Source organism: Halolamina pelagica, from assembly GCF_001307315.1.
GTDB lineage: Archaea > Halobacteriota > Halobacteria > Halobacteriales > Haloferacaceae > Halolamina > Halolamina pelagica_B.
This window is the reverse complement of sequence record NZ_LGUC01000002.1, coordinates 56,087-112,452: the sequence shown is the minus strand read 5'-3', so window position 1 is coordinate 112,452 and position 56,366 is coordinate 56,087. Positions and strand designations below refer to the sequence as shown.

54 protein-coding genes and 9 pseudogenes (2 of these 63 running past the window's edge) are annotated in these 56,366 nt (G+C 63.5%); 44 read left to right on the top strand and 19 right to left on the bottom strand.

The genetic code is table 11. The features are described from left to right. Together arlH and SY89_RS14185 are read left to right on the top strand one after the other, a co-directional pair. Positions 1-2 carry a 2-nt sliver of an archaellum protein ArlH gene (arlH, locus tag SY89_RS14190; protein ID WP_054584823.1) on the top strand. It extends 709 nt beyond the left edge of the window, so only 2 of the gene's 711 nt are visible here; its start codon lies beyond the left edge, outside the window; its stop codon straddles the left edge of the window (only 2 of its three bases are visible, at positions 1-2). A 1-nt stretch (position 3) separates the two neighbouring features. Beyond that, positions 4-1,676 (top strand): annotated as a pseudogene (locus SY89_RS14185) (type II/IV secretion system ATPase subunit). Positions 1,677-1,909: 233 nt separating this feature from the next. On the opposite strand, the gene SY89_RS18765 reads toward SY89_RS14185, so the two are convergent. Beyond that, the gene (locus SY89_RS18765) at positions 1,910-2,083 is read right to left on the bottom strand and encodes a hypothetical protein (protein ID WP_239685685.1); all 174 of its coding nucleotides are present in this window, start codon (positions 2,081-2,083) and stop codon (positions 1,910-1,912) included. Here SY89_RS18765 and SY89_RS18760 point away from each other — a divergent pair. The 4 genes from SY89_RS18760 (at position 2,004) to SY89_RS14170 (ending at position 5,424) form a co-directional block, all read left to right on the top strand. Beyond that, positions 2,004-2,537 (top strand): type II secretion system F family protein, encoded by a 534-nt coding sequence (locus tag SY89_RS18760; protein WP_321163923.1) that lies wholly within the window; start codon positions 2,004-2,006, stop codon positions 2,535-2,537. The genes SY89_RS18765 and SY89_RS18760 overlap by 80 nt on opposite strands. Next, complete coding sequence (locus SY89_RS18755) at positions 2,510-3,391, top strand: hypothetical protein (RefSeq protein ID WP_239685684.1); 882 nt, start codon at positions 2,510-2,512, stop codon at positions 3,389-3,391. Before SY89_RS18760 ends, SY89_RS18755 begins: the two co-directional genes overlap by 28 nt. 60 nt (positions 3,392-3,451) lie before the next feature. Beyond that, entirely contained in the window at positions 3,452-3,889 is a 438-nt protein-coding gene (locus SY89_RS14175; RefSeq protein ID WP_054584822.1) for a FlaD/FlaE family flagellar protein, read from the top strand. Between the two features lie 128 nt (positions 3,890-4,017). Further along, on the top strand, positions 4,018-5,424 hold the full coding sequence (locus SY89_RS14170; RefSeq protein ID WP_054584821.1) for a serine hydrolase: 1,407 nt from the start codon (positions 4,018-4,020) through the stop codon (positions 5,422-5,424). A 66-nt stretch (positions 5,425-5,490) separates the two neighbouring features. Here the strand turns inward: SY89_RS14170 and SY89_RS14165 are convergent, their stop codons facing one another. Next, positions 5,491-6,732, bottom strand: coding sequence for an MFS transporter (locus SY89_RS14165; RefSeq protein WP_054584820.1), 1,242 nt, complete (start codon positions 6,730-6,732; stop codon positions 5,491-5,493). 384 nt (positions 6,733-7,116) lie between these two features. Here SY89_RS14165 and SY89_RS14160 point away from each other — a divergent pair, with 384 nt between their 5' ends. Beyond that, entirely contained in the window at positions 7,117-7,428 is a 312-nt protein-coding gene (locus tag SY89_RS14160) for a hypothetical protein (RefSeq protein WP_054584819.1), read from the top strand. A gap of 221 nt (positions 7,429-7,649) precedes the next feature. Next, positions 7,650-9,464, top strand: coding sequence for a PAS domain S-box protein (locus SY89_RS14155; protein ID WP_054584818.1), 1,815 nt, complete (start codon positions 7,650-7,652; stop codon positions 9,462-9,464). A gap of 51 nt (positions 9,465-9,515) precedes the next feature. On the opposite strand, the gene SY89_RS14150 is transcribed toward SY89_RS14155, so the two are convergent. Next, positions 9,516-10,076, bottom strand: coding sequence for a DoxX family protein (locus SY89_RS14150; protein ID WP_054584817.1), 561 nt, complete (start codon positions 10,074-10,076; stop codon positions 9,516-9,518). Between the two features lie 113 nt (positions 10,077-10,189). On the opposite strand from SY89_RS14150, the gene SY89_RS14145 reads away from it, so the two are divergent. The 4 genes from SY89_RS14145 (at position 10,190) to SY89_RS14130 (ending at position 11,350) form a co-directional block, all read left to right on the top strand. Further along, positions 10,190-10,540 carry an ArsR/SmtB family transcription factor gene (locus tag SY89_RS14145; RefSeq protein ID WP_054584816.1) on the top strand — a complete coding sequence of 117 codons (351 nt, stop codon included), beginning with the start codon at positions 10,190-10,192 and terminating at the stop codon, positions 10,538-10,540. 3 nt (positions 10,541-10,543) lie between these two features. Continuing rightward, complete coding sequence (locus SY89_RS14140; RefSeq protein ID WP_054584815.1) at positions 10,544-10,819, top strand: DUF7521 family protein; 276 nt, start codon at positions 10,544-10,546, stop codon at positions 10,817-10,819. A 139-nt stretch (positions 10,820-10,958) separates the two neighbouring features. After that, positions 10,959-11,159, top strand: a complete 201-nt coding sequence (locus SY89_RS14135) for a hypothetical protein (protein ID WP_054584814.1) — start codon at positions 10,959-10,961, stop codon at positions 11,157-11,159. Next, positions 11,156-11,350 (top strand): hypothetical protein, encoded by a 195-nt coding sequence (locus tag SY89_RS14130; RefSeq protein ID WP_054584813.1) that lies wholly within the window; start codon positions 11,156-11,158, stop codon positions 11,348-11,350. Before SY89_RS14135 ends, SY89_RS14130 begins: the two co-directional genes overlap by 4 nt. Positions 11,351-11,463: 113 nt before the next feature. Here the strand turns inward: SY89_RS14130 and SY89_RS14125 are convergent. From SY89_RS14125 to SY89_RS14100, 6 genes and pseudogenes are all read right to left on the bottom strand, one after another. After that, positions 11,464-12,455, bottom strand: a pseudogene (locus SY89_RS14125) (cytochrome d ubiquinol oxidase subunit II). 10 nt (positions 12,456-12,465) lie between these two features. After that, positions 12,466-13,865 (bottom strand): annotated as a pseudogene (locus SY89_RS14120) (cytochrome ubiquinol oxidase subunit I). 56 nt (positions 13,866-13,921) lie between these two features. Continuing rightward, entirely contained in the window at positions 13,922-14,608 is a 687-nt protein-coding gene (locus SY89_RS14115) for a peroxiredoxin (protein WP_054584812.1), read from the bottom strand. A gap of 124 nt (positions 14,609-14,732) precedes the next feature. Then, positions 14,733-15,566, bottom strand: a complete 834-nt coding sequence (locus tag SY89_RS14110; protein ID WP_054584811.1) for a helical membrane plugin domain-containing protein — start codon at positions 15,564-15,566, stop codon at positions 14,733-14,735. Positions 15,567-15,569: 3 nt separating this feature from the next. After that, positions 15,570-16,745 carry an NAD(P)/FAD-dependent oxidoreductase gene (locus SY89_RS14105; protein WP_080506762.1) on the bottom strand — a complete coding sequence of 392 codons (1,176 nt, stop codon included), beginning with the start codon at positions 16,743-16,745 and terminating at the stop codon, positions 15,570-15,572. After that, positions 16,700-17,956 carry a rhodanese-like domain-containing protein gene (locus tag SY89_RS14100; protein ID WP_080506761.1) on the bottom strand — a complete coding sequence of 419 codons (1,257 nt, stop codon included), beginning with the start codon at positions 17,954-17,956 and terminating at the stop codon, positions 16,700-16,702. Before SY89_RS14100 ends, SY89_RS14105 begins: the two co-directional genes overlap by 46 nt. A 244-nt stretch (positions 17,957-18,200) precedes the next feature. On the opposite strand from SY89_RS14100, the gene SY89_RS14095 reads away from it, so the two are divergent. Together SY89_RS14095 and SY89_RS14090 are read left to right on the top strand one after the other, a co-directional pair. After that, positions 18,201-19,376, top strand: coding sequence for an MBL fold metallo-hydrolase (locus SY89_RS14095; RefSeq protein ID WP_054584809.1), 1,176 nt, complete (start codon positions 18,201-18,203; stop codon positions 19,374-19,376). A gap of 394 nt (positions 19,377-19,770) precedes the next feature. Continuing rightward, the gene (locus SY89_RS14090) at positions 19,771-20,127 is read left to right on the top strand and encodes an ArsR/SmtB family transcription factor (RefSeq protein ID WP_054584808.1); all 357 of its coding nucleotides are present in this window, start codon (positions 19,771-19,773) and stop codon (positions 20,125-20,127) included. Positions 20,128-20,184: 57 nt separating this feature from the next. On the opposite strand, the gene SY89_RS14085 is transcribed toward SY89_RS14090, so the two are convergent. Then, positions 20,185-20,841: an SdpI family protein gene (locus SY89_RS14085; RefSeq protein ID WP_054584807.1), complete on the bottom strand. Its 657-nt coding sequence runs from the start codon at positions 20,839-20,841 to the stop codon at positions 20,185-20,187. A gap of 212 nt (positions 20,842-21,053) precedes the next feature. Between SY89_RS14085 and SY89_RS14080 the strand changes: the two genes are divergently transcribed. From SY89_RS14080 to SY89_RS14055, 6 genes are all read left to right on the top strand, one after another. Beyond that, the gene (locus tag SY89_RS14080; RefSeq protein ID WP_054584806.1) at positions 21,054-21,773 is read left to right on the top strand and encodes a helix-turn-helix domain-containing protein; all 720 of its coding nucleotides are present in this window, start codon (positions 21,054-21,056) and stop codon (positions 21,771-21,773) included. Positions 21,774-21,857: 84 nt separating this feature from the next. Continuing rightward, on the top strand, positions 21,858-22,286 hold the full coding sequence (locus tag SY89_RS14075) for a universal stress protein (protein WP_054584805.1): 429 nt from the start codon (positions 21,858-21,860) through the stop codon (positions 22,284-22,286). Between the two features lie 86 nt (positions 22,287-22,372). Next, on the top strand, positions 22,373-24,058 hold the full coding sequence (locus SY89_RS14070; protein ID WP_054584804.1) for a formate--tetrahydrofolate ligase: 1,686 nt from the start codon (positions 22,373-22,375) through the stop codon (positions 24,056-24,058). Between the two features lie 138 nt (positions 24,059-24,196). Further along, complete coding sequence (locus SY89_RS14065; protein ID WP_054584803.1) at positions 24,197-25,930, top strand: PAS domain-containing response regulator; 1,734 nt, start codon at positions 24,197-24,199, stop codon at positions 25,928-25,930. Continuing rightward, entirely contained in the window at positions 25,839-26,306 is a 468-nt protein-coding gene (locus SY89_RS14060) for a PAS domain-containing protein (RefSeq protein ID WP_239685705.1), read from the top strand. The genes SY89_RS14065 and SY89_RS14060 overlap by 92 nt, the downstream gene beginning before the upstream one ends. Then, positions 26,264-27,940 carry a PAS domain S-box protein gene (locus SY89_RS14055; RefSeq protein ID WP_054584801.1) on the top strand — a complete coding sequence of 559 codons (1,677 nt, stop codon included), beginning with the start codon at positions 26,264-26,266 and terminating at the stop codon, positions 27,938-27,940. Before SY89_RS14060 ends, SY89_RS14055 begins: the two co-directional genes overlap by 43 nt. Before the next feature lie 110 nt (positions 27,941-28,050). Here SY89_RS14055 and SY89_RS14050 read toward each other — a convergent pair whose 3' ends face one another. Both SY89_RS14050 and SY89_RS14045 read right to left on the bottom strand, forming a co-directional pair. After that, complete coding sequence (locus SY89_RS14050) at positions 28,051-29,280, bottom strand: outer membrane protein assembly factor BamB family protein (protein ID WP_054584800.1); 1,230 nt, start codon at positions 29,278-29,280, stop codon at positions 28,051-28,053. Positions 29,281-29,527: 247 nt separating this feature from the next. Continuing rightward, positions 29,528-29,824 (bottom strand): hypothetical protein, encoded by a 297-nt coding sequence (locus SY89_RS14045; RefSeq protein WP_054584799.1) that lies wholly within the window; start codon positions 29,822-29,824, stop codon positions 29,528-29,530. Between the two features lie 278 nt (positions 29,825-30,102). On the opposite strand from SY89_RS14045, the gene SY89_RS14040 reads away from it, so the two are divergent. From SY89_RS14040 to SY89_RS16815, 3 genes are all read left to right on the top strand, one after another. Next, positions 30,103-30,876 (top strand): SDR family oxidoreductase, encoded by a 774-nt coding sequence (locus tag SY89_RS14040; protein ID WP_054584798.1) that lies wholly within the window; start codon positions 30,103-30,105, stop codon positions 30,874-30,876. 562 nt (positions 30,877-31,438) lie between these two features. Continuing rightward, complete coding sequence (locus SY89_RS14035) at positions 31,439-32,044, top strand: hypothetical protein (protein ID WP_144427268.1); 606 nt, start codon at positions 31,439-31,441, stop codon at positions 32,042-32,044. Between the two features lie 232 nt (positions 32,045-32,276). After that, positions 32,277-33,149, top strand: a complete 873-nt coding sequence (locus SY89_RS16815) for a hypothetical protein (RefSeq protein ID WP_144427267.1) — start codon at positions 32,277-32,279, stop codon at positions 33,147-33,149. A gap of 403 nt (positions 33,150-33,552) precedes the next feature. Here SY89_RS16815 and SY89_RS14025 read toward each other — a convergent pair whose 3' ends face one another. Then, positions 33,553-34,089 (bottom strand): DUF7342 family protein, encoded by a 537-nt coding sequence (locus SY89_RS14025; protein ID WP_054584795.1) that lies wholly within the window; start codon positions 34,087-34,089, stop codon positions 33,553-33,555. A 499-nt stretch (positions 34,090-34,588) separates the two neighbouring features. Here SY89_RS14025 and SY89_RS16810 point away from each other — a divergent pair. The 7 genes and pseudogenes from SY89_RS16810 to SY89_RS13990 form a co-directional block, all read left to right on the top strand. Continuing rightward, positions 34,589-35,191: pseudogene (locus SY89_RS16810) on the top strand (primase-associated protein); the annotation flags it as partial. A gap of 540 nt (positions 35,192-35,731) precedes the next feature. Then, a complete protein-coding gene (locus SY89_RS14015; RefSeq protein ID WP_054584794.1) occupies positions 35,732-36,172 on the top strand; it encodes a hypothetical protein in 441 nt (146 codons plus the stop codon). Positions 36,173-36,353: 181 nt separating this feature from the next. Beyond that, a complete protein-coding gene (locus SY89_RS14010; protein WP_054584793.1) occupies positions 36,354-36,899 on the top strand; it encodes a hypothetical protein in 546 nt (181 codons plus the stop codon). A gap of 73 nt (positions 36,900-36,972) precedes the next feature. Beyond that, positions 36,973-37,263 (top strand): hypothetical protein, encoded by a 291-nt coding sequence (locus SY89_RS14005; RefSeq protein WP_054584792.1) that lies wholly within the window; start codon positions 36,973-36,975, stop codon positions 37,261-37,263. After that, a pseudogene (locus tag SY89_RS14000) lies at positions 37,263-37,647 on the top strand (DUF7558 family protein). Before SY89_RS14005 ends, SY89_RS14000 begins: the two are co-directional and overlap by 1 nt. Positions 37,648-37,696: 49 nt before the next feature. After that, positions 37,697-38,296 (top strand): DUF7437 domain-containing protein, encoded by a 600-nt coding sequence (locus SY89_RS13995; RefSeq protein ID WP_054584791.1) that lies wholly within the window; start codon positions 37,697-37,699, stop codon positions 38,294-38,296. Continuing rightward, positions 38,293-38,802, top strand: coding sequence for a hypothetical protein (locus SY89_RS13990; RefSeq protein ID WP_054584790.1), 510 nt, complete (start codon positions 38,293-38,295; stop codon positions 38,800-38,802). Before SY89_RS13995 ends, SY89_RS13990 begins: the two co-directional genes overlap by 4 nt. 655 nt (positions 38,803-39,457) lie before the next feature. On the opposite strand, the gene SY89_RS16800 is transcribed toward SY89_RS13990, so the two are convergent. Further along, positions 39,458-40,777: a PQQ-binding-like beta-propeller repeat protein gene (locus SY89_RS16800; RefSeq protein ID WP_144427266.1), complete on the bottom strand. Its 1,320-nt coding sequence runs from the start codon at positions 40,775-40,777 to the stop codon at positions 39,458-39,460. An 89-nt stretch (positions 40,778-40,866) separates the two neighbouring features. Between SY89_RS16800 and SY89_RS16795 the strand changes: the two genes are divergently transcribed. The 8 genes and pseudogenes from SY89_RS16795 (at position 40,867) to SY89_RS13960 (ending at position 47,819) form a co-directional block, all read left to right on the top strand. Further along, positions 40,867-41,295 (top strand): hypothetical protein, encoded by a 429-nt coding sequence (locus SY89_RS16795; protein WP_144427265.1) that lies wholly within the window; start codon positions 40,867-40,869, stop codon positions 41,293-41,295. A gap of 76 nt (positions 41,296-41,371) precedes the next feature. Beyond that, on the top strand, positions 41,372-42,049 hold the full coding sequence (locus SY89_RS16790; RefSeq protein WP_144427264.1) for a chymotrypsin family serine protease: 678 nt from the start codon (positions 41,372-41,374) through the stop codon (positions 42,047-42,049). Between the two features lie 386 nt (positions 42,050-42,435). After that, positions 42,436-42,909, top strand: coding sequence for a hypothetical protein (locus SY89_RS19870; RefSeq protein WP_054584789.1), 474 nt, complete (start codon positions 42,436-42,438; stop codon positions 42,907-42,909). A gap of 586 nt (positions 42,910-43,495) precedes the next feature. After that, positions 43,496-44,394, top strand: a pseudogene (locus SY89_RS13980) (DNA-binding protein). 280 nt (positions 44,395-44,674) lie between these two features. Continuing rightward, positions 44,675-45,595 (top strand): transcription initiation factor IIB, encoded by a 921-nt coding sequence (locus SY89_RS13975; protein WP_054584788.1) that lies wholly within the window; start codon positions 44,675-44,677, stop codon positions 45,593-45,595. 438 nt (positions 45,596-46,033) lie between these two features. Further along, a complete protein-coding gene (locus SY89_RS13970; RefSeq protein WP_054584787.1) occupies positions 46,034-46,546 on the top strand; it encodes a winged helix-turn-helix domain-containing protein in 513 nt (170 codons plus the stop codon). Next, the gene (locus SY89_RS13965; protein WP_054584786.1) at positions 46,543-46,995 is read left to right on the top strand and encodes a hypothetical protein; all 453 of its coding nucleotides are present in this window, start codon (positions 46,543-46,545) and stop codon (positions 46,993-46,995) included. Before SY89_RS13970 ends, SY89_RS13965 begins: the two co-directional genes overlap by 4 nt. 2 nt (positions 46,996-46,997) lie before the next feature. Next, complete coding sequence (locus tag SY89_RS13960) at positions 46,998-47,819, top strand: SWIM zinc finger family protein (RefSeq protein ID WP_054584785.1); 822 nt, start codon at positions 46,998-47,000, stop codon at positions 47,817-47,819. A 57-nt stretch (positions 47,820-47,876) separates the two neighbouring features. Here SY89_RS13960 and SY89_RS13955 read toward each other — a convergent pair whose 3' ends face one another. The 3 genes from SY89_RS13955 to SY89_RS17450 all read right to left on the bottom strand — a co-directional run bounded on the left by SY89_RS13955 (position 47,877) and on the right by SY89_RS17450 (position 49,254). Further along, the gene (locus tag SY89_RS13955; protein ID WP_054584784.1) at positions 47,877-48,428 is read right to left on the bottom strand and encodes a DUF7342 family protein; all 552 of its coding nucleotides are present in this window, start codon (positions 48,426-48,428) and stop codon (positions 47,877-47,879) included. A gap of 11 nt (positions 48,429-48,439) precedes the next feature. Further along, entirely contained in the window at positions 48,440-48,688 is a 249-nt protein-coding gene (locus tag SY89_RS13950; protein ID WP_239685682.1) for a hypothetical protein, read from the bottom strand. 254 nt (positions 48,689-48,942) lie between these two features. Then, positions 48,943-49,254, bottom strand: a complete 312-nt coding sequence (locus SY89_RS17450; protein ID WP_054584783.1) for a hypothetical protein — start codon at positions 49,252-49,254, stop codon at positions 48,943-48,945. 147 nt (positions 49,255-49,401) lie between these two features. On the opposite strand from SY89_RS17450, the pseudogene SY89_RS18745 reads away from it, so the two are divergent. From SY89_RS18745 to nadC, 6 genes and pseudogenes are all read left to right on the top strand, one after another. Then, positions 49,402-50,282 (top strand): annotated as a pseudogene (locus tag SY89_RS18745) (biosurfactant protein 1). A 138-nt stretch (positions 50,283-50,420) separates the two neighbouring features. Then, positions 50,421-50,609 (top strand): hypothetical protein, encoded by a 189-nt coding sequence (locus SY89_RS13935; protein ID WP_049908471.1) that lies wholly within the window; start codon positions 50,421-50,423, stop codon positions 50,607-50,609. 90 nt (positions 50,610-50,699) lie between these two features. After that, positions 50,700-51,152, top strand: a complete 453-nt coding sequence (locus SY89_RS13930) for a hypothetical protein (RefSeq protein ID WP_144427262.1) — start codon at positions 50,700-50,702, stop codon at positions 51,150-51,152. A 341-nt stretch (positions 51,153-51,493) separates the two neighbouring features. Then, positions 51,494-52,617 (top strand): annotated as a pseudogene (gene nadA / locus SY89_RS13925) (quinolinate synthase NadA). After that, positions 52,614-54,194 carry an L-aspartate oxidase gene (locus SY89_RS13920; protein ID WP_239685681.1) on the top strand — a complete coding sequence of 527 codons (1,581 nt, stop codon included), beginning with the start codon at positions 52,614-52,616 and terminating at the stop codon, positions 54,192-54,194. Before nadA ends, SY89_RS13920 begins: the two are co-directional and overlap by 4 nt. Continuing rightward, positions 54,181-54,996, top strand: a complete 816-nt coding sequence (gene nadC, locus SY89_RS13915; protein WP_054584781.1) for a carboxylating nicotinate-nucleotide diphosphorylase — start codon at positions 54,181-54,183, stop codon at positions 54,994-54,996. Before SY89_RS13920 ends, nadC begins: the two co-directional genes overlap by 14 nt. On the opposite strand, the gene SY89_RS17440 is transcribed toward nadC, so the two are convergent. Then, positions 54,969-55,136 carry a hypothetical protein gene (locus tag SY89_RS17440; protein WP_189319200.1) on the bottom strand — a complete coding sequence of 56 codons (168 nt, stop codon included), beginning with the start codon at positions 55,134-55,136 and terminating at the stop codon, positions 54,969-54,971. The genes nadC and SY89_RS17440 overlap by 28 nt on opposite strands. 405 nt (positions 55,137-55,541) lie before the next feature. Beyond that, a pseudogene (gene thiC, locus SY89_RS13910) lies at positions 55,542-56,366 on the bottom strand (phosphomethylpyrimidine synthase ThiC); it runs 572 nt beyond the window's last position.

The window sequence follows — 56,366 nt, the reverse complement described above, 5'->3', positions numbered from 1 at the left end:
GAGATGAGATCGAACACTCGACTCACCGACGAACTGCGCGCCGTAGTCGACGAGCAGCCACACGTCCGAGATCATCTCGAGTCGTTCTACGAGCGCACCGGCACCTACCCAGTTTTTGCCGAGGAACCGACCGAGGCACACGCGACGGACCCGAACGTCCTGTTCCCGGCAGAGCCGCCGATCTACGCCCACGTCCACGGGGGGCGCGGCCGGGACGAGACGTACTACTGCTTGGAGCCGACGCTGTCGGCCGAGGAGCAACAGCTGTACGAGCGGGTCCGGACCGAGGTACTGGACCAGTCGGTCACGAAGCCCGCTCCGGCCGAGGGCGACGACTTCACCACCCACCTCGACGAACTCATAGACGAGATCCTCACCGTCGACAGCGACGGCGCGTCGTTCACCGATCGGCTCCGCTCCTCGCTGCTCGGCGATCAGTTCGTCGTCGACCGCGAGACCGACGAGCGCCTCCGTTACGTTCTCCAGCGGGACATCGTCGGGCTCGGCCCGCTCGAACCGGTGATGGCCGACCCGATGAACGAAGACATCCACGTCATCGGCCCACACTCCTGCTACGTCGAACACAGCGTCTTCGGGATGACCGAGACGACCGCCGACTTCGGCGACCTCGACGCGTTCAGCAACTGGATCCGGAACATGGGTGAGCGGATGAACTCTCCAGTCTCGGACTCGGACCCAGTGATCGACTCGACGCTCCCCAACGGCTCGCGGATCAACATCATCTACTCCGACGACGTGAGCATCAAGGGGCCGTCGCTCACGATCCGGCAGGGGGAGGACGTCCCCCTCTCGATCTTCCAGATCACCAAGTGGGGCACCCTCTCGCCCGAACTCGCGGCCTATCTCTGGCTCTGCATGGAGAACGAACAGACCGTGTTCGTCGTCGGCGAGACCGCATCCGGGAAGACGACCACGCTCAACTCCATGTTCTCGTTCATCCCCGCGACCACAAGATCTACACCGCGGAGGACACCGCCGAGGTGATGCCCCCACACGCGAACTGGCAGCAGCTCCTCACCCGTGAGGGTAACGGCGGCGGCTCCGACGTGGACATGTTCGATCTCGTCGCCGCCGCGCTGCGATCCCGGCCCGACTACATCGTCGTCGGCGAGGTCCGCGGCGCCGAGGCACAGATGGCGTTCCAGGCGGCCCAAACGGGGCACCCGGTCCTCCTCACGTTCCACGCCAGCGACATCGTCTCGATGATCCAGCGGTTCACGTCGAACCCGATCAACGTCCCGGAGACGTTCATGGACAACTGCGACGTGGCGCTGTTCCAGAATCGCGTCAAGCAGGGCGACGATGTGCTCCGGCGCGTGACCAGCGTTCAGGAGATCGAGGGCTACTCCGAACACGAGGGCGGCGTGGTCACCCGAGAGACGTTCGCGTGGGACCCACGGGACGACGAAGTCTCCTTCAAGGGACGCAACAACAGTCACGTCCTCGAGAACGGGATCGCGAGACTGCTGGGCTACGAGGACACGCGGGAGATCTACGCCGAGCTCGACCGCCGCGCCGAGGTCATCCGTCGACTCATCGACGCGGACGTGGTCGGCTACCACGAAGTGAACGACGCGATCCAGACGTTCCAGCGTGACGGCGTCGAAGCGCTCCCGATCGAGACCCACGGGCTCACAGGGAGGGATGACGTGTGACCACCGACGCGGGGGAGGGCGGCTGGGACGCGAGTCTCCGCTCGTTCATCAAGTCGGTCGTCGACGCGTACCGCTTCATGGACATGGCCCCGAACGGTACGTGCTGGTCGTCCTCGGGCCGGGGATCGCCGTCTCGGTCGCGACCGGGGTGGCCGTGTACGTTCTCTCCCCACCGCTGTACGTCGCCCTCCCGGCCGTTCTTCTCGGCATCCTCCCCCAACGGGAGCGTTCATCTACCCGAAGATCATCGCCGACAGGAAGCGTCGGGAGATTCGCGAGCAGTTCCACATCTTCCTGACACACATCACCGTCCTCTCGACGACGAACATCGACCGGGTCGAGATCTTCCGGACGCTGGCACAGGTCGAGGAGTACGGCGCGCTCGCCGAAGAGATGGGCCGGATCACCGCACTGGTCGACACGTGGAACCAGTCACTCGACGACGCCTGTCGCCGCCGCTCCGAGCGGGTCCCGTCGGAGCTTCTCGCTGACTTTCTGGAACGGATGGCGTACACCGTCGGCGCCGGCCAGGGGCTCGACGAGTTCCTCCTCGACGAACAGGAGTCGATCATTCAGGAGTTCGTGATCCGCTACGAGTCGGCCCTCGACAAACTCGACGTGCTGAAGGAGCTGTACCTCTCGCTGATGCTCTCAGTGACGTTCATCCTGGTGTTCGCGACGGTGATCCCGATCCTCATCCCGATCCCGCCGACACTGCTGTTAGGCGGCATCATTGGGCTGTTCAGCATCGTCCAGGTCGGGTTCGTCTACGTCATCCACACCGTTTCCCCCGGGACCCAATTTGGCTCGCGCCCGAAAGCGAGCACTCGCCGATGTACCAGGTGCAGCCCGCACTGGTAGTCGGGACCGCGCTCTCGGGGGTCGCCGTGGCCGGCGTGCTCGCGGTCGGGCTCGGCGCCACACCGCTGGCCTCGGACGTGCTGCCGACCCCGATCTACCTCGCCATCCCGACGACGCCGCTGCTCGTCCCCGGGCTGGCGATGCGCCGGGAGGAACAGAAGGTGACTGAGCGCGACGAGGGGTTTCCCTCGTTCATCCGTGCGCTGGGTAGCGTCGAATCCGTCAAGCAGACGTCGACCGCGAACGTTCTGGAGTCGCTCCGGAAGAAGAACTTCGGAGCACTGACCGAAAACGTCGACAACCTGTACAAGCGACTCCGAACCCGGATCGACGCGGCGAGTTCGTGGCGACTGTTCGCCGCCGAGACGGGCTCGTACCTCATCCAGAAGTTCGGCGACATGTACGTCGTCGGGCGCCGGATGGGCGGGGAGCCACGACAGCTCGGGCAGGTCATCTCCACGAACTTCAACGAAGTCCTGCGCGTGCGTGAGCAGCGACGACAGGCGACGACGACGTTCGTCGGCATCGTCTACGGCATCACGGCCGCATCGATGTTCTCGGCGTTCATCGGGCTGGGGATCGCCGAACAGATGCTCACCATCACCGCGGAGATCGCCGAAGGGAACGCCCAGTTCGTCGACTCGCTGTTCTCGACGGAGAGCTACGACATCGCCATGATCGAGTTCCTCCTGCTGTTGGTGGTGTTGCTGAACGCGCTGCTCTCGTCGCTGATGATCCGGATCACCGACCGCGGCCACTACATCAGTGGCTTGACCCACTTCGTGGCACTCGTCTGGACCGGCACACTGGTCGCCACCGGGACGCAGATCGTGGTGAGCGGACTGATCGCGTGAGCGCGACTCGAGACTCGATACGGTCCCCCACTTTAGACGATAGTGTTCAAAAGACAGGCTATGGCAGACGTATCCGGAACGCGCCCGTTCCTCGAGGGTCCCCTCGACGTCGAGAACTCCGAAACGCTCCTGCAGTGGATCAACTACCTCGGGACGACGTTCGGCACCGCCGGCGCGCTGTGTTCGCTCCGGTACTACGAACAGCTGTCGTGGATCTCCGCGGACGCCCGCCGCGAAGTCGAACAGCATCTCCAGGGGCTCTCCCTCGAGGAGACACACTCGAAGAAGTACGACGAGCCGGGTCACCCTTCGGGCCCGCTCTCCTCGCTCGCCGGGACGCCGTTCGGCGCCCACGCGAAGTCGCTGGCGTTCATCTCGACGCTGGCCGGCGACGATATCCAGGGTGACATGCTCCGCGCGAGGTTGGCGAAACACCAGGTCGACGGCGACCTCACCGGCCCGACGGAGGAGTCGGACGAGCCGGCCCCGTCGGCGTAACCGCGGGCGTGGGGTGCTCGGGGCGTTCGCCGCCCCACCGCCAGCGCCACCGCCCTGTGGCCGGTGTCGACGCCCCGCCACCTCGCCGCAAGCCAAGCCTACTTGCCCGGTCGCGAACAGCCTCACCCATGGCTACCGACAGCAGCCTCGACGCCGACACCGAGCGCGCCGTCGAGGAGTACGTCGCGTCGTGGATGAGCGAGGACGGGGTCCCGGGGGCGAGCGTCGCGGTGATCGACGGCACCGAGCTCGCCTACGCCGAGGGGTTCGGTGCCCGCGACCTCGACGAGAACCTGCCGGCGACACCGGAGACACTGTTCGGCATCGGCTCCTGTACGAAATCCGTCGTCGCGACCGCCGTCCTCCAGTGTGTCGAGCGGACCGAACTCGCCCTCTCCGACCCCGTCTCGGCGTACCTCCCGCATCTCAGTTCGGTTCCGGATAACCCCATCACCGTCGACTCGCTGTTGAACCACACCTCCGGCATGCCGAGCGACGGGAACCTCTCGGCGCTGGTGACGCGGCTCACCGACATCGGCGACGCCAACACCCCGCTTACCAGCGAGGCGGACTTCCGCCGGCACGTCCAGGGCAGCGCCGACGAGCGCTACACCGAGGAAGAACAGTTCTTCTACTACAACACGGGGTTCGCCCTGTTGGGGCTGCTCGTCGCCGACGTGACCGGCGTCGCGTTCGAGCGCTACGTTCGGGCGCACGTGTTCGAGCCGCTGGGGATGGAGCGCTCCTGTTTCACGCCGGAGCGCTTCGAGGCCGCGGAGAACCGGATGAGCGCCTACTACGAGGAGACCGACGGCGACGGCACCGAGTGGCGGGAGGGGAGTCTGGGGTTCGCCGAGCCGATGTACGCGCCGGGCGGCATGGCCAGTTCGGTCGTCGAGACCTCGCGATTCCTCCGGATGCTGCTGAACGACGGCGAACTCGACGGCGAGCGCGTGCTGCCCGCGTCGGCCGTCGACGCCATGACGACGCCGACGGTGACGCGCTACGAGACCGTCGACGGCGTCGAACGGGAGTACGGCTACGGGCTCTCGGTGCAGTCGTTCCTCGACGACACGCTCGTCGGCCACGGCGGCATGATGGGGACGACGACGGCGTTCATCGGCTATCTGGACGACGCAGAGGTCGGCGTCGTCGTCGCCTGCAACACCGCGCCCGCCCACCACCCGACGGTGACTGGCCACGCGCTGCTCGCGATCCTGCAGGGCGAAGACCCCGAGAGTGCCGTCCCGCGGCTGGCGCTGGAGGCGAAAGCCGACCGGCTCGTCGGCGACTACGAGTCCTACCGCGGGATCCAGCAAGCGAGCGTCGAGCGCGAGGGCACCGCGCTCGAGGTCGAGGTACAGGGCCGGCTCGGCGACCGATCGATGACGCTGTTCCCCGAGTGCGCCGATCCCGAGGACCTGCGCTACTACACCGTCTCCGGTGACTCACGCGTGCCCGTCACGTTCCTTGACACCGACGACGGCACGGATATGCTACTCCAGCGCTGGCGGCTCCACCGGCAGCACGAGTAGGGGCTACTGACGGGTTCGTGAACGTACCATCCGCCAGCCCGCACCAGGGGCGGCCGGGTCTGACATTCACTCCGCGACGACCGCCGTCAGCCACACCGTGACGAGCGTGGCGACGAGGGCGACGACGGCGATGCCGCCGAACGCAGCCCTCGGGCCGGTCGCGTCGACGATGTAGCCAAAGGCCGGCGGCGCGATCGCCCCGCCGAGCATCACGCCGACGCTGACCACCGCGAAGTTCGTCCCGACCGTGTCGTCGGCCGAGAGGTCGTCGGTCAGGCCGTCGCGCGCCGGCCCGGCGAGGCTTCGCGCCGCGCCCACGCCGAGGAGCGCGCCCACGGCCACGATCCCCGGGACGAGCCCGGAGGCGAGCAGGGCGACGAACCCCGTGACCGCGGCAAAGCTCGCCGTCATCACCGGTCCGGGGGCGATCCTGTCGGTCAGGTCGCCGCCGAGCAGGATGGCGACGGCGCCGACGACGAACAGCCCCGTGAGCGCGAGGTTCGCCGTCTCGGAGCCGACGCCGTACACGCCGTTGAGGAAGACGACGGCGTAGGTGTTCACGCCCCACGACGCCGTCGACGTCAGCAGTGCGAGGAGCGTGAGCCCCAAGATCCCGGGGGAGTTCAGCAGCGCCCGAATGGCGGCGACGGCGCGATCACGGATCGGTTCGCCGTCGGTCGCGTCGCCCCCATCGGCGGCGACGTTCGCCGCCGTCACGTCGTCGTCGACGACGAACCGGAGCACCGCGGTCGCCGTCAGCGCGTAGAGGAGGCCGACGGCGCCGACGACGCCGACGGCGTGGCGCCACGTGAGCCCGGCGTTGGTGAACAGGTTGAACATGACCGGCGGGGTGGCGAACCCGAGCGCGCCCCCGACGCCGTACACCGAGAACGCCCGCCCGCGGAGCCCGTCTGGTGTCGCGTCCGAGAGCAGCGGGTAGTGGGCGGGGTGGTGGCCGCCGACCCCGACGCCGATGAGCACCTGTCCGAGCAGGAGCGTCGGGAAATCGGGCGCGACCGCGACGGCCAGGACGCCCAGTGCCCCGGCGACCGAGGAGAGCGCGAACGCGACGGTCCGGTCGCGGGCGTCGGCGAGCCAGCCGAACGGGAGCTGGAAGACGGTGTTCGACGCGCCCTGGACGCCGATGGCGATCCCGAGCATCGTCAGCGACACGTCGAACTCCGTCGAGAGGGTGGCCAGGATCGGCGGGAACAGCACCAAGTAGGCGTGATTGACGTACTGCGACCCGCTCACGAGGCCGACAACGGTCGCAGCTTCCGCCGATGCGTCCCGAACGCTCGTGGCCATCACGCTCACCCAGGTGGCCCCCACTCCCAACCCTACTGCTGACGGCAATCCGTGGGGGCTTCTTCGGGCCGGGAGGCAGGTCGGCGCGGGGCTCGTCGACCGAGCCGCGGGGCGATCCGGGTCACCGCCACGCGGGATCTCGACCTCGGCAGCGGCTTCGAGTTTGGGCCGACGTCGGGTCGCTGCAGTCCGCCGCACAGCTCGCACAACCCGAGCGCCACGTCGACGACGCCGTCGAGAAGGGTGCGGACGTGCTCGCCGGCGGCCGCCACCGCCCGGATATCGGGCCGTCCGCTCGGCGGCTATCACGGCCGGACGTGCGGGTTACCGGTGTTTAACCAACGGATCTATGGTGTGAGCGCTGTTGTTGGTTAACCGAGCCCGATGACCGACGACCCACCGTCCCCACCGGCGACGCTCCCCGCGGAACTCGTCGACGCTCTCGCCGACGCCACACCGGAACAGCTTCGTGCCGTTTCCCGGCACGCCGAGGCCCTGGCCGAGCACAAGGCTTGTGAGGCCCGTCTCACAGATGCGGCGGACGACGCCGATGCCGCGGAGCGACCGGACGGCGTCCCCGCGAAGGCGTCGACGACGATCAAGGAGATCAACGGCAACCGTTACTACTACTGGCAGTGGCGAGAGGGCGAGACCGTCCGATCGCAGTACAAAGGCCCAGTTGCGAACGAAGAGTAGCGAAGCTTCGTTTCGTTCGTCGGCGTCGACATCGGCACCTCGTCCGGCTTTCCGGTGCGTCGCCCACCGCAGTCACCTCAGCTACCTCAGTAACCTTAGCTAGAGCAGGTGGCTAAGGTAGCCCCGGCAGCTCGCGTCGCTGTACGGCTGCGTGATCTGTCGTTGGTGCTGGCGCGGAGTGTCCAGTAGTTTAACTATCGGTGAGTCTCGACAACTGACTAATGACGGAACTGGTCCCCGGTGGCATCGATGGCGCCATCGAAGAGCGGGGGTTCATCGCCGACGTCGGGGAGGAAGTGGGTGTTCTCCACATCGAGGACGACGGGAGTTTCGCCGAGCTGGTTTCGACGTTTCTGGAGCGACAACGCGACTACTTCGCTGTCGAGACCGAGACCGACCCGCAGGCGACGCTCGAGCGGCTTGACGACGCCGACGTGGACTGTGTCGTCTGTGACTACGACATGCCGGAGATGGACGGCTTGGCGGTACTCGAACAGGTCCGCGAGGCGTACCCGGATCTGCCGTTCGTCCTCTTCACGGGGAAGGGGAGCGAGGAGATCGCCAGCGAAGCGATCTCGAAGGGGGTGACGGAGTATCTCCAGAAGGGCGGCGGCACCGAGCAGTACGAGGTGCTGGCCAACCGGATCGAGCAGGCGGTGGCGCGCTACCGGGCCGAGCAGCAGGTGACCCGCGGGTTCCACGCGATCGAAACGTCCCACGACGGGATCAGCCTCCTCAACGAGGATGGGGAGTTCATCTACGTCAACGAGGCCTACGCCGACATCACCGGCTACGACCGCGAGGAGCTGCTCGGCACCCACTGGGAGGTCCTCTCCCCGGAGCACGAAACGGGCAAAACGAACGAGGAGATACTCGCTGCGGCTCGGGAGGGCGAGTGGAAGGGCCGAACGGTGTACGAGCAGAAAGGCGGCAACACCGTCGACGTGGACCACCGCCTCACCTTCACGACGGACGACACGATGATCTGCACTATCGCCGACGTTTCGGCGGCCGAGGCGGTGCGGGAGGAGCTGTCGCTGAAGGAACGCGCGATGGACGAGGCACCGATCGGGATCACGATCACCGACCCGGCGCAGCCGGACAACCCGATCATCTACGCGAACGACGGGTTCGTCGACCTGACCGGCTACACTCGTGAGGAGGCCACCGGGCAGAACTGTCGGTTCCTGCAGGGCGAAGAGACGCGCGAGGAGCCCGTTGCGGCGATCCGAGACGCCGTCGACAACGCCGAGCCAGTCACCGCCGAACTCCGCAACTACCGAGCGGACGGCGACCTGTTCTGGAACCGCGTCAGTATCGCGCCGATCGGCGACGCGGACGGCAGCCCCGAGCACTTCGTCGGGTTCCAGCAGGACGTGACCGAACGACACGCGGTCGAAGAACGCCACGAACAGTGGATTCAGCTCGTACAGGAGTTCGCGGACGTGCTGTCCCACGACCTCAAGACGCCGCTTTCGGTGATCCAAGGCCGAGTCGAGTTGGCACAGGAGACGGGCGACACCGCTCATCTGGCGTGTCTCGACGAGCCGATCGACCGGATGACGGAGCTGATCGACGACGCCGCAGCGGTGATGGAGACCGGGGAGCTCGTGAGTGAGGAAGCGCCCGTCGACGTGGCAGCGGTCGCGGAGGACGCCTGGCTGACGTTGGCGGCCGAGGGCGCGTCGCTGACGATCGCCGACGGGCCGCCGACGGTGCCCGCGGACGAGACCGCGCTGCAGCGGCTGTTCGAGAACCTCCTGGGGAACTCGGTGGAGCACGGCGGCGACGCCGTCAGCATCCGCGTCGGCGGGCTCGAGGGCGAAGTCGGGTTTTACGTCGCCGACGACGGCCCGGGCATCCCGGAAGAGCACGCGGACGACGTGTTAGACCCGGGGTTCACGACGAAGGCCGACGGCACGGGGTTCGGGATGGCCAGCGTCGCCCAGATCGTCGCAGCTCACGATTGGCAGATCCGCGTGGGCGAGGCGATCGACGGCGGCGCCCGCTTCGAGGTCGTCGTCGACACAGCGTGATCGACGAGGCGTCGCCTCGCCTCTGGGATACGCAAAGAAAGAACGGCGTGATCAGCCGAGGACGTACTCGAGGACGGGGTAGCGCTCGACGAGCGCCTGCCCGCCGACCTCGTACTGCTCGATGTACTGGTCGAGTCCCAGGATGCGGCCGGCGGCGAAGGCGCCGACCGCGAGGAACACGAGCATGTACGCGAAGTCGCCGTTGATGAAGCCGTGGGCGATGTCCCAGTTGCCGAAGTAGAACATCGCCATCATCAGCGCGCCGAAGAACGCCGCGAGGCGGACGATGGCGCCGACGAGGAGGCCGAGGCCGATGAACAGCTCACCCCACGGCACGGCGACGTTCGCGAACTCGACGAACCACGGCGTCGACCCCATCCACGCGAACATCCCTGCGAGGGGGTTGCCGTTCGTCGCGGCGACGTTGGCCAGGTAGCCGCCGGCGCCGAACTCGCCGGTGATCTTCGTGAACCCGGAGTAGGCGAACGCGTACCCCATCATGAGGCGGAGCGCGACCACGAACCACGCGCTGAGGCTGTGAACTTTCCCGCCGACGGTCAGGCCGCCGACTTTGCTCTCGAGCTGGTTCATGCCGGAGTCGAGTGTAGACATAATTATTGCACCTTCAACTATCCGTTGGGGAGGAGCCAGCATATAGCCGTGAGCCGGCGTTCCGGGGCAGAAAACCGGGGGCTATATTACCCCGCTCTCGCGTGTAGGGAGGTGTGACCGAGGAGCCCGACCCGCCGGCCGTCTTCGCCACCCTCGACGACGAGTACGCTCGCGACATCCTCGTGGCGACGAAGACGGAGCGACTGTCCGCAAAGGAGCTCAGCGAGAAGTGCGACATGTCACGCCCCACCGTCTCCCGCCGCGTCGGTCGCCTCGTCGAGCAGGGCCTCCTCGAGGAGTACACCCACGTCGACCCCGGCGGCCGGCACTACCGCGAGTACGAGGCGCGGCTCGAACGCGTCGAAGTCAGCCTCCGTGCCGCGGGGTTCGGGGTCCAGATCGACGTCCGGCCGGACCCCGCCGACCGGATGGCGTCGCTCTTCGAGGAGATGCGGGGTGACTGACCCATGGAACACACGCTATTCGTCGTCGCCAAACTGGTCACGACCGTGCTCGCGCTGGTGATCGCCGCCCAGGCGTATCGCGCCTACCGACGGCACGGCACGGAGTTGCTGCTCTACGTCGGGCTCGGCTTCGGGCTCGTCGGGCTGGGTGGCCTCCTGGAGGGAGTGCTGTTCGAACTTCTCCGGGTGTCGATTTTCCAAGCCGGGTTGGCCGCGGCACTCGTCACCGCATTGGGGATGCTGTCCATCCTCTACGCGCTCTACGCGCCGAGCCCCTGAACGCCGGCGGCGCAGTCACTGGACACGTCCCGCGCGACCCCGCACACAATTGCCGCTACGTCGGCGTCTGGAGCGAATGACGGACACGATTTCGGGAAACTTCGGGTATATGCTCGCGCGGCGCCTATCTGTGATCGGTATGGCTCCCAATATCGAGTTCGACCCGTCCGGTAGCCCGCTGCTCGTTGCGGGGATGATGACGGCCCTCCTGAGCGCGCTCGCGGCCGTCTGGATGCTCAGCATCGGGGACATCGTGACGGCACTCGGGCTCACGGTGCTCATCGTGGCCGGGATCCTGTTGGCGGGGATCGACCTGTCGCCGAACGCCACGCCGCCGTGACGGGCTACGGCGCGTCCACCGACGCGGCCACGTGGATCGCCGTCCTCGTGGCCGTCGTGATCGCGTTTCTCGTCGGCGTGGGGCTCCTGCAGTTCTCGCTGACGGGAAACGTCGGGGACCTCGCACGGAACCTCTCGATCGGCGCCCTGCTGGCGCTGTTCGGCGCCGGGTTCCACCGCAAGTGGCACTGAGCCTGATTGGCCAGCCCCGCCGTCGGCGTACCGCGTAACCCTCTGTCGCATCGCTCGCTCGCGTCGTTTTTCTGCCGAGTTCGCGTCGGAAAGCGGGTCGGGGCCGTGAGGCGTTAGGTGTAGCTGTCGCCCTCGTCGACCGGCCCGTCGAACGCCGAGTAGAGCACGACGAAGTACACCGCCACCAGCGGCAGCAGCAGCGCCGACCCGATCGTGGTCAGATTGAGGGGAGTGTGGAAACGATGGCAGCCTCCGCGGTGAGTCCCCCGCGGGATCAACCCACGGGTAGAGCAGCGTGGCCACCAGCGCCACGAGCCCGTACACCTGGCCGATGACGGCGGCGAACGCGACGTAGTGTCGGCCGCGGCGGCTGGCGAGAACGTACACTACGGCGAGCACGACAGTGCTCCCGAGCAGCGCGAGCGTCGCCGGCGCGGTAACGGCGACGTGAGGCACCGAGCGGCCGAGTGCGAGGCCGCCGACTGCGAGCACGAGATAGGCGACCTGTGCGACGTGGCCGTAGATGCGGGTCTCCCGCCGGAGGTTCCCCGTGTCTTCAGTCCGAGGAACGCGGCGCCGTCGACGACGGTGAGGGCGACGACCGCCAAGCCGATCGTCACGCTCGCGGCGGAGGCCAGCCCATCGACACCGAACAGCCAGTTCCCGACGAACACGCCGAGCGTGAAGGGGGCGGCCAGGCTGCCGCCGACGAACGCCCAGCCCCAGTACCGCTGCCACTGCCGGTCGTGGCGCTGTTCGTACATCTCCGGGGCGAGCCCGCGCAGGATGAGCGACCCGAGGATCGCGAACATCAGCAGATAGTGTCGGCTGAACAGATTGCCGTACACTACCGGGAACACGGCGAAGAGGAGCCCCCGAACACGACGAGCCACACCTCGTTCCCGTCCCAGAACGGCCCGATCGCCGACAGCAGTTGCTCACGCTCGCGGTCGTCCTCGCGTGTGGCGAACAGCGCGCCGACACCGAAGTCGAAGCCGTCGAGCGCGAGGAACGTCCCGAAGACGGCGAACACCAGGCCGAACCAGAGCCGCGTCAGCGGCAGGCCGAACAGCGGGCCGTCGGCGAGCGCCGGCAGCGGCGCCATCGCGATGGCGTCAATCATCGTTCGGGATGGTCGCCCCTGGCTGGTGTTCGTCGCCCGCCGGCGTCGCGGGGCGGGTCGGTGCTTCCTCGCGGATCAGCCGCGTCACGACGTAGCTGTAGAGGCCGAGCAAGGCGGCGTACACCCCCACGAAGCCGGCGAGCGTGATCAACGCCTCCGTCCCGGTGAGGCTGGGGGAGACGCCGGCGCTCGTCTTCATCACCCCTGGATCACCCACGGCTGGCGACCGACCTCGGTGACGATCCACCCGAGTTCGACCGTGAAGATGCCGAGCAGTGACGAGGCGGCCAGCGCCTGCGCCAGTCGGTCGTCGTCGAAGAGGCGCCCCTGATACCACCGGACGCCGCCCCAGAACGCGAGCAGGATGAACCACATCCCGAGGCCGACCATCGCCCGGAACGCCCAGAACACGATGGCGACCGGCGGGTTCTCGCTCGAGATGTCGTTCAGCCCGGTGATGGAGGCTCCCGGATCACCCCCGCTTGCCAGGATCGACGCGACGAACGGGAGTTCGATGACGAACAGGTTCTCCGCGCGGGGATCGGTGATGTCCTGCAGGCTGGTCGGGAACGCCAGCAGCTTCAGCCCGACCGACGAATCGGTGTCGTACTGCGCCTCCATCGCCGCGAACTTCTGGGGCTGGGTTTCGGCGACGTGGCGGCCGTAGGCGTCGCCGTGGATCGCCTGGAACGGCGCGGAGATCAGGAGGACGGCCAGCGCGATCTTCATCGTTTTGCGCCAGAACTCCGTGTCGCGGTTCATCCAGACGAAGTAGGCGGCGACGCCGGCCATGAACAGCGCGACGGACAGCAGCGCCGCGTTCTGCATGTGGACGTACATCCACGGGAACCGCGGGTTCGCGTAGGCGGCGATGGGATCGACCAGCATGACGACCGGCTGGCCGCTCTCCATCACCGTCTCGAACCCCCGCGGGGTCTGCATCCAGGAGTTCGCGATCAGGATCCAGAGTGCCGACAGCCACGTCCCGAGTCCGACGAGCACACTCGAGAGCATGTACAGTCGGTCGGACACCCGCTCGCGGCCGAAGACGAAGATCCCGAGGAACGTCGCCTCCAGCATGAACGCCATCATCCCCTCGACGGCCAGGGGGCCGCCGAACAGTTCGCCGGCGGCCGTCGAGAACGCCGCGAAGTTCGTCCCGAACTCGAACTCGAGGACGATCCCGGTCACGGTTCCGACGACGAAGCTGATGGCGAACACCTTCGTCCAGAACTCGCGCAGCTGTCGGTACACCTGTTCTTCCGTCCGGATATCTTTCCAGGTGAAGTAGATCAGGAAGGGGGCGAGCCCCATGCTCATCACTGGAAAGATAATGTGGACGATCGTCGTCACCGCAAACTGGAGTCTGCTGGCGATGACTGGGTCGATCATATGTTGGTAATAAGTTCCGCGGGTAGTCGGCCGGGCGACTCGCCCCGGGTGGGCCGTTATTCAGACTGCGTGACGAACCACCAGTCGTACGCCTCCATGTCCGCCGCCGCCTCGGCCTCGGCCGTTCGTTCCGCTGCCTCGTCGACGGTTCCGGGCGGGGAGAGCAGGACGCGGTCCCCGAACTTCTCGTTCTCGGGCCAGTCGGCGGGGACGGCGACGCCGTCCTCCTCGTCACTGCGCTGCAGCGCACGCAGCGACCGGAGGATCTCGTCGATGTTCCGGCCGATCTCCATCGGATACGTCAGCACGAGCCTGACGGTGCCCGAGGGGTCGACGAGGAACACGCTTCGGACGGTCGCGGTGCCCGCGCCGGGGTGGATCATCCCCAGCTCTTGGGCGACGGTCCCCTGGTCGTCGGCGATGATCGGGAAGTCGATGTCGACATCGAGGTTGTCGCCGATCCACTCGGTCCACTTGATGTGGGAGTGGACGCGGTCGACGGAGAGGCCCAGCAGTTCGGCGTTTAGCTCCTCGAACTCCTCGCGACGCTGTTCGAACGCCACGAACTCGGAGGTACACACTGGCGTGAAGTCCCCGGGGTGGCTGAACAGCACGAGCCACGATCCCTCGTAGTCGTCCGGGAGTGACACCTCACCCTGACTCGTCTCCACGGTGAGTTCGGGGAACTCGTCGCCGATTCCTGGTGCTGTGACGCCGTCTGCGCTCTCTTGAGACTCACTCATTGCAACTCGATATGGGGGACACACCCGTTAAAGGACGAACCTACGAACTATATTTTCAGTATCTGCAAAGAGATTTTCCTGTTGCCGGAATCTTTTCACCGAACAGCGGAGGCGGGGGTGTGGCTCAGTCCTCGCCGAGGTCGGCCTGCCCGAGCGCCCGCAGGGCTGCGACCAGCCGGCCGAGCGCGCGCCGCACGTCGGCGTCGAAGAGCGCGCCGATGAGCCCGAAGAAGCCGACGGGTTTCGGGTCCTCCTGTGTGAACCCCTCGACAGTGGCGTCCACGGCGTCGGTGACCACTGGGTCCCCGAGCGTCTCCATGGTGGTAACCATGTTGCCCGCGTTCCGGCCGAGTTGGTACATGTCGACGTCCTGTTCGCCGTGGACGTCGCTGAAGCCCGCGACGGCCATCCGGAACTCGCGGATGAGGTCGCGGTTGTCCTGTGCGACCTCCTGTAGCTCCGGCGTGAGCTCCGTCGCCAGGTCGTGAGTCGCGTCGAGGAGGTCGAGCAGCTCCGTCAGCGTTTCGGCGTTGTCGCCGAGGCGTTCGAGCAGGATCAGCGTCTGCTCGTCCTCGAGCGAGCCGCGGAGCCGTTCGACCGTCTCCCGGTTCTCTCGGACGGCAACGAGCAGTTCCGGGACGAGATCGTCCGTGAGATCTTTCGACACCGCGAGGATGTCGAGTAGTTCGACGAGCGTGTCGGCCTCGTTGCCGACTTTCGTGAGGAGCGTCAGCGTCTCCTCGCGCTCGAAGGCCAGCCGTAGCTCACCCAGGGGCTCCCGGTTCTCGTGCACGGCCTCCCGGAGTTCGGGGGTGAGATCTCCCGCGAGATCCTCGGCCGTCAGCAGGAGCCGGAGCAGCTCGGCCAGCTCCGCGTCGTTCTCTTCGACGACGCGTGCGAGTTCGCGGTCGTCCTCGATGGCGACCGTCGTGTCAGCTGTGTTTTCATCGGATGCCATTGTTTAGGGGAGGGGGTCGTACCCTCGAAGCCAGGCGTTCCAGTACACGCTCGGCAGGACGTTGATGTCCAGGATCCAGTTCGCCCGGCTCTCGACGGGCGCCGAGATACTGTTCTCGTAGTCGAACTCCGCGATCATCGCCTTCCCCTTCTTCGTCAGGAGGGGACAGGCGGCGTAGCCGTGGTACTCGGCGGTCATCCGCCCGTCGTTCATGTGGGCGAGGAGGTTGTCGACGACGACGTGGGCCTGCTTCCGTGCCGCAGCCGCCGTCTTCGCGTTCGGCGTGTTACCGGCGTCACCGATCCCGAAGACGTCCGGGTACTCGGTGTGCTGCATCGTGTTCTTGTCGACAGTGACGTACTCGCCACCGTGTTCGTCGTCGCCCTCCGTCAGCGGCGAGTTCTCGGTCAGCGCCGGCTGGCCGAACTGCGGCGGGACCGGCGCGTAGAAGTCGTACTCCTGGGTCTCACCCTCGGCGGAGTGGATCTCCTGGGCCTCGTAGTCGACCTCCTCGGCGGTGAAGCCGCCGCGGAACTCGATGTCCCGCTCCGCCCAGATCTCCTCGAGCTTCTCGCGGTACGGGGAGACGCCGAAGACGGCGTCGCCGGGCTTGGTCATCACCAGGTCGACGTCGTCGCGAATCCCCTGTCGCCGGAAGTAGTCCTCGGCGAGCATCGTCATCTTCAGCGGGGCACCACCGCACTTGAACGGTGTGTCCGGGACGCTGACGACGAACGTGCCGCCGTCGAACTCTTTCAGCCCCTCCCGCATGTCCATCGCCGCCTCGAAGTAGTAGAACGGGAACACCTCGTTGGTCTCTTCCCATCCTTCCATCATCCCGGGAACCGATTCGCCGCCGAGTCGATTACCCAGGCCGGCGATCAGGTAGTCGTAGGAGAGGGTCTCCTCCGAGAGGTCGACCGTTTTCTCATCGGGGTCGACACCGGTTGCCTCGTCCTCGACGAACTCGACGCCCGGGCGCATGATCTCCCGGATGTCGCGGAACTGGTCTTCCGGCTCCATGTACCCGAACGGCAACAGGTAGTACGACGGCTGATAGGCGTGTTCTGCACTCTTGTCGACGACAGTGATCTGCGTGTCGTCGTCGAGGCGCCGATCGAGCATGTTCGCGCTCATCGCGCCCCCAACTCCCGCACCGAGCACCAGTATATGGTCCATACCGACCGAAGATACACCGCATGAACCTCTGTCTCCTTCGGAAAAGACAATATTACTGGATTCGCCACCCTAATATGATAGATAGGGACAAAAATTTCTCCAATCGCCTGCCACCCACCGGGGTCGGTCTCACTCCTTCTCGGGGACTCGACGGGGGCGTCGACCAGGTTCCCCCACTCGCTCCAGGAGCCGTCGTAGTTCTGCACGTGGGGGTAGCCCAGCAGTTCCGAGAGCGCGAACCAGACGAGTGCGGACCGTTCGCCGACGTTACAGTAGAGGATAATCCCGTTCTCGCCGTCGATATCCTCCTCGAGGAACGGCTGTTCGAGCGCCGACCGGTGCTCGAACCGCCCGCTGTCCTGCACGACGCTCGTCCACTCGACGTTGACCGTCCGCGGGATATGCCCGGACGCTCGTGCGGGGACGCTCGTCTCCCCACGGTACTCCTCGGGCGACCGAACGTCGACGAGCGTCACGTCCGTCGAGAGCGCGTCCTGAACGTCGTCACGGTACGCCCGGATCTGATCGTTCGGGGGCTGGACGTCGTACTCGACGGGCGTGACGTCCGGCTCCCGCTCGGTCGTCCGATAGTCGTTCTCCGTCCAGTACTGCTTGCCACCGTCGAGGAGGCGAACGTCGCGATGGCGGTAGTGTTTCAGGACCCAGTAGACGAACGCGGCGAACTCGTTGACGCCGTCGCTGTACAGCACCACCGTGCTGTCGGGAGTGATGCCCCGCTCGCCGAGGATCGTGGCGAGGCGTTCCCTGCTGGGCACCGTTCGGCTCCCGGCTTCGCTGAAGTCCCGTTGTGGATCGAGCGCCACCGCCCCCGGGATGTGGCCGTCGTCGTACGTCGAGGACACTTCGACGAGCCGGAACTCGGGATCGTCCGCTTCGAACTTCGACAGCATGTCCCGGGCGGACTCCGGGCTGACGAGCAGCCGTTCGGGGTAGCCCATCCGGTCATCGCCCATCGACCGGGTCCGGATGCTGTAACAGGTCTGTCGGCCGTCGTGGATGGCGGGCGCGCTTTCGACCAACCCCGCCTCCTCGAGCTTCTCGAGGCCGTAGCGGGCGGTCCGTGAGCCCAACAGCGTCGCCTCGGTGATCCCCTTCAGGGTCATCGACCCCTCCCGAGTCAACTCCTTGTAGATGAACTTGGAGCTGGGTGGCAGGTCCTCCAGCGTGTCCTCGGCGTCGGAGAATTGCATTACTCAGGCAATATCGGGGCCCGGTGGTAATAAAGACGTTGTTGCCCAGTGCGCTGCTCGCTCGCGTGCGTGAAAAACAATCTTAGATTGGGTTGATTCTCTCGAATATGTGGACTTTGGGAGCGCTACTGGGCCGAATATAGCGGACATATTTTCGATAGTTGTGTCGGGCGGCCGTGCTTCCGGAACATTATTTTCACGGCTCGAACGGTTATACGTGCATACACTGTACAATACAGTGACGATGGTCGAGACAATCACTGCAGAACGCTTGCGCGACATGATCGACGCGGACGAGGAGTTCGTGCTCTTCGACACGCGATCACCCGACAGTTACGACGACTGGCATATCGCCGACGCGCGTAACGTCGAGTACTCCGGCAGCGACGACGAACTCGTCGGCGAGTTCGACCCCGACGTGATCGGCGAGGACGACACCGTCGTCACGATCTGTGCCACGGGGAACTCCGCCGGCAAGTTCGCCACGTACCTGGAGGAAGAGGGGTACGTCGAGGAGGCGAAAACTGTGGAAGGCGGCATGGAAGCGTGGAGCATGGTGTACGACGAGGTCCCGATCGCCACCGAGAACGACGACCTCGTCGTCGTCCAGCTCCAGCGCCGCTCGAAAGGCTGTCTCGGCTACCTCGTCGGCTCGAAGCGGGCCGGCGAAGCCGCCCTCATCGACGTGACTCGGGCGACCGACGAGTTCCTCGAGGCCGCCTCGAAGCGGGGGCTGGAGGTCACCCGGATCCTCGACACACACATCCACGCCGACCACATCTCACGCGGTCGTCGACTGGCCGACCGACTCGACGTGCCGTACCACCTCGGCGCGCCCGCCGCGACGCGGGACCCGCAGTTCGAGTTCGACCCGATCGAGCCGAACGACACCGTCGAGCTCGGTGACGTGGAGATCAAGGCGGTCCACACGCCCGGCCACACGACCGGGATGACGTCCTACCTCGTCGACAACGAGGCCCTGCTCACCGGCGACACGCTGTTCGTCGAGTCCATCGGCCGGACGGAGCTCCAGTTCGCCGATGCGGACGCCCGAGACGGCGCCCGTATCCAGTACGAAACGCTCCACCGGACGATCATGACCGAGCCCAACGACGTGAAGATCCTGCCCGGGCACTTCTCGGTCACCGACGACGGCGAGTACGTCGACGTGACGCCGGGCCAGCCGATGTTCTCCACGGTCGGCTACCTCTGGGAGAACAACGAGATCCTCCGGCTGCCCGAGGACGAGTTCGTCGAGCACATGTTCGAGAACCTCCCGTCGAAGCCGCCGAACTACGAGCAGGTCATCGCGACCAACGCCGGCGAGTACGAGCCCGAAGACCAGGACGAGGAGACGGAGCTCGAACTCGGCCCGAACCGCTGTGCGGCCACTGAGGAGAGCGCCGTCGCCGACGACTAACGCTCCACCACTCGGATTCGCGGGTTCTCCACATTCGTCCGTCGGTTTTTCCGAGCGCTTTTTGGCGCCGGTTTCTCGCGTTCAGCGCCCCGAGCAGGCTGTGAGCTGGACGTGTCGAGTCCTTTCGGTCCACTCCGTTCTCCCACCGCTCCGGCTGTCAATCGCGCTGGCGGTGGCGTCGATCCAGATGCGCCCCCGATTGGTTTGTGACAAGGTTCAACAGTACACTCTCGATCGTTCAGTAAAGTTGTCCTACGACAACCCGAGCGATTTGTTCCTGGGTGTGTTACCGTCGGTAGTGAGACTGTTCTTGAACCGGGACGGGGCTAACCACGGAACAGCATTGCAAGAACCCGTATGACCGGGTCGTCCGCGTGTCTCAACTCGTTGTCCCATGAGTAGCCGCAACGTCGAATCCGACGAGACGAACCCCATCGACCGCCTCCTCGATGCGCTGAGCGACGAAACCAGCCGGCGAATCCTGTGTCGGCTGACGGAGCCGACGACGGCCGCCGATCTGGCCGACGACTGCGACATCCCGAGCTCGACGGTGTATCGGAAGCTCGACGTACTCAGCCGGGCGGAACTGATCAACGAGCGCATCATCCTCAAGCCGGGGTACGGACGCTGCAGTGTCTACGAACGAAACTTCGAACACGTCACGATCTCCGTCGAGGAGGGGGATTTTTCGGTCACTGTCGACCGGCCGTCGGACGACCCCGACGAGGGGTTGATCGCGACGGATGACTGATCGATCCCGGGGTTCTACGCCACTGAGAACCCCTGATGAATCATTCCGCCCACACTGCTACACGCCACTCGGCTCTTCCTCGAGGCGTTCGTACAGATAGTAGGAGTATACCACCGTGATCACGGCCGTCAGCAACACGGGAACGATCAGGAAGTAGACTGCGTACTTCTCGAATAGCAGTCCCACCAGTGCTACCGCGGCGGTGAGTTTGAACAGCGTCGCCCCAAGGGCGTTCGTCCGCTCCCAGACCTCGGGACTACTCATCGTCCACGGGGTGCGAATACCGGCGAACCAATTGCGTTCGACGTGGTCGAGGAGGACGCCGACGAGATAGAAGAGGATGGCCAGGGCTGCCAGCAGCAACAGGACGAAGTCGAACTCGTAGCCGAGATTGAATGCGACGATGCCTGTGTGGACGATCGTCATGAACGCCGTGAAGCCGACCACGAACCAGTCGTAGATCGGACGGAATTCGTCGATGTTCTCACCGAGAGGATCGATATGGGGGATAACGGCGAACATACCGAGGAGGACTGCCGTTAGTGTCGGAATGAGCGCGAGTGCGACCGGCTTCGACATCGTGTCATCCGGCACACCAGCGGCGTTCCAATGCGTCGCCAACTGTTCGGGAAGATCCGGTGCGGTGAGGACGCTTAGGACCCCCGAGGCGACGACCAGACCAGCCGCTAGCGCAAACCGGTGGGTCGATTGCATATCGAACAGTAGGGGGTTCGTCGTGATAAACAAGCGTGCCAGTCGAATCCTGGCATTTCGAGAGTTTGGCTCTCCGTGTCGGCAGCTTGTCCCGTTTCAACACCCCGATCGACACGTGCCGAGGTCGGAACGGTGATACCGGGGGAAAGCGTAGCTTCGCGCAGAAAATCGCGCCACGGGGCTGTCCTCGACAGCGCCACGCGGCTGACGACATGTACGAGTTCAGTTTCACGCTCACGTACGATCACGGCTGTAACGAGTATGCGGACCTCTTCATCGAACACGGGTCGCTCCGGGCTGAAACCCTCTATGCCTGTCTCGACCCGACAGAGATGTGGGCACTGGAGCGACTGACCGGCGCACCCGAGGAACTGGCTGCAGTCGACGACCAGTTGCTCGACGATTCAATCAAGCGCTACTCGATCACGGACCGCCGGTGTGACGGGACCCGCCGGACGAGCCTCCTGGAGAAGAAGCGAGGCCAGCGAATGACGTTCACCTATCTCGCCGACGTGACACGCTGTGATGCGGTCCCGCTCATTGCGGCGACGTTCTTCTCGACGGGCGCGCTGTTCAGACAGACCCGGAGCGGGCGGAGCACCACGTGGGACGTCCTCGTTCAGGACGACGAGAACGTCGGCCTGCTCTACGACGCGGTCGGCGGGCAGCTCACGGACTGTGCCACGTTCTCGTTCAACCACCTGCGGGAGGCCGACCAGTGGGATAGCCGCCTCCTCCACCCGAACGATATCCGCCCCGAACAGCAGGACGTGCTCGCGACGGCAGTGGACCGCGGCTACTTCGAGACCCCACGCGAGGTGACGCTCGACGAACTCGCCACCGAGCTAGATCTCCCCCGGTCGACGGTCTCGTACCGGCTTCGCCGTGCCACCGCCGAACTCGCGAAATCCTTCGTCGACCGCGAAGCGTAACGCGCGAGCGAATTGACGGATTCTCCGGATTCTGGGCGTCGGCTGGGGCAGGGAATTAGGTAGCTGGGAGGTCTCGGTTGCGACATGGCCTCTCGTATTCTCGTTCCGATGGACGACTCGAAGTACGCAGCGAAGGCGCTCGAGTATGCACTCGACAATTTTCCGGACGCCGAAGTGTCCGTTCTCCACGTCGTCGGCGTCCCGTCGTCGATGATGGGCGAGGCCACGGGGCTTGCGCTCGCGGATGATCTGGAGGCGGCCGCCGCCGAGCGTGCCGAACCGGCGTTCGAACGGGCCCGGGAGCTGGCTCGCGAGCGTGATCGAGAGATCGAGACCATCGTGGGCATCGGCCACCCTGCCCGGAACATCATCGACCGTGCCGAGGAGTACGACACGGTCGTCGTCGGCGCTCATGGCGCAGACTGGAGTCGCGTGACACGCCAGTTCCTCGTCGGGAACGTGGCAGAGACGGTCTCGAAACGTGCGCCGGTCCCCGTGATCATCGTTCGCTGAGCGACTCGCCACCGAGCCCACGGAATCGCCACGCTCCGGGAATTGGCTTACCCTTTAAGGGTTGTTCGCCCTCCAGTACCGTCTATATGGACACAGACCAGGACGCCGTTCCTGCGGATATCGACATCGCCCGAAACGCCGACCGGCGAGCGATCGAGTCGGTCGGAGCCGATTTGGGGCTCGCCGACGCCGATCTCGACCACCGCGGCAACGAAGTCGCGAAACTGACGTGGGACGCGATCAACGGCGCGATGGATCAGCCAGCGGACGGCAACCTCGTGCTCGTGACGGCGATGACGCCGACGCGCCGCGGCGCGGGCAAGACCGTCACCACGGTCGGTCTGGGCCAGGCGTTCGACCGCCTCGGTGAGACGAGCGTCGTCGCGATCCGTGAGCCCTCTCTCGGCCCCGTGTTCGGCATCAAGGGCGGCGCTGCGGGCGGCGGGTACAGCCAGGTGCTGCCGATGGAGGAGATCAACCTCCACTTCACCGGCGATATCCACGCCGTCACCTCGGCGCACAACCTCGTCTCGGCGATGGTCGACGCCCACCGGCACCACGGCAACGGGCTCGGCATCGATCCCGACCGCGTCGTCTGGCCGCGCGCGCTCGACGTGAACGACCGCGCGCTGCGTGAGACCGTCGTCGGCCTGGGCGGCACCGCGAGCGGCCCACCCAGAGAGGACGAGTTCTCCATCACCGCCGCCTCCGAGCTGATGGCGGTGCTCTGTCTCGCGACGGACGTGAGCGACCTCCGAGAGCGTGTTGGCCGGATCATCGTCGCCTACGACGAGGAGGGCGACCCCGTCACCGTCGCCGACCTCGATGTCGCCGGCTCGGTCGCGGCGCTGTTGAAGGACGCCCTGCGGCCGAATCTCGTCCAGACGATCGAGGGAACGCCGGCGTTCGTCCACGGCGGCCCGTTCGCCAACATCGCCACGGGGACGAACTCCATCCTGGCCGACAAGCTCGGGCTTCGGCTCGGTGACTACCTCGTCACCGAAGCGGGGTTCGGCGCCGATCTCGGTGCCGAGAAGTTCGTCGACGTGGTCTCCCGAGAGGGCGTCGAGCCGGATGCGACCGTCATCGTCGCCACCGTCGACGCGCTGCAGAAACACGGCGGGATCGAGGCGGACGAATCGGACCCGATGGCCGCGCTCCGGGCCGGGTTCGCGAACCTCGACCACCACGTCGACGTTCTCCGATCCATGGGCCTCCCGGTCGTCGTCGCTATCAACCGCTTCCCCGACGACACCGACGCGGAGATGCAGGAGATACTCGACCACTGTGAGCAACGCGGTGTGCCCGCGGCAGTCTCGACGCTTCACGCCGACGGCGGGGCAGGTGGGACCGATATCGCCCGGTTGGTGAAACGGGAGGTCGAGTCGGGCGACGCCGATCTCCAGCGCGTGTACGACCTCGACGCGTCGCTCACTGAGAAGATCCGCGCGGTTGCGACGCAGGTGTACGGCGCCGACGATGTCGAGTTCACGTCGGGTGCCCGCGACGACATCGAGCGCATCCAGTCACAGGGGTTAGCCGACATGCCCGTCTGCATCTCCAAAACGCCGAGCTCCCTCTCGGACGATCCCGGGAAAGTCGGGGTGCCGGAGGACTGGACACTCACCGTGACGGAGCTCTCCCCGTCCGCTGGCGCAGGGTTCGTGGTCGTGCTGACGGGCGACGTGCTGACGATGCCCGGGCTTCCCGCGGACCCAGCCGCTGCCCACATCGACGTCGACGAGGACGGGTCCATCCACGGGTTGTTCTAGCCCTCCCGTACTGCCCCGGTGCGGTTTTCGACATCGGCTACGGACCGTAGGCGGGAGATACCCTCCGCTGAATGAATATTACGCCTTCGGCACATTTACCCGGGAGTTTTAGGGGCGTCTCTTCGATAACCCACCAATATGGTTGCCTCCGACAGCGGCGACGCCTCTACAGCCCCGCCAGGCGACGAGGCGGCGGTATCTATTCTCCACGTCGACGACCAACCCGACTTCCTCAGTATGGCCGCCGAGTCGCTCGAGGCAGAACGGCCGGCGTTCGACGTGACAACCACAACCAGTGCCGAGGAGGCGCTTGACCGGCTGGCCGAGGAGCGCATCGACTGCGTCGTCAGTGATTACCAGATGGCCGAGATGGACGGGCTGGAACTGCTCGAAGCGGTCCGCGAGCAGTACCCCGATCTGCCGTTCGTGCTGTTCACCGGCAAAGGGAGTGAAGAGGTCGCGAGCGAGGCAATTTCGGCGGGGGTTACCGACTACCTACAGAAATCGCTCCACACAGATCAGTTCAGTCTCCTCGCGAACCGCATCGAAAACGCGGTCGATCAGGTCCGCACGGAGCAACAGCTCGAAGAGAACCAGCGCCGGCTCGAGACGCTGCTCGGAAACGTCCCGGGGACGGCGTATCGCTGCCGTCCCGAACCGGCGTGGCCGATGGAGTTCATCAGCGACGACGCTGCGGCACTCACGGGGTACGACCCAACGGAGTTCGTCGATGGCGAGGTGAGCTACGGCGACGACGTGATCCACCCGGAGGACCGCGATCGCGTCTGGGAGTCCGTCCAGTCGGCGATCGCCGCGAGAGAGCCGTTCCACCTCGAATACCGTATCCGGACCGCCGACGGCACGGTGAAGTGGGTTTGGGAGCAGGGCCAGGGCGTCGTCGAGGACGGAACGGTCGTCGCCGTTGAGGGGTTCATCATGGACATCACGGCGTCGAAGGAGTCCCAGCAACGACTCGAGTATCAGTCCTCGCTGCTCGAGGCACAGATGGAGGCGACGATCGACGGACTGCTCGTCGTCGACGAGGACCGCAACACGGTGGCGTACAACGACCGCTTCGTCGAGATGTGGGAGATCCCGGACGAGGTGGTCGAGACGAACTCGGACAAAGCGCTGTTGGACTGGGCGGTTGAGGAGAAGGTCGCGGACCCGGAGGGGTTCCTGGACCTCGTCGAGGCGCTCTACGACCGCCCCGGCGAGACGAGTCGCGACGAAGTCACGCTCACGGACGGCCGCGTCTTCGACCGCTACTCCGCCCCGGTTGTCGGCGACGATGGCACCGACTTCGGCCGCCTGTGGGTGTTCCGCGACATCACCGACGAGCGAGACCGTAAGCGCGAACTCGAACGACAGGAGTTCCTGTTCAGTCGCGTCCAGGATATCGCCGACATCGGCGTCTGGGAGTTCGATCCACAGACGGACGAGCTCACCTGGTCGGATGGGATCCGTCGCATCCACGGCGTCGACGACGACTACGAACCGACACTTGAGGAAGCGATCGACTTCTACCACCCCGATGATCGTGACGAGATCACCGAGGCAATCACCCGCGCGATCGAGCACGACGAGCCGTACGATCTCGAACTCCGCATCGTCCGGCCCAACGGGGAGGTTCGAGACGTTCGTGCGCGGGGGAAGTCAGCACCGGCGAACACACCGAGCGTGATCTCGTCAGGGGGTGTTCCAGGACATCACGGAGCGCAAGGAGCGCGAACGCGAGCTCCAGAAGTTCAAAGCCGCCGTCGAGCACGCCGGCCACGCGATCTACATCACCGACACCGACGGGGTTATCGAGTACGCAAACCCCGCGTTCGAGGAGGTGACGGGGTACACCGTGGAGGAAGCGGTCGGTGAGACGCCGGCGATTCTCAGCTCGGGCGAATACGACGACGAGTTCTACGAGGAGCTCTGGGACACGATTCAGGCGGGCCAGCAGTGGAAAAGCGAGATGATCGACCAGCGAAAGGAGGGCGACCAAGTCATCCTTGACCAGACGATCGCACCGATCGAAATCGACAGTGGTACTCTCGAGGGGTACGTCGCGGTCAATCGTGATGTCACCGAACACCGGAAACGGGAGAAGCAGCTCCAGATCTACGAGTACGCCTACGAATCCGCGCTGAGCGGTCTCGCGATCGCGAACTTCGACGGTGAGCTGCGGTCGCTCAACCCGGCTTCCCGTGAGATGTGGGGTACGACGAGGAAGCGGAGCTCATCGGCAAGCCGGTGAGGGAGTTCTTCGTAGATCCTGAGGCCGCCTTGCAGGTGATGGACGAGGCCCTTGAGACGGGAAGTTGGGAAGGCGAGCTCCAAGCGGTCCGCGATGACGGAACGACCTTTGACACCTATTGTTCGGTGAGCTACGTGGTGGACGACGAGGGGGAGCCGATCGCCTTGATGGCGTCCTTCGTCGACATCACCGACCGGAAGCGCCGCGAACGGGAGCTCGCCGAGCAGCGTGAGAAGTACGCGACGCTCGTCGAGCAGAGCCACGACGGGGTCGCGATCGTCCAGAACGGCGAGTTCGTCTTCGCCAACGCCCGGTTGGCGGAGATCACTGAGTACGAAATCGACGAACTGCGGGGGAGGCCCTTCGTCGACGTGATCGCGCCAGAGGATCGCCAACTCGTTCGGGAGCGGTACGAACGACGGCTCGACCCCGATGCGGACCCGCCGCCGTCACGCTATACCCTTACGTTCAAAACGAAAGACGGGAGCGAGCGCGTCGCCGAGGTCAGCGTCGCCGATATCCAGTACGAGGGATCGCCGGCTGCGCTCGCGTCGGTCCGCGACGTGACCGAGCGCCAACGCTACGAGGACGAGCTCGAACAGGCCAACGAGGAGTTGGAGGTGCTGAACCGGGTCGTTCGCCACGACATCCGCAACGATATGGCGGTCATGCTCGGGTGGGGCGAACTGCTCGAAGGCCACGTCGACGACGACGGCGCCGAGTTCCTCGAGAAGATCCTCCGGAGCGGCGAACACATCGTCGAACTCACGGAGACCGCCCGTGATTACGTCGAGACGCTCACGACCGACGAGGAGGTCGACGTGAAGCCGACGGAGCTCCGGGAGAAACTCACGAACGAGATAACGCTCCGCCGGGAGGCGCACCCGCAGGCCGAGATTCGCGTGGACGAGCCGATCCCGGAGATCGAGGTTCGCGCGAACGAAATGCTCCCCTCGGTGTTCCGAAACCTCCTCAACAACGCCGTCCAGCACAACGACAAAGACCAGCCGATCGTCGAGGTCGGCGTCGAAGAGCGAGCCGACGATATCCGCGTGACGGTCGCGGACAACGGTCCAGGGGTCCCCGCGGAACAGCAGGAGACGATCTTCGGGAAAGGCGAGATGAGCCTCGACAGCAGCGGGACGGGGATCGGCCTGTATCTGGCCCGGACGCTTGTCGACCAGTACGGCGGCGACATCTGGGTCGAGGATAACGACCCGGAGGGGCGGTGTTCGCGGTCACGCTTCCGAAAGCCGACTGAGACGGGACGGGGGTCGAACTCCCCCCCGCCGCGGGGGTTCCCAACCGGGCGACAGTGCCTGCGGCGTGACTCGGTGAGCCTCCCCGCCGAGGAGAACACGCGCTCCGGAACGCTCGTGGCGGACGATCGGTTCAGCCGGAAGCGTCTGTTCATGGGTGCCAGAACGGGAAACGGCGCCGTCACCTTCGCAAAATCGACGCTTCTCGAGGATCGCGGCGTGTGCCCACGACGCGCCGTTGCCGCGAGCCGATGCGGCAAGGGCGGCGGCGGTGACGATCGAGACCGTCCGGAACCGTCGCGATCGGCTGCTCTCCGTCGTGGAGTAGGGCGGTATTGGTCTTCGACCTTCGAGACTGCTGTCGGCAGGACTTAACCAACATCGGGGTATAGGCGCAAATCTGTTGGTTACAAGCTCTCAATCCGCCACACCGCTCATCCTGTACAGAAGGTCAGATTTTGCCAAGAACACCCGAGCCACTGAGCTTAGTCGTCCGAATCGACGTCCCCGAGTACGGCCAGGCCTCCGATGCTGCTGGTCGCAAAGAATACGGCCCCGCCGACCAGAATCGGTGGGATCGTCACGGAGTGGAAGCCGTCCAAAACGTAGTTCCACCGTACGTCCCCGGTTTCACGGTCGAAGGCGGTTATCGTCTCCCGGAGTTCGGTGGAGACGTATTCGGATCCATCAACCATAGCGACCACTGTCTCGCTCCCGACGGAGAACCCTTGGGCGTACACCTCGTCGTCGTGTCGCCACCGCGTCGTTCCGGCCTCGATATCGACCGCGAGAAGCTCCTCGTCGTTCGCCACGAACGCTGTCCCCCGGTCCACAGCTACCGTGGTGCTGTGCACCTCACCAGACTCAAATACGTGGATGTCACGGTCCCGTTCTCGCGTCTGATGGTCGTGGATGCCGAGTGTGTCCCCGTCGACGACGAAAACGCCACGCTCAGTTACCACCGGGTCGGCGCTCGTCGACGCGTCAGTCAGTGCTCTCGTCCAACGGGCCGTCCCGTCGGTGAGATCGAACGCCGCGAGGCTGTCCGTCCCGTCGATCCGCCCGACAGCGTAGATGGTTCCGTCGTGGATCGCGGGCGTGAGTTGCTGCTGTGATACCCCGGCTGTCTCCCACTGCGGTTCGCCGTCCGTCGCCCGGAAGGCTTCGAGGCCGTCCCGGTACGGAACGACGATGATACCCGACCGTTCGTCGACGGCGATCAGCTCCGGCGAGTAGTCCTTGCCGGTGGATATCGACTTCTCGAAAGGGCGTCGCCAGACGATATCTCCGTTCCGTCGGTCGAGGGCGACGAGCTCCTCGCTGTGTGCCACGACGAAGAGATCGTCCACGAGCGCTCTTCCATGGTCGCCAGCCCCTTCGAGAACTGTCCGCCACTGTTCGCTACCATCCTGTGCGTCGAGTGCGATGGCGCTTCCCTCGTTGCTGGGGTCGAAGTTGGTGGTGTAGACGGTTCCGTCGGTGATCACCGGGTCCCATCGCGTGAAAGCCGCCGACTCCCACGCTAGGTTCCCCCGCGGAGGTGCGGCAACGTCCGACACGAACGTGTTCGCGCTGTTTGCCCCGTGCTGTGTCCAAGTCCCGTTAGGGACCGTGGGCAACGGCGTGTCCGGCTTGTCCGACGGAAGGACCGATAGGCACCCCGATAGTGCTGCAGTACCGACACAAGCCGTCGCGAGGTATGTACGCCGGTTCATACGGGCAATTGGTGGATCAGTGACTCACGTCTCGTACTTTCTGGAGGGCGCATTCCAGTCGTCGTACATCTGGGTTGTGCTTAAACATTCATGCCTGCTGTTCAGCCGGATTTACTGACTGTTACACCCCAAATTCGGTAGTCAGAGACCCGCCTTGATGTGAGAGGTACTACGGTAAGTACAACAGCAGCACGAAACGGGTTCTGCAGCTTCGCCTACAGCAAGGTGAGCCCCGTTTCGGCGGCGGTTACTCACCGCGGAGTTGGTCCGCGATCCGTGCAGCGGCCGTGACGTGTTCGTTTGCCGTTGAGTCGCCCGTGTCATCGACTTCGTCGAGAAGCGCTGCCGTTTGGGTAGCACGCTTGCGAACGAGTTCCGGCTCGTTCGGAGCTTTGAGGAGGTCAGCTGCGAGCGCTTCCGCTTCACCGATCCACCGATTCGCGGCACGGTCGATCGATAACTCCGCCGTCGCCGCCAAGTGGTCGTGTAATTCGTTGACAGCGGCTCGTCGTTCGTCGTCGTCTTCGATCGGCGAAGGTACCATCGCCGGTAGTAGGGCGCCGCCACACAAAAATTGGCGCGTACGGTACGGTTGCACGCCATTGGGGCCGCGGCGATACAGACGTTTGAAGGGGAGTTCGCCGCGAGGCGGAGTGGCGCTCCGAACGCGGGTCCCGTGTTCTGTGGGTAACTGGTGCGGCATGCTCTACACCGCCTTCACCCCCTCTATCGCGGGAACGGCTCTAACCCGCCGCGATATATTGTCCGATGGCCATGTAGGCGAAATATACTTATATATACTTCCGACCTAGGTGCCATGTGATGTCAACATTACTCAAAGATGACGTGGCAGTCGTTACGGGTGGTTCCAGCGGGAACGGACGCGCGATCGCTCGGCGGTTCGCTTCGGAGGGGGCCGACGTCGTTATCGCGGATATCCAGGAGGCGCCTCGCGAGGGGGGAGACCCAACGCACGAACTGATCGAGGCCGAAACGGAGGCGAGGGCGACGTTCGTCGAGTGTGACGTCGCGAACGTCGACGACCTCGAGGCGGCAGTCGAGGCCGCCGAGGAGTTCGGCGGGGTCTCCGTGATGGTGAACAACGCGGGGATCTTCCACGGCGAGGAGTTCCTGGAAGTCGACGAAGACGGGTTCGATCGGATGATGGACATCAACGTCAAAGGTGTCTACTTCGGCGCGCAAGCGGCCGCGAGGCGGATGGTCGAAGCCGGTGGCGGGCGGATCATCAACCTCTCGTCGGTCGCGGGTCTCGAGGGCTCGGGCGAGTTCGTCACGTACTGTGGGACGAAGGGTGCCGTGCGACTACTCACGTACGCGATGGCGGGGAAGCTGGGGCCCGACGGCGTTCGGGTGAACGCTATCCACCCGGGGCTGATCGAGACGACGATGACCACTGAGGACTACCCGATTATGGGGACGGACAATGAAGAAGAGTTCCTACAGGCGATCCCCTCACGGCGGGCCGGCCAGCCCGAAGACGTCGCGGACGCGGCGGTGTTTCTCGCAAGCGATCTCTCGGACTACGTGAACGGTGAATCACTCGTCGTGGACGGCGGGATGACGAACACTCAGTAGATACTAAACGGGGGCTGACCGTCGGATCATCTCCGCTGGTCGTCACCGTATCCCGTGGGGCGTTGTTCGCCGTCGATGTAGGGGCTTTGCACATGTGGCGACCCGGAACGCAGTTCCGTCTATCCGTTTCCTGGGAAACGGGTGACCAATAGAAGTATTGTGCGTTTGGTGCAATAACGTTTTATCGCTCCAACGCGTAGCGGGACTCGTTCGATGACAGACCCCGAGCGTGGTGAGGCGACAAGCGACCAAGACTTCCCCGGCAGGGCCAATGGAGGTCGATTCCGCAACCCGCCCGAGACGGTGTCGGCGGAAGGATCGCTCGTGCCGGCCGAATTTCGCGCTCGAGACGGTCGTGGAGGGGACCGAACGCATCAGGCGTCAGCGAGCACTCGATGCGGCCGAGTCCCCAGGCCACGCCGTTTCTGCGGGTTCCGGACGAGCCGTTGGACGGACGTAGCTACGAGCGAGCACGGCTCGAACGCGAGACGGAAGGACACTCCTGACGAACCGACTCGCGTGACAGTGGACGCCGAGTGGCGTGATTCCGGAGGCACAAACCGTGTCTGAGGAGGGAACGATCGACGTCGGGACAGTTTCACGGGTGTGGTCCGTTGGCTGGCAGTGGCCCTGGGCCGTCATTCTCGTGGTAATGTTAGGCGGCAATTTCCTATACGCGGCCGACCGGACTGCACTGGGAATCGGCGTGCTGGTCGCCGGTCTGGGAGTAGCTGTCGCCGGGGTGCGGGCCGTGAACCGACACAGTGGGGACGCGTTCGCCGACGGAATGAGGAGCGTCCGTCGCGCCGTGGCGGATGAACTCGACCTGGACGATACGTCCACTATTCACCCGATAGCGGTCGGTTCTGACTCCGTGGTGGGCTTCGACCGTTCGAAGCGCTACGACCTCGCCGTCGTGACCCTCGGTGAGTCGGCGCTGACAGTCCACCACGACGGTTCGATGAACCTGCTCAGCAGGACCTGGACGGTGGGGGACCAGACGGAGCGGATTCCGTACGAGGACGTCAGGTCCGTCACGGAGGGGGACGGGACGCTCCGGATGGAACTGGTCGACGGGGAGACGAAGTCGCTTCCCGCGGACAGTCGACCGGACGACCTTTTGGCGGCCCTCGATCGTCGACTCGAAGGCACCGACGGCGCCGAATAGGCGCGAGCGGTGACGCGTTCCCCGTGACAGACGGAGCCGTCCGTGCCGATCCGAGGGCGGAATTTCTTCGTGAAACCGCCCGAATACAGCCATCTCGGTCCTGGATACATGCGAGTGACAACGGCCAGGCTCGAGGTCAACGATCGACTCGTCGCCGCACTCGAGGAGATTCTGTAGTTGCGTTACCGCGAGTAACCGAACAGGTTCGTGATCGTGCGGAGCCCGACAAAGCGTGGAACCTCGCGACGGAGCGCTGCCCGGCGTTTCCGACGTTCGACAACGGACGCTCGCAGAGCCCACGGAGGGTGGGCTCGTGACCTTCTCTCGTGAGTTCGCAATGGAGCACAAGGGAGTTGAGTACCTCTCTCCCGACGACGCCCTGGTGGCACGGCTGCGACGGCGCTTGTTGGCAGGTGAGGACGGACTGGTCGGACTGAAACTGCTGCCGTTCGTCGACCATCCAGGGATCACCTTCGTCTATCGGGTCGGGTTCGAAGATGGGACGGGCGAGACAATTCAGGAAGAGCTCGTTCCGGTTTTCGTCGATCTGGGGAGTCAGAGTCCGCGCCGGCCGATCGGCGAGCAGGTGTTAGCGGCCGATACGGTCCGAGCAAAGCCGGATAGTGAGACTGTTCGGGAGTTGGTCGAGAGTCGGAAGGCCCTTGAGGAGGCTGCGGAGGCGTACGTGGCAAACGTGCTGTCGACGACGAAAGCGGAGATCACGGCCGATCGGGAAGCCGAGGTCGAACAGGAACGGGAGAACCTAAAGGCCTACGCACAAGCCGAACGAGAACGCATTGAGGCGTTCATCTCGGAGTACCAGCAGCAGGCTGCGGCCGGCCAAGACATGGAGGTCTCGATTCGAGGTCAACGGCGGCGCTTGGAGGAGCTGGAAGAGCGCGTCGAAGAGCGGAAGGCAGAGCTCGAACGACGGCGACAGGTAATTTCGCTTACACCGGAAGTAGAGGGATACTGTCTGACGGTACACTCCGTTTCTTTGAGCTCAGAAGTCGACCTCAGTTGGCCGGCCATCCTTCCACCGCACCGCTGTGACAACTTCCGGCAGTTGAGTCAGGCGCTTGCTCAGCACATCCAGCGGGTGTGAGTCGATGAACGCTGCGGGGCCATGCTCGATTGTAGTGTCCCCAGCGTTGACTTGGAGGTGGATCTCTCCGAACTCCGGATGAGTGTCGTCTTGGTGCCACCCAACGAGCATGGACCGTTCTGGTTCGACCCAGTTGATCCAATAGTGGTCCATTCCAGCACTTCCGAGCTGGTCGAACCCAACCTCGATTCGAGCCGCCTCTGTTGGGTATGATGGATCCTCAAGGAAGGCTTGCGGGTTGATCTCTGACACAACTCGATACTGTCCTGGAGACCGAATATCTGCCCGGGAAAATTCAACCGTCTCGAATCGTCCGTCCGATTCGAACCGATTGACGATTCGTTCCTTATGTAACCGCCGTAGCTGGAGATTGGCGCGGTTCGCGAGAAAAATCACGTTGGTGTTAGACTGTTGCTGCTGGGGAATCTGCAGAGGTATTCAGCTCTGTTACGTCATCATAGAGTTGGAGTGCGCGCCGGACCAGCGTGAGCTCGGTCTCGAGTGCTTCCCAGGTTGAGACTGTGTTCCGGATCGCTCTGGCCTCCTCTGCAGAGAGTTCCTGCTCGACCAGGTCTTCTCGGAGCGCGGCGAGCGAATCGGTCTCGAACTCTTCCTGGAGTGTTTCCTCTTCACTCTTTAGCTGCTCTAGCTGGGCTTCGAGTTCGTCGCGGGTGTTCTCTTGGATGAGTTCCAGCAGGTCGTCGAAGAACAGTCGGGCCGGATTCAATTCATAGCCCTTCTGATCGTCGACGAGCGTCTTGTTGACCCGGTTGTCCGATTCGAGCTGCTCGAGTTCGTCACCCGCGGTCGTTGGAGAAACCTCAGCACGGGCCGCGATGTTTGAGACCGTTGCAGCCTCCTGGAGCGTTTCGACGACCGCCCGGACGCGTTCCCGTCCGGTCATGTCGTCTTTCCACGACCCAGTGGGTTCCTTCACCATCTCTGGTCTCGATTAGTTTCCGAGCTACAAATAATTTGGGTTGATCCATATATCTGATTTACAGTGAGAGAGTGGGATGCAAATTGCTCGGGCCAGATTCCTCCCTAGGGCGTAGCTTGCTGAAGCCCCTGTTCAGAAGTTAGTAAGCAGGGATGACGGACGCACCGGATACCGAACGACAGGCAATGCAGAGCTACCTATTTTCTCGAACTGTTTCAACTACGGGCGACCCAACTGTTCTGACGTTATTTAATTTTAATTATTTAATTTACTGTTAGACAAAATATATGTGATACTCGGAAGATCAGCATTGAGTACCGGGATACAATTGGTCTAGACCCGTCCCTCCAAGTATGATTACGAGGTCAGTCACAATCGAGGAAATCGACGACCTATACCTGATGTGGAATGACCACATCAACGCCTCTGCCCTCTATCGGCGTGCCCTCCGAGAGGAGATGGACGTTCGCGATGTCGACCCAAATGAACTTCGTGAGCCCATCGAGCGATCACCTCGTACGACGCCGGGAATTACTCGGAAGCCTCTGTAACGGACTGAATCTCGAGTCCGAGCAGTCTCGCGAAGCACCTGGCCGACCACGAGTCCCACTCGGCAGTCACGATCGACCGCGACGGGCGCGTCAATACGTACCGAATCGGGCGAGCCGGAACCGGTGCCGAGCAGATCGAAGTGCGAGAGATGGAGGACCTCTTTGAACTCCCCTGTATGGCGAATATGGAAGAGCGACTACACGAGAAGAAGCCGGTTCGAAAGGATCTCTACAACTTCGCGCGGATGGTGATGTGGCTCCCGCAGTACCAAGACAGCAGCCTCGACGAGATCGTCGCGGACCTCAAGGACGTCTTCTTCAGGTGGCCGTGGTACGACGAGCAGGAAACTGAGTACCAAGTCCGCTACGAGTTCTCGAACACGATCGACGGCGACACGCCGTTGCCGATGAACTGCGACAACGACGATCTACAGCGCTACTGTATCGGTCAGGACCAGTGTCCCTACTCGATCTGGGGCAGCCTCCCGTTCCCGGATGAGATGTACGAGCAGGTTGAGGAGGAGTCCGCCGGTCCCGCTGAGCAATTCTAAATCATAGTCTTCCCTCATATTGTCGAGAATTGTTTGCAGACCAAGGACACTCCCTTCTGAATCCTCGTCGAGCAATTTTCAGCGTCTAAAACGGCCAGAATCGAGAAAATCGGGGTAATCCACAGTTCGAAGTGTCGAGACGGACAACCTCGAGGGGGTCAGAATAGGTGAAGCAGTAACCCCAAAGAAGTCGGATATCGGCGATATCACCTTTGTTACCCCGCCGTCGAGCAATTTTTGTAACCACAGGGTTATCCCGGAACTCGTCGAGGTACTTTCTACGCCTTCAAATCGGCCCGAAGAGGTTCTCCTTTGATTTGAGGGCGTTATAGTGTCTTGCATATCGCGGTTTTCGTCCAAAGAAAGAGGCGATATGCAATGTGCGAAGGCCGCCGGCTCTCTCAGGCCGAGGGGCCATCACAGGGGTAGCGGAACTACAGAAGTATCAGAATTATCTCATAGGTTGACCGGGTACGTTTCGGTGGTGTCTGTTGCCCCCGCGAGGGGGTGGCGGGGCGCATCACGTGCCCCCGATAGACGATGGCTTCGGAACGACGCAGCGAAACACGAGCAGCGCATCAGGCAGGAACTACCACCGACGGTGAGGCGCCGTGGGCGGACCTCGAGATGACGGTTCCGACCGACCGGGATCACGCGTCGGTCGTCGCCCTCGTGGAGTGTACTCTCGTCGAGCTCACGCACGAGGCCGTGGGCGCGGTCTTCGTCTCACGGCAGGTCGGGCGGTCGACGCGGACGCAGTACGTCGCCGCCGACGACGTCGGCGAGCAGTTCCAGAAGCGGCACTTCGACGACCGGCTGGGCTGGCACGAGACCACCGTCCCTCGACGAACTGTTCGCGACGAACTCATCACCCAGCTCACACGGTCGCCCTCGACGCCGGCAGAACGGTCAGGTGAGAGAGCAGCCAGCGAGCCAGACACTTTCGTCGTGAAGCCAGTTCGAGAGCTCCAGACACCGTAGCGGCTAGACTTAACCAACATCTCCGGCCGATACCGACACAGTGTTGGTTAACGCTGGGGCTGGATCCACTCCCTCGCCCCACCCACCGCCCTGTCCCTCGAGTGAGTGTATCCTGGCGGCCGGCCCGCACGAACGGCCGTCGCGACGGGTTTTATCGGCGCACTGTTCGTCGAGAGTGAGTATGGTCGTCGTCGAGGAGGTCACCAAACTGAGCGAGCGCCGCACCCAAACCTCGTCCGAGGCGTTTCCGGACGATGCGCTGGCGTCGATTCGGTCGGCCGTCGAGGCCGTCCCAGCAAGCGTCTTCGACGGCTCGACGAAACACACGGAGGTCGGCGGCTTCGATGCCGCGATCGCCGACAAGCTCTCGCAGTACGAGTACGAAGGGGACGCCGCCGGCGGCTACAACCCGAACTGCAAGCTCTGGTCGCATCAGGGGTTTAACTACAGCGTCGACCTCTACGACGCCGACGCCCGCATCGCCATCGAGGTCGAGAAGAGCGAGCGGAAGAACGTCAGCGACGACCTCCTCAAGTTCCAGAAGGGGTACCGCACCCAGAAGGACGGCCGGCCGAAGATCGAGTTCGGCTGTCTGGTGGTGCCAGTAAACTACCTGGGTCGGCATAACCTGTACCAGCACAGTCTGACCAAGCTCGACTTCATGAAGGGCGTCCTGTTCATCGACGACGTCGCCGTCATCGGCTATCGAGATCCGCGACCGGACTGATACCGTCGGCCCTGACTGTTTGTCGGCGCCGGGAGGCGTGCAGCGCGCGACAGTGTGCGCTGCGTGACGCACCATGCCTGGTCCCGATCCGCACGACGACACGACTGCCGACTACGAACGGTTCGAGAAGGAACAGCTCGCTCAGGACTGTGACGCCGCCCAGGTTGAAACGGCAGACATCGACGACGCGACGGCCCAGCGCCTGGTCAACGACCTCGTCGACGCGGACGTCGTCACTCCGGTTCCTGAAGACCACGTTCTGGTTCACGAGCCGAGCGGCACCACGTTCGACTCGACGACACAGCTGGCCGTCTTCCACTATGGCTGGACGGCCGACCGCGACGCCGACGCGGAGGGTGAGTGATGCAGCAGACCCTCGTCGGCTGTGCGTTCTGCGACGCGGCGCCCGGCACCGAGACTGGCGAGGTCCACACCTGGGGCCAAGACGAACGGGTCACTCACCCGATCTGCGTCGACTGCGCGATTCAGACGGAGCCGGATCCCGACGAGCGCAATCACGTCGCCTGTGACGGCTGTGGGCTGGTCGTCGACACGCTCGCGGCGTCGCCGGCCCACCGCGCCGGCTTCCAGCGGGACCTCCGGTCCCGCCCGGCTCACCCGGTTCCGGGTCGAACTGGGGCACCTCGAAGGCCCGATACAGCTGTGCGCCTGCTGTAGTCCGGGTGGTCTCGCGACGTACTGGACACGCGATCTCGAGGAGCATCTCGTCGCGACGCCGGCTGAGTGACCCAAACACTCTTTACTGTTTCGCTGTAAACTGTAATCAAGAACGAATCGTGTCACGCACTTCAAATCGCGCCGACGGCGACATCGTCCAGGACTTCCTCTCGGTCGCGGACCTCCTCGAGGAGCCACAGCTGGCCCAGTTGTACGCCTACCTCGCTCGGGAGGGCGAGGCGACCGTCCAGGACGTGATGGACGACCTCGATCTCGCCCAAGGGACGGCCTACAGCTACGTCAACCGGCTCGTCGACGCCGGCGTCGTCGACGTCACCGACGACGAACAGCCACGCCGGTACGCCGCCCGGGAGATCGACCTGACCGTGACCACGGCTGCTGGCGACCGCGAGTACACGATCACGCCGGCGCTGATCGACGCCGTCGGCCGCCGCGAGACGGACGCCGACATCGACACCTACATCGACCGCCACGGCGTCGCCGGCCTCGCGACGGCGCTCACCTACGCGATTGCTCGGGAGCGTGGGGAAGTGACCCACCGGCTGATGGCGGAGGACCTCGACATCTCGCCGCTGGCTGCAGAGATGATCCTCCAGGCGCTCCGGCCCGTCGTCCACGAGCACTACGACATCGAGGAAGCTGGGGCAGGACTCGACGAGTTGGATATCGACGACGGCGACGCGGCTGACGACGCGTGAGCCGGCTCCACATCGCCGACACTGGCCTGTTCGTCGCGATGGGACAGCCCTCGAACAGCCGCTACCAGGCTGTTCGCCGATTCGCTCGCCGGAACGACATCACCTTCGTCCTGCCCGAACGGGTGTACGAGGAGCTGACCGTCGACGAGTCCGACGTCGAGGCGCCACCCGTCGACGCCGCGATCGACGAGGGATGGGCGACGGTTGCGGCGCCGCTCGAGTTTTCCGAGCCGGTTGTCTCGCGGGTGATGGACGGCGTCCAGCGGTATATCGCGAACGCAGATGACCGGCCCGCAGACGAAGTTGAACGGGCAGACGCTGCCCTCGCCGCCCTAGCTGCCCAAAACCTCAGCGCGGGAACGGCGACCGAGGTGTACATCTACACGACCGATATCGCGGCCGGCGAGGGGGCCGAAACCGTACTCGCGAGTGAGGGGTATGGTGACTCGGTGACGTTCGTGAACGGCTTCCGGTTCATCGAGGACCTGATTGCCGGTGACAGCTGACTGATTGCTAGTCTGATTCGGGTGGAGAGGACCCTCGAAAGCCCTCGGCCGCTCGACGTCCCGCGACCACCGCTGCGCGCCTCGGGGCTGCGGTGCTTGCGGGGTCGGGGACGGCCGAGGCGGCCTCGCCCTTTCTGAGTCCGCCAGGACTGTAGATGACTCACCGAGCGATGTGGCCGGCTGGACAGGTGTGTGCGTATCGGCCCGCCCCGTTCGCCGCTGCCGCCCTCCGCGTCGCTCGCGACCGACCATTCCGGGCGTGCGGGCGCTCTCCGCACCGCCCGCGCCCGTTCCGGGCTAAAGTGCATGTGCCCTCGGCGCCAGCGGGTAAGCGCGAGGGGTTGCGCGGCGTGGCTGCTCACCTCCAGCTAGGTAACATCCAATTTATGATGCCATGGTATGGTTCATGAGATAGTTATTTCCGATAAGATATTTAACAAACATATCTAGAAGTAGACAGAGCCACATATCCTATCGAATTTCATATAGCATGCAGTCAGTAAACAGGGTCAGAAGGATCTTTGACGAGACCGTGCACAGATTGTGCTCTGTTTCTGTAATGAGAAGTCCTATTCTTTCGAATTTGGAATGACTCCTTAGACTTTGTATGGTTAAATTGTCTAGGACAATGTTACGCCCTAAAGTATACAGGCGTTCATTCTGGTTCTTTGATTGATATCAACCGGCTTTTGTTATTATGGCCCGGATTTGTTTGGATATAAGCAGTATTTCCTAAAACAATAATGGGTCCTACCTGTTCGCCGACATTTAAACTCCATAAGAGCTCGCCGTTCTCTTTATTCACTGCGGCAGTTTTGTTACTCAGACCAAAATATACAGCCTCATCACAAACAGTAACTGAACTAATAGCGCCCGACTCTGTCTTGTATCTCCACTTTTTATCTCTATTATATATGTCAAGTGGATAAAGTTCACTAGTACCTTGTTCAGGATACCACTCCCCAATATACAACGACCCTTCAGCGTAAGCAGGTGGGGAAATGGTCTTGCCACTCAGTTTTTCGGTCCAAACGGTATTTCCGCTTTTAATATCTATTGCGAAAAGGCGTTCCGAGCCGGTCCAACTAGACTCGCTACTCTGAAGTTCAACATCCGATCTTTCAGCGGACACGAAAACACGCCCAGATCCTATTACAGGATATCCTTTCAACCGCCAATTTTCTTCCAGATTCAATTCTGCTACCCAAGTCAAATCACCAGTTCCGCGATCAATGGCATATACCTCTCTAAATTTCCCACTTTCATCATTTCTATCGAAGGTTATCGCAATCGTATCATTTACTGCTGGTTGGGCCCAATTTGGTAGTTGCCCCGATTCTAACGCTTCAGGGGAAGCACGACGCAGAATGTGCTCCCATTGAGGTTCGCCTGTAACCGCATCGTGAGCAATCACTCCGCTTTCCGACGCGATATATACAGTATCTCCTTTGACAGTTGGTCCTGCAGGAGGATGGTAATTGGTTGAGGCTGATATCCCATCCCGTCTAGACCACTCAAGATGACCACCTTCCACATTTATAGAATGGAGCTGGAAAATATTGCTACTGTTTCGAGAGATTATTAACAATTGGTCATTATGTAACGCTGGCGCCCACCGAATTGATGGTAAAGACTCATTGGTCCATTTCCTCATTCCTTGGGCCTTTCCAACAGCGAAAACGGCACCCTCTGTCCATGCTTCTGCAACATACAGATCATCAGAAATAACCGGTGGGTAGATGGAGGCTTCTCCCGATCTCCACTTAACCTCCGCCCCAGTCAGAGGCCCTCGTGTTTTCACATGCCGACTATTACGTGCGTCATAACCTATCTGCGGCCATGTCCCATCTGGAGGTGGTTGATAATCATAAGGCGTAGTTTTCTGTTTTGGTGCTGAAAGACAACCTGATATCATTCCACCAAAGGCAGTTCCTGTGCCTCTCAGCAAATCTCTACGCTCTATAAACCGGTTCATTCGTTTATATCTAACAAGGTACAAATATATAAATCTTTTAGGTAAAACTATACCAATAAGTTTATTTATTTTCTCAATAGGGAAGATGTATGGTTGAGAAACCTAATAGACAGAATATAAGTCGAAGAGCCGCAATTAAAAGTGGGCTAACTGGGCTTCTCTTCTCAACTACAGGCGTAGTTACAGGGAGATCTGTTTCAAAAACCTCCGTCACTTCTGAGATTGGAGGTAATGGTGAAAAATACAAGCAGGACGTTCCAACTCGCTGGTGGGAGTATAATCTTCGTACTCGGAAAGAGATGCTCAATGCAAGGGACGATTTTGGAGGAACCAACGGTATTATGAGCATCGGGAGATCGTTCACCGGAGATCAGCTCCTTGGTTTCAAAAAGCCAGTACTGGACTTCAAAATTGAGCCGCCGGCTAAGTCTGATGCTGCTCCTGATACTGTGGGACCATCATCACTGCCGTCTTCTTATAATGGAATTCCAGTAAAAAACCCGAGAAGGCTCAGGTAAGAAAACTAAATTGCAGGCGTATGACTCCTGTCCGTACCTAACGAAGGATTACAGTATGAAGCGATCCGGACAGGCAATGACGACGGATAGTGGTGGTTACGGAACAATTGGCTCTTACGGGTACAGAGAGAATGATGATACAATCTTCTTCCTAACCGCTTCACATACATTTGGACAAAACGATGGGGGTGATAAATATGAAAACATGACTCAAGGGGATGATGAGATGGGATTTGTTCAATATCAAAACGAATCTCAGGATTGGGCAGCAGTCGCTATCTGGCTCGATAAGGAATCCATGGTCGATGAGCCCCTTATACAGCGATCTGGGAAGTCTAGCAAACTCATCCATGGACACTATACAGAGGACGGAATCGACCTAATCGCAGCTAACAACGGTGATATCTATCGCCAAGGGCGCTCGACAGGTTACCAAGAAGGAAAGATAGCCAACGTTAACCAATCCCTCACAGGTGGGGATATTAATCATCGTGAAGCAATCGAATATAATACGATGCCAAGTTTCATTGGGGACTCAGGCGGGCCGGTGTTCGCAGACAGTCAAGCCTCCAATGGGAGCGTATCAATTCTGGGGTTCCACTCAGCGGGGGAGGGAGATGGAAACTCAACGGCCTGTTACAAGGACAATAAAGAAGGTGTTGTAACACCGACAGGATACGCTAGTCCAGCATTCTTTGCACATCGAGAAAAGTCGATTTGGTTTGGTGCAGGACATAGAGATTCCACTTACTGATATATTTTTGAATATTATAGTAGAAATGTAATACTGGAACAGAATCCAAGACAGGAGACTATATCCAGAAATACCTAGAAGTTTTTTTTTCGAGTTCCAAAGACGTTCGATCGAATCCGTTACGAGTGAGAAGCCGTCATTAGGGGCAGCCGAATTACTATGCCTGCGACGGCCATGGAAATGATCAAGCCGCTGGAATGACAGGCAGTCCGATGGTCGCGTAGTGGCGCCACGAGCGTCCCGTTAACGACGACCCATCCGTCGTCAGCTTCCTCGACAGGCCGTACACGTCCAACTTCTCACGGTACCGGCCGACATCTGGCGTGTGATCGGGTTGCTCGGGAGTTCCTGGTAGCGCTCGAAAATCAATAGCGGACGAGGGGCCCGTGCTCGCGAATCACTCGGTAGACGAAATAGTGGTCCTTGCTCAGAATTTCCAGTTGCTGCTGTCGGATGTCGTGGGTGTGCTCGAAGCAATCATCGACGTCCTCTCGGAGGACCTCAGTGTGCCCGCGCTCGATCCCGAGGTCGACAGCGCTACGGAGTACCTGAACAGCGAAGCGGGCGGACCCTCCGGCCTCGGCGCCGATTCGCTCAAGTTGGTCGTCGACGTCGCCGTGTTAGATTGTGGAGGCTGCGTTTCTTCGGCCACCGTCGTGTCCTTCCTGCAGCCAGCGACCGGCCGTTGTGTCGCTCGCGGTGTACGCGTCGTTCGTGAATGGTTTCGATACCGACTCGCTGTCAGCGAGTCCGGGGACGTTCGGGTTGGTACAGCCGGCAAGTGCCAGAACACCGCTGCCGGCCGCCGTGCGTCGGAGGAGCTGTCGACGCGTCAGCGGAGGCATCTACCCAGTGGCTAGCACTGGGGCAAACCTCTCCTGGAGGGACAACAGCCGTTCACGTCAATTGGGAGCACCTCGAAAGCCCCGGACGCTCAACGACCGCGACTCGCTGCGCGCCTCGTCCCTTCGGTGTTAGCGTCGTCGGGGTACGGTGAGCTCCCGGCCCCTTTCAGTCCCGCTCAGAGCGGTTGTTGGACAAGCGCTCCCCATCGGCAGGTTGGTGTGGTACGATAACGGCTCGCCCCGCTCGCCGCTGCCGCCCTCCGCGTCGCTCGCGACCGACCATTCCGGGCGGTCTGCCTGCAGTAGCGGGCGGACTGCCGGGCTAAAGTGCATGTGCCCTCGACGCCAGCGGGAAAGCGCGGTGGGCTGCGCGGCGTGGCTGCTCACCCCACGCTTTCTCCGCTGGTCGCTCGCTCCGGGCGGGTCGGCGCGCGGTGCTGGTTGGGGCCACCTCATGCAGGCGCGCTCTCGCTCGCGCCCGGTAGGGCGCTCGCGAAGGCGCGAGCGAGAGCGCGCAGATGGTTCTGTCGTTGTCGTCGGAAAACCGCGATGTCGGAGCATCGCGGTGTCGGCGCGTGAGCGCCTTCGGAAGGAATCCGCAATGTCGAGTAACAAGTCAAGTCGAAAGGTTGTTTCGGTCGATGAACAGGCGTTCGAACAGGCAGAAACGGGGACAGTCGCGGGCGACGACGCCCCAGTCGTCGACGACACGCCCCAGATGGAGCCGGCAGTCGAGCAGGAGACACAGGCGAAGGTGGATGCGAACCACCCGGACGGGATCGCGGACACGAGCAAGGATCGGATTCACGGTGTCACCCTCGAACAGGAGGAGCGCATTCGGGCACGGGAAGCCGAACTGGAGCGCATCAGTGCCCAAGCCGAGCTGGGAACGCAGGACGGTCGCGAGCAGCGCACGCGAGAGGTCGCCGCTGAAGGGAGCAAGCAGCGCCGGCGGGAGTTCCAGAAGCGGGCCGCGACCGTGGACCCGATGGCCGACCCCGAACGGGATGATCCCCGAGCGGAACTCTCCCAGGATGAACTGGCGACGGTGAACACGGAGGCAGACCGACTCGCGACGCGGGTGGATGGCTGGTCGCGTGCGGCGATCAGTCGACGCCTAGCCGGAGCGGTCGTCGACGGCACGGACCTGACGAGTGCGGTCGTGCGGGTGTTCGAGGAGTTGCAGACGGCCCCGGGGGTACCGTGCCCATCGACGCTCTCGAGGACGTCGATCGCGGCACGGTCACGATCGAAGGTCGTATGGAGACCCTCTGGGACAGTGATTCGCCGGCCATCCAACAAGTCGGGCTGATCGCGGACGAGAGCGGGCAAACGAAGGTGACAATTTGGAAGGCATCGGACGCGCCGTGGATCGAGGAAGGCGAGAAGGTGCGCATCCACGAAGCGGCCACGAACTGGTACGAGGGCCGGATCTCGGTGGCCGTAACGGGGTGGAGCATCATCCACTTCCAGGAGCGCGGTCGCTGGTGGGAAGCATAGCCAGTCGGAGCTGCCTTCTTTTTTGCTGTGTACCGGACCGACCCAAGCCCCGCCGCCCCACCCTCCGCTCCGTGCTCGCTCCGTGAGACTCGCTGTTGCTCGTCTCACGTGCCCTCGTTCGCGGTGCTCACGAGGGCTCCGCTGCGCGCGCAGCCACGACCTCGATATCGGGTCTGAGATTTATCCCTCAAACCGCGGGAAGGGGTGCGCGACCAGGTTTGTTTCCCCACGAGGGGTGCGGGGCGCGCCGAACTGGCGTGCCCTCAATCAGGTGAGATCGATGACGACGAGTGAACCCTACGAGCGTACGTTCGACGAAGATGTCCAGCGTGATACAACTGAGCCGTGTCCCGAGTGTGGGGGCCCGGTACGAACGAATTCAGCCGAAACGGTGTGTGCAGATTGCGGACTCGTCATCGACGAGCAGTCGATCGACCGCGGACCGGAGTGGTACGGCGACGACGATTCGGCAAAACGAACAGGGGCACCACTCACTCCAGCACGGCACGACCGCGGACTATCGACGGTAATCGGCACCGGACGAGGCGCGACGGATACTGACGCCTCGAGCCAGAAGCGGCGGCGCCTTGCTCGGATGCGTCGCGAGCAGTCCCGGGGACGCTGGCGATCCAAGCAGGAGCGCAACCTCGGGCACGGCCTCACAGAGATCCGGCGGATCACGAGTGCACTCGGGCTCGCGGATTCAGTACGTGACCAGGCGTGTCAGCTGTTCCGAACGGCACAGAACGAACGACTCCTCAAAGGGCGGTCCATCGAGGCGATGGCCGCCGCGAGCGTCTTCGGCGCCTGTCGGTGCAACGGACAATCGTGGCTCATCGCCGACGTGGCGCCGATGGCACAAGTTCCCCAGGATCGTGTCGAGAACGCCTACACCGTGCTCAACGAGGAGTTGGGCCTCCCGACGCCGCCAGTACGACCGACACAGTTCGTCCCCCGGCTCGCCTCCGACCTCGGCTGCACCGACATCGTTCGACGTCGGGCGGAAATGCTTGCTACGCAGGCCGTCGACGCCGGTGTCACGACTGGCGTACACCCAGCGGGATTCGCTGCCGCCTGCCTGTACATGGCGGCGTGTGCCCACGATGCGCCGTTGACGCAAGCTGCCGCCGCCGCGGCGGCAGGGGTGACGGTTGAGACAGTCCGGAATCATCGTGACACGTTGCTTTCCGTCGTGGAGTAGGGCGGTATTGGCCTTCGAACTTCAGAATCACTGTCGTGGTTTTAACCAACAGTACAAACGGAAAATCACGGATTTGTTGGTTAACACCTCCCCAAAGCATACTCCTTCAGGAATGGGAGGACGTCAAAGGATTCTCAGAGTCTCCCCCACCAATAGTTGCGCTTCTACCGGGTATTAACGGTGTTCAAAACGACATTTACCAGCAGGGTAATTTGTTGGGAGAACAGCGGCCCTCATTTTGCTGGATCCTGGATCGGCCCAAGCCCCACCGCCCCACCTTCCGCTCCGTGCTCGCTCCGTGAGACTCGCCTTGCTCGTCTCACGCGCTCTCGTTTGCTGCGCTCACGATGACCTCGCTGCACGCGCAGCCACAACCGTTAGGAGAAAAGGATAATTTCCCCAGAAAACTATTTGCGTACACAATACGTAGCATCCAGTATGACCGAGACGTGGGACGACGTCAACGAGCAGGTCAAAGCGGACTGGAAGGACAACACCACGCCGTTCGAGCGTGTGTACGAAATCGTCGAACAGACCCACGACGGGGAGTCGGCGGCCGAGATCGCCGACCGCGCCCTCGTGAGCGAGCCGACGGCACGTCGCCACTGCAAGACGCTGGTGAACACCGGGTTCGCCGAGACGGAACCGGACGGCCAAACGACGCTGTACAAGCGCAACAGCGACCGGGTGTTAATGTCCCGGATCCGCGAGCTGCGTGAGGAAGTCGATCGGCCGGAGCTGCTCGACAGTATTCAAGATATGAAGGCCGAAATCCGGCGCTACGAGGATCGCTACGACGTGGTGTCTCCGGAAGAACTCGCCCAGCAACTCGACGCCGACGAGACGGCAGGCTGGGACGACCTCACCGCGTGGCGGACGACGCGACAGAATCTCGCCGTCGCGCAAGCCGCACTCGCCTACGACGAGGCCAGCCACCAGCTCGCCGTATGAGCGATGACGACCGCGCCGGCGAGTTCGGGCCGATCTATCTCCCGGCGCTCCAGCGGATTCGTGACCTGTGGCTAGACCTCGAGCCGCTCGTCGACGAAACGGCGTACGACGATGTTGTCGCCCCCACGGAACTACAGATCAGTCTCAGCGATGGGCTCGGCGACGCCGAGAGCGCTCGGCTCGATATCCAGTGGAGCGAACTCGGGATGTATTCGTTCCACTACGTCGATATCGACGACGTCAACTGGCGCTTCGACCGCCACCCGAACACACACTCACCAGAGATTCATTTCCATCCTCCGCCCGCGGCCGCGACAACGGACGCCGAACCGTCTTGTATCGATGTCACTGAGGTCTCACTCGTGACGCGTGCAGTTCATGCGATGTGGCGGGCTGCGTACGAGGATGATGCACTGGATCGGCTGAATAGTGCGTCAAACCCACCGTAAGGATGGACGTAACTGAGGACACAGTTCGAGATGTCTGCACGGACGCAGTCTTCGAACGCGGCGAACGATACCTCGCTGATGGACGAATCCACGAGATTCACCGCGTCGACACCACCGTCACCGCCGTCGTGAGTGGCAGCCGTCAGTACGATGTTCGTGTTGACCTCGCCACCGACGGGTTTGCCCCGTGGTGCGACTGTCCGTACGATGGGCCGGGCGCGTGCAAGCACGTCGTCGCCGTGTTGCTTCGGTGTGTCGACGACCTACCGCCAGACGGAGGCGATCGACTCGACGCCGCACTCGACGGCGCCGACGCCGACGAACTCCGCGCGTTCCTGCGTGACGAACTCGCGACCGATGCGGATCTCCGCGAACGGTTTCTCGCCCGCGTCGGCGAGTCGACGAGACAGTCAGTTGATGAGCTTCGCACCGCGATCGACCGGCGGTTCGAAGAGACGAACCCTGAGTACCATGTCGTCTTCGAGCTGATCGACTTCACGCAGTGGTTCGACCTCGCGAACGAGTACCGCGAGCAGGGGCGGTACGCGTCGGCGGCGACCGTCTACCGGGCACTCGTCGAGTCGCTCGACGACAACATGGAGCGCGTCGACGGCGCCTACGACCACTTCTCGCGTGCGTTCAGTCGGGCACTCGACGGATATGTCGACTGTGTCGCGACCGCGGAACGCAACGCTGATGCGGTTACTGATGCCGTCGCATTCCTCAACGAGCGGGTGACATCGGGAACACCGTTCCTCACGGAACACTTCGGGACGGCCGCGGCCGAACTCCAGGAAAAGGTGGGAGAGCAGTCCTGCGAGTAGCTGTGTCGACTACGTTCGGAACGCTATCGACGCCCGCAAGTTCGAAGATCGCGAGAATTAGTTTCTCACACGGTCAGCCACGTTGACCCGCTGTTCGCGAGCGGCTTCGACATCCAAGTAGAGCGCCAACGCGTGTTTGATGAGACGGCGGTTTTCCAGGTTCTCCTCCCAGCGCGTGATCACGTCGCGACGGTCGCGGAGCTCGGCACTTGCGAGGTCGCCGTCGGCGAGCGACTGTTCGAGCTCTTCCCACGTCTCGACATCGTAGGTCGCCTGCCACTCCTCGATCTCTTCGGTGATCGCGGCTAGTTCGTTCCGCAGCTCCTCGCGGGTGTTCTCCTCGATGAGCGTGCGGATCTCCTCGAATAGCAGGCGCGTGTAGTCCGGCTGGTAGCGCGTGGTCCCGCCCGCTTCGACGCGGCGCAGCTGGCCCTGGTTGACGAGATCCTGGAGTTCCTCGTTAGTCGTACTCCAGGCGGAGTCAGCCTGTTCGCTGATCCAGTTGACCGTCCGCGGTTCGCGAAGCGTCTCGGCGACCGCTCGAATGCGGTCGCGGGCGCTCATCGACTCAGTCCACGACTGAACGCCGTCCTGCGGGGATTCGGACATACTTGGCACCTCTAGCTCTGATTGCGATACGGAAGCGTTGTCACGTCGAACGCATCGTAGTGCCGGTCGTACGTGAGGACGTGATCGACCCCTAAGGCGTCCATATGGGCTGCAACAGTGAAATCGGTGAGTGACGCATCCAGATCCGTCCACTCGACGAACGTTGCTTTGGCGTCATCGAAAACGTCCTCGGAGACGGATTCGAACTGATAGAGCGTGCTCTCGTCGAGCGTCGTCAGGAACGACGCAGCGTTCCGCATCGACGCTTGCTTTTTCAGCCGTGTGGCAGCCTCGTCGACGATGTGATCGTTGACGATGAGGCGACGATAGGGAGGTCACCGTCGCGGACAAAGGTCATGAACGCCCGCGAGACTGCGTGCATCTGATCTTGTGGGTTGAATAATGCGTACAGGAACTTCGGCCCGACGACGACCTGATGGCGGACGTGCCCCGGGCGAAAATGCTCGGGCGTGATCGTCCCAATCGGGGTTTCGACTGGTTCAGCCATCCGGATTCAGGATTGCGCAGACGGGTCGTCGGCGAGCGTGAACGATTCGTCGCTGTCGTCCCACTCCTCGACGAGATCGTCTTCCTCGCGGGCATCCGTCGCCGCCGACGCTGGGAGGGATTCGTCCTCGAGGTCGTCGAGGACTGTGAACGCCGGGTCGTTCGGGTCAGCCTGCTGCTGGCGTTCGATCCACTCGATAAGCGCCTCGTGGCCGGCTTCCTTGAGCGAGAGGCCGTGTTCTCGCGCGAACTCTTGGAAGCGTTCGTATTCGTCCTCGTTCAGTTCAGTTTGCACGTGCTTGGTGTCGTTACTGCTCATAGGGACCCCAGTTGCTACTCCCATCTACTTGCTCATGAGGTATAAGATGTTCGAATGAGATAGTTCATGTCCCATACTCAAACGGGAGACAGAGCGGACACTGGCCCTGACGTTGAAATACGAATCCGGGACAAACCACACCAACCGATGCATGGTCGATATTCTGACTTTGCGGAACTGCGGCCGACTGGCGAGGCGTCCCACATTCCGGACACGAGGCTGGACGACGGCTGTGAGGGTGCCCCCGGCGGCAACGCGTCGCGACGAGCGCTGGTGGCTACCCTGATGCGCCGACGGCCGCCGATGGCGAGTGCCGGTCCTGTGGGGCGTCAGTCCCAGACGGCCAGACGAAATGCCGGTTCTGTCTCACTAACCATCTCGGGAGTGACGCCACTCGCACGGACGAGGCAGCGTCGACGACGTGCCTCGGCATCATCCACCTGGTCGTCGAGTCGACCACGTTCTACGGCGCCGTCGCGAAGGGCGGCGCCGCGGCGAACCTCCTCTCCGCTAACGAGGCGGAGCCGGCCGTCGATGACCACACACTCATCTACGACCTCGACGAGGCGCCGGCGCGCCAGCTGGCCGAACAATGGCCCTCACTTCCCGACGCGGTACAGGTGTCCTCAGCGGAGGGAGAGCGGCTTCTCAGTGCCGCCCGTGACCGGACTGGGTGGCACGGACAGGAAGCGTCGGAGGATCCGGAGCAGGGCCCGACACGGATCTACGACCAGCGTGGGGACGGCATCCGCGACGCGTCGCGTCTCGACGCGGTCCTCGACGACGCCGACGACGCGGTGTGGCTGGTTCCAGCGATAGCGCTGACCGAATCCGCCGGCGAAACTGGGGCTGATCGGCAAGAGTCGTCGATACCGACGACGCAGGAACTCGACTGTCAAGACTGTGGACGGGCGACCGACCATCGGTTCAAGACCCACGAGTCGGTCCCGGATGAAGCGTGGACGGGGCAACCGATCTGGGAGTGTCGGGTGTGTGGCTCGGCTCGCTATGGACCCAGTCTCGAGTAGCCCCAGTGCTGGGCGTCGATTAACCAACAGCTTGCGAGTACCGTCGAGGTTCGTTGGTTAAGGCCGCCAGCTCCTGCAAGCCCGACGCCAGTCTCGATGGCGAGTCTGTCCGCGCCGGCGAGCGGCGAGGCGCTTCCGATGGAGCAAGAGTTCAAACAGGGCTACCGGATGCATCGTATACTCAGCAATCTCAACCGACTCGACGTCGACCGATTGGACGACGCGGATCGAGAGCGAGTCGAGACCGCGAGAGACCTCCTGGAAGAGGTGAGCCTTCTCACGCGGCCGGGCGACGGAGCCGGGGCGGACGCCCACGCAGACTCCTAACTGGCGTCGCCGGCCACGCCTCGGGAGACACCTCTCGCGTCGGTTTATCGCCCCGACAGGGGTGCGGGGGCGACCCCGTGAAGTCCAGACATGGCGACACTGCATGCTGCGATGATCCCCGCGAGCGAGACCTGCGAGGCGACCGACGCCCTGACGCCCCCGGAGGCCCTGGGAGTGGTCCGGGACGCCGCCGACCATCCGGCGCTCAAGAGGTTCGTCCTCGCGACCGGCGCCCTGGTCGCGCTCGGGTGGACCGTCAGCGTGTACATCCAGCCGGCGTCCGCGGACCTCCTGCGGGGGCAGGTGACGCCCCTGCACGGCGTGCTGTACGCTGGGTTCACAGCGGTATCAACCGTCGTGACGTACAAGTCCGGCGCCATCCGGGAGCAGGTGGGGGCGGAGCGCTGGATACACCGGACACGCGCCGGTCGGCCTCGGCGCGGTGTACGCACTGTCGTTCCTGTCCCGCTGCTGGCGGTCCCGGCATGCTTCACGCGCCGCGCCGGCCTCGGCTCGACCAGCTTCTTCCGGACACGTACGTGAACGAGCGCGCAGAGACCGCCGGGCGCGCGACCGTGTTGTCGGCGGTGGCGTTGGTGCTGGTGCAGGCACGCATGCCGGCCAAGGTCGGCGTCGGGGTGGTGGCGGACGCGACGTAGCCGCTGGCGGCGGTCGCACTCGTCGGCGGCCTGATCGCGTTGGCGGGCCTCGATATCCGCGCTCACCAACCCAGGGAGCCGGCCGCCGACAGCACCGTGGCGATGGACTAATGCAATCCACCGGTATAGAGACTATAACTCGCTGGCGAGCCGTGTTGAACACAAAATCTTTTCATAATGCCTATCCGAATCCTGGAATACTACGGTGACCTCAACGTGACAGAAATGGATACCGCGTCGTTCGAGACGGACCTGAGTCTCTTCAAGTACGACAATCTGGAACAGCTCCCGTCCGAGTACCGGGACTTGGACGAGGACGAGCGGACGGCGCGCATTGAGGCCGCGCGCGAGGCACTCGGCGACGACGTGGTGGTCCTCGGCCACAACTACCAGCGCCGCGAAATCGTCGAACACGCCGACTTCGTCGGGGACTCCTACCAGCTCTCGAAGGAGGCCGCGAACGCCGACGCCGACTACGTGGTCTTCGGGGGCGTAACGTTCATGGCCGAGAGCGCGGACATCATCACGGACGACAGCCAGTCCGTCATCCTGCCCTCAATGGAGGCCTCGTGCCCGATGGCGGGGATGGCCGAAGCCCTGCAAGTGGACGCGGCGTGGACCGAGATTACGGCCGCCGCGCCCGACCAGACCATCATCCCCATCACGTACATGAACAGCTACGCCGACCTGAAGGCGTTCTGCGCCGAGCAGGGCGGGCTGGTGTGCACGTCCTCGAACGCCGCCGACGCGTTCGAGTGGGCGTTCGAGCGCGGCGACAAGGTGCTGTTCCTGCCGGACAAGCACCTCGGCGAGAATACCGCCCACCGCCTCGGGTTGGCAGACTCGACGGCCGAGTGGGACCCGTGGGACCCCGAGGGGAAGGACGCTGACGAGGTCGCAGACGCCGACATTATCCTCTGGGACGGCTACTGCCAAGTCCACGAGCGCTTCACCGCCGAGCACGTCGCCGATCTCCGCGAGCGCCGGCCTGACGCGAACGTCGTCGTCCACCCCGAGTGCCGCCGTGAGGTCGTCGAGGCCGCCGATGTGGTCGGGTCCACGTCCACTATCACGCAGACCGTCGAGGACGCCGAGCCCGGCGAAACGTGGGCCATTGGCACCGAAATCCACCTCGCGAAGCACCTCGACCGCTGGCACCCGAGGTGGAGGTGTTACCACTCTGCGGCGACGCCTGCATGGACTGCAACGCGATGCGGCAGATCGACCCGAACTACCTGACGTGGGTGCTCGAAGAACTGGTCGCGGGCCGCGAGCGGAACGTCATCGAGGTGGCGCCCGAGGAGAAGGAACTCGCGCAGGTCGCGCTCGACCGCATGCTGGAAGTATGACGATGGAGCACCAGACCCCAGACGTGCTCGTCGTCGGCTCCGGCATCGCTGGCTGCGCCGCGGCACTTGCCGCCGCCCACGAGGGCGCCGACGTGCTCGTCGTCGGCTCCGGCATCGCTGGCTGCGCCGCGGCACTTGCCGCCGCCCACGAGGGCGCCGACGTGCTCGTCGCGACGAAGGCCGAGCGCCCCGAGCACGCGAGTTCAGACTGGGCGCAGGGCGGCATCGCTACCACCCGAGGCGGCCCCGACCAACTCAAGCAGGATATCCTCGATGCGAGCGCCGGCGAAGCCGACCCCGAGGCCGTGGACGTACTCGTGAACGACGCCGCCGAGGCAATCGAGGACGTGCTCGTGGACACGCTCGACGTACCCTTCGACGAGGACGGCGACGGCTTCGACTACGCGCAGGAGGCCGCGCACTCGGAGGACCGCATCCTGCACGTGGACGCCAGCACCGGCCAGCACATCCTCCGGCCGTTCCTCGCACACCTCGACGACCACGACCAGGTCGAGATTCTGGAGGACACCGCCGCGCTCGATTTGATTACCGACGAGGGGCTCGTGGCGGGCGCGCTGCTCGACCGCGACCCCGAGACTGGCGAGGAGTCGACGACTGGCACCCCCGTGTTCGCGGGTACGACCGTCCTCGCGACGGGCGGCGTCGGCAGCCTCTTCCGTCGCTCCACGAACCCCGCCGGCTCTACCGGGGACGGTATCGCGATGGCCGCCCTCGCCGGCGCCGACGTGACCGACATGGAGTACGTGCAGTTCCACCCGACCGCGTACGACGACGAGGACCCGTTCCTCGTCTCCGAAGCAGTGCGGGGTGAGGGTGCAGTCCTGCGGAACGCGGACGGCGAGCGCTTCATGCCCGACTACCACGAGGACGCCGAACTCGCGCCCCGCGACGTTGTCGCGCGCGCCGTTGAAGCCGAACGCGAGGAGACTGATGAGGTGGTCCTCGACGTATCGCCGCTGGACTTCGCGAGTGAGTTCCCGGACCTCGCCACCACGTGTGAGGAGCGCAGCGTTGACTGGGAGGCCGGGATCCCAGTTGCGCCCTGCGAGCACTTCCTCTGCGGGGGCGTCACAGTCGACACCGAGGGGCGCGCGAGCCTCGACCGGCTGTTCGCGGTCGGCGAGTGCGCCCATACCGGCGTCCACGGCGCCAATCGGCTCGCGTCCACGAGCCTCCTCGAAGGCCTCGTCTGGGGGCGGCGTGCGGGCGAAGCTGCGGTCGGCATGGATCCGGTGGAAATCGAGCCGCCTGAACTGCTTGATCGCGACCCCGACCTGCCCGCCGGGTTTGCCGACGACAAGTTCCGGCGGCTGCGCCGCGTGATGGACGAGTATGTCGGCTTGCGCCGCACCCACAACGACCTGGAACGCGCGCAGGGCGTGCTCCGCCGGCTGAAGGGAGAGGTCGATGCGTACGTTCGCACGCGCACTGCCCGCGACCTCTACGAACTGCGGAACGCCGCCGTTGTCGGACTGCTGATTGTGCGACAGGCCCGGGAGCACACCGAGAGCGTCGGCTGCCACCACCTCACGGAGACCCCGGATGCCGGTCACTGACGCGGACGTGGAGCGCTGGCTCCGCGAGGACCTCGGCCACCACGACGTGACCAACGACGTGCCCGGCAGCACCGAGGGCCGCCTCATCGCGAAGGAGGCAGGCGTCGCGGCCGGTCTCGACGCCGCAGTCGCAGTGTTCGATTACCTCGGCTGCGACGCGGACGCGGTGGTGAGCTCCGGCGACCGCGTCGAACCCGGGGACGCAGCCCTCCGAGCCACAGGCGACGCACAGAGCGTCCTGCGCGCGGAGCGCGTCGCGGTCAACGTCGCGGGGCACGCGTCCGGCGTGGCGACGAAGACGCGGCGCGCCGTGGACGCCGCCCGCGAAGTCAGCGACGCGGTTGAAATCGCGGCCACCCGGAAGACGACGCCCGGCCTGCGCGGCGTCGAGAAGCGTGCGGTAGTCGCGGGCGGCGGCGACACCCACCGCCTCGACCTCTCGCACATGGTCATGGTCAAGGACAACCACGTTGCCGAGATGGGACTCGAATCGGCGATTCGGCATTTCCGCGAGCGAAAATCGTTCGCCACGAAACTCGAAGTCGAAGTCGAATCGCCCGTGGACGCCACCCAGGCTGCCGACGCCGGCGCGGACATCGTCCTACTGGACAACATGACCCCCGCCGAGACCAAGCGCGCGGTCAACCTGCTGGACGGCGCCGCGCTCGCGGAAGCCAGTGGCAGCATCACCGTCGAGGACGTCCCCGCGTACGCCGCGACGGGCGTGGACGTCATCTCGATGGGATCGCTGACGCACTCCGCGCCCAGTCTCGACTACTCGTTCTCCACGTCGGTCGCGTGACTGTCCAGCGGGTCGGCCTGCTCCCACTCGCGCTCGAACAGTCCGCGGGGCCGGTCGAGTGGCGCGTCCTTACGGAGTTTGACCGCGCCGAGGCGCTCGCCGTCCACCGCATCGAAGGTGGTCGCGAGGCCAGCCGTCACCCGGACGGCGATGACCTCACGGCCCGCGTACGCTTCGCGGACCGGTTCCGGCGGCGACGAGCATCCGTACGTGGATGTTGCTCGGCAGCGTTCCTCTGAACGCCGCTAGTTCCGGTTCGTACTGTTCCCACGGTGCTTGTCGGCGCCATCGCCGTCAACGAATCGCTGAATCCCGCAGGCGTCCTCGGAATGGCGCTCGTCGTCGCTGGCATCGTCGTCCTGAACGCCGTCTCCGACGCATCGGCGCACTAGCCGTCGAGCAGGGACTTCCCCGTCATCACCGCGGGTTTCTCCACGCCGATGAGCGACAGTAACGTCGGGGAGATGTCCCGGAGCGCGCAGCCTCCCGGGACCGGTAGCCGCCCGGGAATTTGACCAATATGATTTCAGTAGCGCTACAAAAGATTAATCATCGGCGTGTGATTCTTCAGGAGTGAATGTGACACCATTGATTTCAATCTCATCGGGGACGCCACTCGTATCATGCGTACCAACGGGCGGTAAATTGACTCCTGCAGCGGACGACGTATCGAGGTCTGTCTCGTCGTCAATCGACGACATCTCACCGTCCGCCGCTCGTGCATCTTGATCAATCCGCATCGAGCAGAACTCGACACCGCACATCGAGCAGAAGCGGGCCTCCTTGTAATTATCGCCGGGTAATGTTTGGTCATGGTAGGCCTGGGCCCGTTCAGGATCCAGTGCGAGCTGGAACTGCTTGTGCCAGTCGAACTCATAGCGAGCTTCAGAGAGCGCATCATCCCAATCACGTGCACCGGGTAGATCGTTTGCGACATCTGCTGCGTGGGCCGCAATTCGGTAGGCGGCAAGCCCATCTCTTACGTCTTCTTCCGCAGGGAGACCGAGGTGCTCTTTGGGAGTTACATAGCACAACATCGCAGCCCCGGCACGAGCAGCTTCAGTTGCACCGATCGCGCTCGTGATGTGATCGTAACCTGGTGCGACATCAGTGACTAGCGGGCCGAGAACGTAGAAGGGTGCACCGTCACAGACGTCCTGTTGGCGTTCGACGTTATCGGCAATCTCGTTCATCGGGACGTGTCCGGGGCCTTCAACCATGACTTGGACACCATGGTCCCATGCGGTCCGCGTCAGTTCACCGAGTGTGTCGAGTTCGGCGAACTGGGCTTCGTCGCTCGCATCTGCGAGACAACCGGGCGGAGGCCATCGCCCAATGAGAACGTCACGTCGTGTTCCGCGAAGATCTCG

What these genes read in the sequence shown, in the direction of transcription:
- SY89_RS13930 (WP_144427262.1), top strand. Translation starts at nt 50,700, where the DNA reads ATGGCGACACTGCATGCTGCGATGATCCCCGCGAGCGAGACCTGCGAG.
- SY89_RS14065 (WP_054584803.1), top strand. Translation starts at nt 24,197, where the DNA reads ATGGTTGCCTCCGACAGCGGCGACGCCTCTACAGCCCCGCCAGGCGAC.
- SY89_RS14025 (WP_054584795.1), bottom strand. Translation starts at nt 34,089, where the DNA reads ATGGTGAAGGAACCCACTGGGTCGTGGAAAGACGACATGACCGGACGG.
- SY89_RS14090 (WP_054584808.1), top strand. Translation starts at nt 19,771, where the DNA reads ATGAGTAGCCGCAACGTCGAATCCGACGAGACGAACCCCATCGACCGC.
- SY89_RS14080 (WP_054584806.1), top strand. Translation starts at nt 21,054, where the DNA reads ATGTACGAGTTCAGTTTCACGCTCACGTACGATCACGGCTGTAACGAG.
- SY89_RS14110 (WP_054584811.1), bottom strand. Translation starts at nt 15,566, where the DNA reads ATGGCATCCGATGAAAACACAGCTGACACGACGGTCGCCATCGAGGAC.
- SY89_RS14085 (WP_054584807.1), bottom strand. Translation starts at nt 20,841, where the DNA reads ATGCAATCGACCCACCGGTTTGCGCTAGCGGCTGGTCTGGTCGTCGCC.
- SY89_RS14155 (WP_054584818.1), top strand. Translation starts at nt 7,650, where the DNA reads ATGACGGAACTGGTCCCCGGTGGCATCGATGGCGCCATCGAAGAGCGG.
- SY89_RS14150 (WP_054584817.1), bottom strand. Translation starts at nt 10,076, where the DNA reads ATGTCTACACTCGACTCCGGCATGAACCAGCTCGAGAGCAAAGTCGGC.
- SY89_RS14005 (WP_054584792.1), top strand. Translation starts at nt 36,973, where the DNA reads ATGCCTGGTCCCGATCCGCACGACGACACGACTGCCGACTACGAACGG.
- SY89_RS14010 (WP_054584793.1), top strand. Translation starts at nt 36,354, where the DNA reads ATGGTCGTCGTCGAGGAGGTCACCAAACTGAGCGAGCGCCGCACCCAA.
- SY89_RS14135 (WP_054584814.1), top strand. Translation starts at nt 10,959, where the DNA reads ATGGCTCCCAATATCGAGTTCGACCCGTCCGGTAGCCCGCTGCTCGTT.
- SY89_RS14040 (WP_054584798.1), top strand. Translation starts at nt 30,103, where the DNA reads ATGTCAACATTACTCAAAGATGACGTGGCAGTCGTTACGGGTGGTTCC.
- SY89_RS14165 (WP_054584820.1), bottom strand. Translation starts at nt 6,732, where the DNA reads ATGGCCACGAGCGTTCGGGACGCATCGGCGGAAGCTGCGACCGTTGTC.
- SY89_RS14045 (WP_054584799.1), bottom strand. Translation starts at nt 29,824, where the DNA reads ATGGTACCTTCGCCGATCGAAGACGACGACGAACGACGAGCCGCTGTC.
- SY89_RS13950 (WP_239685682.1), bottom strand. Translation starts at nt 48,688, where the DNA reads ATGCGGAACGCTGCGTCGTTCCTGACGACGCTCGACGAGAGCACGCTC.
- SY89_RS14160 (WP_054584819.1), top strand. Translation starts at nt 7,117, where the DNA reads ATGACCGACGACCCACCGTCCCCACCGGCGACGCTCCCCGCGGAACTC.
- SY89_RS14105 (WP_080506762.1), bottom strand. Translation starts at nt 16,745, where the DNA reads ATGGACCATATACTGGTGCTCGGTGCGGGAGTTGGGGGCGCGATGAGC.
- SY89_RS13975 (WP_054584788.1), top strand. Translation starts at nt 44,675, where the DNA reads ATGACGACGAGTGAACCCTACGAGCGTACGTTCGACGAAGATGTCCAG.
- nadC (WP_054584781.1), top strand. Translation starts at nt 54,181, where the DNA reads ATGCCGGTCACTGACGCGGACGTGGAGCGCTGGCTCCGCGAGGACCTC.
- SY89_RS13970 (WP_054584787.1), top strand. Translation starts at nt 46,034, where the DNA reads ATGACCGAGACGTGGGACGACGTCAACGAGCAGGTCAAAGCGGACTGG.
- SY89_RS14015 (WP_054584794.1), top strand. Translation starts at nt 35,732, where the DNA reads ATGGCTTCGGAACGACGCAGCGAAACACGAGCAGCGCATCAGGCAGGA.
- SY89_RS14115 (WP_054584812.1), bottom strand. Translation starts at nt 14,608, where the DNA reads ATGAGTGAGTCTCAAGAGAGCGCAGACGGCGTCACAGCACCAGGAATC.
- SY89_RS13955 (WP_054584784.1), bottom strand. Translation starts at nt 48,428, where the DNA reads ATGTCCGAATCCCCGCAGGACGGCGTTCAGTCGTGGACTGAGTCGATG.
- SY89_RS13965 (WP_054584786.1), top strand. Translation starts at nt 46,543, where the DNA reads ATGAGCGATGACGACCGCGCCGGCGAGTTCGGGCCGATCTATCTCCCG.
- SY89_RS16790 (WP_144427264.1), top strand. Translation starts at nt 41,372, where the DNA reads ATGACGACGGATAGTGGTGGTTACGGAACAATTGGCTCTTACGGGTAC.
- SY89_RS14075 (WP_054584805.1), top strand. Translation starts at nt 21,858, where the DNA reads ATGGCCTCTCGTATTCTCGTTCCGATGGACGACTCGAAGTACGCAGCG.
- SY89_RS14175 (WP_054584822.1), top strand. Translation starts at nt 3,452, where the DNA reads ATGGCAGACGTATCCGGAACGCGCCCGTTCCTCGAGGGTCCCCTCGAC.
- SY89_RS14140 (WP_054584815.1), top strand. Translation starts at nt 10,544, where the DNA reads ATGGAACACACGCTATTCGTCGTCGCCAAACTGGTCACGACCGTGCTC.
- SY89_RS14070 (WP_054584804.1), top strand. Translation starts at nt 22,373, where the DNA reads ATGGACACAGACCAGGACGCCGTTCCTGCGGATATCGACATCGCCCGA.
- SY89_RS14095 (WP_054584809.1), top strand. Translation starts at nt 18,201, where the DNA reads ATGGTCGAGACAATCACTGCAGAACGCTTGCGCGACATGATCGACGCG.
- SY89_RS13920 (WP_239685681.1), top strand. Translation starts at nt 52,614, where the DNA reads ATGACGATGGAGCACCAGACCCCAGACGTGCTCGTCGTCGGCTCCGGC.
- SY89_RS17450 (WP_054584783.1), bottom strand. Translation starts at nt 49,254, where the DNA reads ATGAGCAGTAACGACACCAAGCACGTGCAAACTGAACTGAACGAGGAC.
- SY89_RS13960 (WP_054584785.1), top strand. Translation starts at nt 46,998, where the DNA reads ATGGACGTAACTGAGGACACAGTTCGAGATGTCTGCACGGACGCAGTC.
- SY89_RS14100 (WP_080506761.1), bottom strand. Translation starts at nt 17,956, where the DNA reads ATGCAATTCTCCGACGCCGAGGACACGCTGGAGGACCTGCCACCCAGC.
- SY89_RS16795 (WP_144427265.1), top strand. Translation starts at nt 40,867, where the DNA reads ATGGTTGAGAAACCTAATAGACAGAATATAAGTCGAAGAGCCGCAATT.
- SY89_RS13935 (WP_049908471.1), top strand. Translation starts at nt 50,421, where the DNA reads ATGGAGCAAGAGTTCAAACAGGGCTACCGGATGCATCGTATACTCAGC.
- SY89_RS16800 (WP_144427266.1), bottom strand. Translation starts at nt 40,777, where the DNA reads ATGAACCGGTTTATAGAGCGTAGAGATTTGCTGAGAGGCACAGGAACT.
- SY89_RS14170 (WP_054584821.1), top strand. Translation starts at nt 4,018, where the DNA reads ATGGCTACCGACAGCAGCCTCGACGCCGACACCGAGCGCGCCGTCGAG.
- SY89_RS14050 (WP_054584800.1), bottom strand. Translation starts at nt 29,280, where the DNA reads ATGAACCGGCGTACATACCTCGCGACGGCTTGTGTCGGTACTGCAGCA.
- SY89_RS18755 (WP_239685684.1), top strand. Translation starts at nt 2,510, where the DNA reads ATGTACCAGGTGCAGCCCGCACTGGTAGTCGGGACCGCGCTCTCGGGG.